This window comes from Marinobacter sp. JSM 1782161 (assembly GCF_011421605.1).
Taxonomy (GTDB): domain Bacteria; phylum Pseudomonadota; class Gammaproteobacteria; order Pseudomonadales; family Oleiphilaceae; genus Marinobacter_A; species Marinobacter_A bohaiensis.
Map to the genome: position 1 here is coordinate 1 of NZ_WSSA01000002.1, position 56,412 is coordinate 56,412.

Sequence of the window (56,412 nt, forward strand, 5' to 3'; positions counted from 1 at the left end):
TTTTTGCCTGACGACCATAGCGGTCCGGAACCACCTGATCCCATCCCGAACTCAGAAGTGAAACGGACCTGCGCCGATGGTAGTGTGGCATGGCCCATGCGAGAGTAGGTCATCGTCAGGCTCCTAAATAAAACAGCCCCGACAGCGAAAGCTGCCGGGGCTTTTTTATTTGGGATACGTGGGTCTCTGTCACTACAACGGCCCCATGCGACAAGCTCGCCAACGGCGAGCGCAGGACGTCGGAGCTTGCGACGACGGGCCCGAAGGGCCGAACGCCGCCAGGCGTGAGCACAGTAGGTCATCGTCACGCCGGAAATGGTGTAAAGGCTCCTAATACAAAACCCCAGCACGGCAACGTGCTGGGGTTTTTTATTGGCCTCACAAAAGTGACCTACGGGGTGTGCACAGCGGTGCCGTCAGGCAGGACGAGCACCGCTCGGCCAGCGAAGCGCGCCCCCACCGTCTCGGTGGGGGCCGGGTCATCGTCCGCAGCGCTCCGCGCTGCCGGCCCGGACCTCCCGGGGCGCTACAAACGCCGACAGGCGTGAGCACAGTAGGTCATCGTCACACCGGAAATGGCGTAAAGGCCCCGAATACCAAACAGGAGCCGACGCGCGAGCCCAGCCTCCCGGTGGGGCAGGGCATCGCCCGCAGCGTAAGACGCTACCCAATCCCCAACCGCTACCACCTATTCGCTCTCCCCTCTCAACCCCGCCAAATCCGTCACAATCTCCTGAATCAACACAAACTGCTCGTTCATATTGGCCACCACCTGTTGCAGCTCGGCCATCTGCAGGGCGTAGAACAGCAGGATCACTGCAAAGGCGATGGCGCTGAATAGCCATAACAATCTCAGGCGTCGAAAGCGTCGATCGTTGGCTTCGTCTTTCTGAACGCGGTGAGTGGCCTGGCTGGTGCGCAGCTGTCGCAGCTCCTCGTGGAGTTCCTCGTAGGCAATCTCAAGCGTGGCAAGACGGCCGGTGAGGCGTCGTCCGGACACCGGGTCTGCGGTGTCTCTGGCATGCTCGATGGCTTCGTGCAGCAACGGTGCTTCGGCTTCCTGGCCAGCAAGTATGGAGTCGATCATCCCCATCAGGGCCTTGCGATCCACCTGCTTGCTGATAACGCCGGCCGCGCCGCGTGCCTTGGCCTCTTCGACGTACTTTTCGGCATTCTGGGAGGTGTACATAAAGACTGGAATGTCGGCCGTCTCCGGGTCTGCCTTGAGACGGGCGAGTGCTTCGAACCCATTCAGCCCCGGCAACAAATGGTCCAGGAATATCAGATCGAAGACGTCATCCTGAAGTATCCGGAAACCTTCCTCGGCAGAGGCGGCTCCCTGGGTAACCAGGTCGGCCTTCTCAAGCAGTCGGGCGAGGATGATTCGGGCCGTGGAGGAATCGTCGATAATCAGCGCTTGGCCGCGAGACATAGAGATCTCCTTCGAGTCTATTCGCTCCGACCACGGCTGGGCCCCTGATGGGCCCGAGAACTGGAGTTCTAAAAACGTTATCCGCTCTTCCGGTAGGACGCAAGCAGGCGCCGGCTCAGGGGAGCAGGATCTCGAAAACGCCCCCGCCCAGCGGGCCTCCGTTGCTCAGTTGAATATAGCCGTAGCGATCCCCGTTGCGGTGAAGGCGCGCGATCTCTCTGGCGAAAAAAAGCCCCAGGCGGGTATGACCCTGCTGGAAATCAATGCTGGTGGGGATCTGGCGAGTGGTGTCGAGCATGGCATCGGGATAGCCGGCACCGTCGTCGGCCACCTGGATGACCAGCATGTTTTCCCGCTGGAACGCGCTGATGCGGATGCGATTGCGGGTATAGCGTATGGCGTTGTTGACCGTGTCATTGATCACGCCAGCCAGCAGGTCCGCATCGAAATAGCCGCTGAGGGGGCCGACGGCAATGTCTGGCTCGATGCCGTGCCCGTCAAGCAGTGGTTTATGGCGAGCTATCTGGGCTTCGATAAAGTCGGGCAGGTAATGCTCCTCAAGCCGGGCGGAGAGCGAGTCCTGATCCAGTCGGTAGAGACCCAGCAGTTGCACCAGGTCGCCATGTACCCGCTCGGCTTCATAACGCAGAGTGTTCATGCGGGATTCAGCGGTCTGGTCCGGGAGTTCGCGGCGCAGCTCGTCGAGGGAATGCAGCAGCATTCCCAGCGAGTTTTTCATGTCATGTACGGCGGAAGCCATAATCATGGAAAATTCGACGGGGTGTTCGTTCCCGGCCCGAGGTGGGACTTCGGGCTTTACGCTCTGTGTCATGGCAGGGACTCCACCTTGCTTTTGAGAGCCTGAAAGCGGCGTTGCTGGGGATGGTTCTCCGGCAGGTCGGCCACCCTCTCCAGACAGCGACGGCATTCGGCCACCCGGGCGGCGTCCGGCGTCGAGTCCATTGCCTTCAGGTGAACCTGAATCAGATTAAGGTTCAGTGCGATGTGATCGGGAACCAGCTCCAGGGCCTCGCGGAAGGCTTCTGCGGCTTTCCGGAGCTGCCCTGACTCGAACGCTCGAATGCCTTGCCGGGTCAGCCTGCGGGCTTTCAGGCGTTTGCGGAAACTGACGGGCTCGTCGAGCAGCGCATCAATCTCAGCCTGGACCTGCGCATCCCCCTCGTAACGTCTGGAGAGGGCATACAGTCGAGTCTTGGCCTCCTGCTTGCGATCCAGCGTAAACAGGGTGCGTGCCAGCTCCAGTTCGCAATCAACGCTGCCCGAGACTTCGGTGCCGACGACTTCGGAGATGATGGCATCTGCCTCTGCCTGGCGATTCTGTCCCCAGTGTACCCGGGCCTCGATCCAGCGACCGGTTGCCTGGGCGTCCTCGGCGTCGGGAAAGCGTTTGGTGATGAGCTTGAGGGTCTTGATCGCTTCAGTGGCATGGCTCCGGCCCGAATCACTGTCGTCGTCTTCGGCCAGATCGCTGAGTGATCGAGCGAGCCCCAGGTAATGGTCCGGATGATCATGAATGCTGTGAGCGCCCAGTTCGACGGTGCGGCGCCAGGCACTGCTCGCGTTTTCTGGGTCCTGGTTCTGGGCAGCCAGTCTGGCCAGTTGCTTCTGACGCAGGATGGCGTTGGGTGAAAGCTCCGCTGCTCGCGCAAGAACCTTCTGGGCGGCGCCCGGTTTACCGCCCAGTTTAAGTGCCTGGGCTAGCTGGTCGTAGGCCTCAATAAGATCGGGCTGCTTTTCCAGCAGGGACTGCAGCGTGTCGATGGCTTCGGGATAGCGCTGCTCGGCGATCAGGATTCGGCCCAGCCCCAACTGGGCCCAGGCGATGTCCCGGGATTGCAGCACGTCCTCATAAATCCGTCGCGCATGGCTGTAGTCGCCGACCTGGTAATACAGGTCGGACAGGGTTTTCAGGATCCAGGTGCGGTAGCGCGGCTGTTCCGGCAGCAACCGCGTACACAGTGAAATGGCCTTGGGATAGTTCTCAAGGTCGATTTCCCGGTTGATGGGTTTCAGGGCCGCGCGCTGCTGCAGCAAGGCGCCCAGACGCTGGTTCAATGCCGCCTGGTTGATGGGCTTGGTGAGGTAGCCATCGGGCTGGTATTCACGAGCGCCCATGACCATTTCCCGGGAGGTTTCGGCGGTCACCATGATGAACAGCGACGTACGCCGCAGCAGCTTGCGGTGGCGCAACTCCTCGAGCACGTGCTGGCCGTTCTTGCCAGCCCCCAGATTGTAGTCGCACAGGACGACGTCGAACGCCTCGTAGGTGCAGGCCTGAACCGCAGACGGGCCGTCGGAGCAGGCATCGATATGGCCCACGCCCATGCTGCGCAGCATCTGCCGCATGGATAGCCGGAAGTTCTCGAAGTCGTCGACCACCAGAACGCGTAGCCGCGAGTAGTCGATGACACTGGCTGTGTTCGAATCGGAGCGGGCAACCATGTCATTGTCCCTGGACGGCTTTCTTCAGCTGTTTGTTGACCATGGCGCGCAGGGCGGCCGGTTTTACCGGTTTGTAGAGCACCTGGTAGCCGAGCTCAAGAGCCCGATTGCGTACCTCCTCGGCCATGTAACCGGTGATCAGGATGCCGGGAATCTCATCGTTGATCTCATCGCGCAGGCTGTTCATGGCATCCAGGCCGTTCCTGTCGTCGTCGAGTTGGTAATCCGCCAGGATGATATCCGGTTCGTGGCCGTTGAGGGCCTCCCGGGCCTCCTCGAGGCTGCGTGCCGGCGTGACGCGGCAGCCCCAGTTGTTGAGCAGGGCGATCATGCCGTCCAGTATATTCTCATCATTGTCGATGCACAGGACCTGCAGATCCTTGAGGTTGGACAGTCCACGGCTCGAGGACCGGGCGCCCGGTTTGGGCTGCGTCTCTTCGACCGGCGCATCGACGCGCGGTACGGTGATACTGAACATGCTGCCGCGGCCCTGCTTTGAGCGCACGTTGACCGGGTGCTCCAGCATGGTACTGATGCGGTCGACGATCGCCAGGCCCAGGCCCAGACCTTTCTGGTCGCTGGCCTGTTGCAGCCGGCGGAACTCCTCGAAGATCTGCTTGAGTTTGTCCGCGGGAATGCCCGGACCGGTATCCCAGACTTCGATGCGCACATGATCCTTGAGTCGGCGGCACCCGAGCAGGATGCGGCCCTGAGGCGTGTAGCGAATGGCGTTGGACAGGAAGTTCTGCACCACTCGCCGCAGCAGTTGGGGGTCGGAATACACCCAGGCGGAGCAGGGCACCATCTCCAGCGCCAGCGACTGCTCCTGGGCAATGGCCGAGAATTCCGCTGACAGGTGCCGCAGCATATCGCTGAGCGCGAAGCTCGACCGTTTCGGTTCCAGGGCGCCGGCGTCCAGCTTGGAGATGTCGAGCAGGGTGCTGATGATCTCCTCAGCCGCCTCCAGCGAGCTGTCGATGTGGTCGACCAGATCTTTCAGCTCGGTGCCCGACGCCTTGCCGGCCAGGGCGGAGGTGAAAAGCCGGGCGGCATTCAGCGGTTGCAGCAGATCATGGCTGGCCGACGCCAGAAAGCGAGTCTTGCTGACGTTGGCCTGCTCGGCGACTGACTTGGCGTTGAGCAACTGCTCGTTCAGCACCTGCAGTTCCTGGGTGCGCTCCTTGACCCGTTGCTCAAGGTAGATGTTGGTCTCTTTCAGGGCCTGTTCGGTTCGCCGCATGGGCGTGATGTCCTGAAACGTCGTGACGTAGCCGCCGCCGGGAATCGGGCTGCCTTCGATCTGCAGGATCGTGCCGTCGGGCCGGTGCTGCTCGTCGCCAAACGCCAGTCCTTCGCGCATGCAGTGCAGACGGTATTCCACCAGCTCATCGACCTTGCGGGCAGGCAGGTTGGTGACCATGTTGTAGCGGATCAGGTCGGCGAAGGGGCGTCCGGCGCGAACGAAGCCGCGCGGATAGTTGAACATCTCCAGGTAGCGCTGGTTCCAGACCACCAGCTGCTGCTGATGATTGACCACCGCCACACCCAGGCTGATGTTCTCGATGGCCGATTGCAGCAGTTCGCGGCTGAAGGTCATCGCCTGGGAGGCTTCGTCGACAATGCTGACCACGTCTTCGATCTGCATGTCGCGCCCGGTCAGCGTGGATTCCAGCACCACCCGTGCCGTGGACGCCCCGATCACCGATGCAAGCTGGCGCTCCACGTACTTCATCAGATGGGTGCTGGCCGGGCGCTGGGGCGACAGGCGGGTGGCGTTGCGTCGCTCATAATTGCGGAACAGGGTAAAGGCCCGTTCTTCGCCCATGAAGCGATCGGCGACGGCCTGGAGGTCGGAGGTCAGGATTTCGCCTTCCCACACCTGCTGTTGCGGGCTGTCGGCCTTGGGCTCGGGATCATGGAAGAAGGACGCAATCTGGATCTTTTCACGAACCCGTTGGCGGGTGAACAGCGACAGCACGACATAGAGCAGGGTGTTGCAGCCGAGACTCCAGATAATGCCATGGCTGATCTGGTCCAGTTCCAGTCCGAACAGCGCCGTGGGCCGCGTCCAGCCCATGCCCATGAAACCACTGTCGATCAGTGAGTCGCCCAGCCAGCCGGTGGAGGCCAGCGTGGGGATCAGCAGGGTGTAGGTCCACAGCAGGAAACCCACCGCAAGGCCCCATACCGCACCGGTATGGTTGCCACGCCGCCACAGGATGCCGCCCACCAGCGCCGGGCCAAACTGGGCGGCGGCGGCGAAGGACAGCAGTCCGAACGCGGTCAGGCTGTAGTCGGCGCCCGCCAGGCGGTAGAAGCCATAGGCGGTCAGCAGGACCACGAAGATGGCCACCCGCCGGATGGCCAGCAGCAGATAACTCAGATCGCCCCGGCGGCTCATTCGCGGGTGAAAGAACTTGAGCAGGGCGGGCATGATGATCTCGTTGCTGACCATGGTGGCAATGGCCACGGCGCAGACGATCACCATCGCCGCGGCCGCGGAGCCGCCCCCCAGGAACGCGAGTACCGCCAGCCACTGCTCTCCGGCCAGTATGGGCAGGCTCAGGATCATCACGTCCGGGTTGGTGCTGGAGGCGGTGGGCGAGAGCAGCCCGGCCGCCGCGATGGGCACCACGAACGCGCTGGCGATGACCAGGTAGGCGGGCATGGCCCAGCGTGCGGTATCCAGATCACGATGATCGGTATTCTCCACCACCATGACGTGGAACTGTCGTGGCAGGCAGATGATGGCCAGCATGGCCACGAGAGTCTGGGTCGCGAAGGCAATGGGCTGGATGCCGTCCGTGGTGAGCTGTCCCACGAGGTCGGCGTCCCGGATACGTCCGAACAGGTCGCCGAAGCCGTCATAAAGGCCGTAGCCGACAAACAGGCCTACCGCTACGAACGCCACCAGTTTGATCACCGACTCGAACGCCACCGCCTGGATCATGCCCCGGTGGTGCTCCGTGGACTCCAGGTGCCGCGTGCCGAACAGCACGGTGAACGCGGCCAGCGCCAGCGTGATGTACCAGGCCGAGTCGTTCCAGATGCCTTCAGTCAGCGATGGTCGATACAGTCCATCCGGCTCCGACAGCACGTTGAAGCCCATGGCGATGGCTTTTAGCTGCAGCGCAATGTAGGGCACGCTGCCCACCAGTGCGAAGACTGAGATCAGCGCCGCCAGGGATTGGGACTTGCCGTAGCGGGAGGCGATAAAGTCGGCGATCGACGTGCTGTTGCTGCGTTTACTGATGTAGATGATGCGTCGCAGCAGGGTGGAACCGAACAGGAAGATCAGCAGCGGGCCGAGGTAGATCGGCAGGAAGGCCAGACCTTCCTGGCTGGCCCGGCCCACGGCGCCGTAGAAGGTCCATGAGGTGAAGTAGACCGCCAGTGACAGGGCATAGATGTGGGTGCGCGCAAACCGGCGCCGATAGAGTCCGGAATGGCGGTCTCCCGCCCAGGCAATAAAGAACAGCAGGGAGATATAGCAGAATGAAATGAGGACGAGTAACCAGCCACTCAGCATAGACGGACTTCGCTGTGGAATTCGGGGGAAAAATGGATCGTGATCGGAGCTTCGGCGTCAGCTGCAGGCCGCCCCGAGAAGGCGGTCGTCGTCGCTCAGCTCCATCAGGGACTGGGTTTCCGCCTTGCCTTCGTCATTGACCGGAACCAGCTCCTGCGACGCGCAGTTGAGCAGATATACCTGCTCGGTTACCGCATCAGTATAGGACTTTTCGAACTGGTACAGGTAAAAGGTCACCACGTCGGGGTTCTGATCCGTGCGAACGATACTGTTTGTATCGAGAACGGTAAACCGGACCACTTGTGGCACCACCAGGCTCCAGGGGCGCCAGATCGCACTTTCCGACTGTTTGTTGACCACCACAGCGCTGTCCGGCAGTTGCGCGCTTTTGTGATCGAACCAGGTGTACTCGCCGTGAGCCAGGAACCCCAGCATGCCCGCTCCGGCGAACACCGGCACCAGCCAGCGCGGTGCGCGATTGCGGGTGGCCGCGCGGATACCGTAGGCCAGGCCGGCGGCTCCCAGGCCTGCAAAGATGGTTGCGACAAAATTCCAGAACATCGGTATTCCTTAAATAAAACGGGCTTCCCCCGCAAGGGAAGCCCGTTCGTTAGCGTCATGCAGCACGCTGCATTGAACTACATTTCGTCTTAATGGTCGACTGCGTCGCCGGCACCGCGGGGGTAACGCACGCTTTCGACCAGTTCCTGGATCTCGACCGGCGGCTCCTCGGTTGCCGAGGATACGGAGAACGCCACCACAAAGTTGATGACGGCACCCACCGCACCGATGGACAGCGGCGAAATGCCCAGGACCCAATTCTCCGGCGTATCCGCCAGGTTGTTGGTGCCCGGGATGAACAGCCAGCCCTTGTAGACGAAGATGTAGACCAGGGTGAAGGCCAGACCGGTCAGCATGCCGGCGATGGCGCCCTTGTTGTTCACCCGCTTGGAGAAGATCCCCATCATCAGGGCGGGGAACAGCGACGCAGCGGCAATACCGAAGGCCAGCGCCACCACCTGGGCTGCAAACCCGGGCGGATTGGCCCCCAGGTACGTGGCCACGACGATGGCCACGGACATGGATATCCGCGCGGCCAGCAGCTCGCCTTTCTCCGAAATGTTCGGGTTAAACGCACCCTTGATGAGGTCGTGACTGACCGCCGAGGAGATCGCCAGCAGCAGCCCCGCCGCCGTCGACAGGGCGGCTGCCAGACCACCCGCGGCAATCAGGCCGATGACCCAGCCGGGCAGGTTGGCGATCTCCGGGTTGGCCAGCACCAGGATGTCCCGGTTGACCTCCAGCTCGTTACCCTGCCATCCGCGGGCCTGGGCCTCGCTCTGGAAAGCCGGCACGTCATTGTAGAGCTGAATACGGCCGTCGTTGTTCTTGTCCGTGTACTGGATCAGCCCGGTGACTTCCCACTCCTTCACCCAGTTGGGACGATCGTCGTACTGGATGGGCTCGGAAGACGGGCCTTCCGGATAGATGGTGTTCATCAGGTTCAGGCGCGCCATGGAAGCAACGGCCGGTGCGGTCAGGTAGAGCAGGGCGATAAACACCAGGGCCCAGCCTGCGGACCAGCGCGCATCAGCCACCTTCGGTACCGTGAAGAAGCGGATGATGACGTGTGGCAGGCCGGCGGTACCGATCATCAGCGACAGGGTGAACAGCACCATGTTGAGCTTGTTGTCCACATCCGCCGTGTACTCATTGAAGCCCAGGTCGGTGATGACCTGGTTGAGTTTCTCCAGGATCGGCATGCCGGAGGCGCTGTGATCGGAGAACAGGCCCAGGGCCGGGATCGGATTGCCGGTCAGTTCCAGTGAGATGAAGATCGCAGGAATGGTGTAGGCGATGATCAGCACGCAGTACTGCGCGACCTGTGTGTAGGTGATGCCTTTCATACCGCCCAATACGGCGTATACGAAGACAACCACCGCGGCAATGATCAGACCCATGGTGGCGTCTACTTCCAGGAAGCGGGAGAAGGCCACACCGGCACCGGCCATCTGGCCGATAACGTAGGTGACCGACGCCACGATCAGGCAGACCACCGCCACCATGCGGGCGTTCTTGCTGTAGAAGCGGTCACCGATGAACTCGGGCACCGTGAACTTGCCGAACTTGCGCAGGTAGGGCGCCAGCAGCATGGCCAGCAACACGTAACCGCCGGTCCAGCCCATGAGGAACGTGGAGTTGGCGTAACCACCGGCGGCAATCAGGCCCGCCATGGAAATGAAGGATGCCGCGGACATCCAGTCGGCGCCGATCGCCGCACCGTTGGTGATCGGATGGACACCGCCACCGGCCACGTAGAAGTCCTTGGTGCTGCCGGCTTTCGCCCAGATGGCGATGGCAATATAGAGGGCAAAGGAGCCCCCGACGAACAATAGGTTAATCGCAAACTGGCTCATCGGTCTTACTCCTCATGCAGGCCGAATTTTCGGTCGAGCGCGTTCATTCTCCAGGCATAGAAAAAGATCAGGACAATGAACGTAATGATCGAGCCTTGCTGGGCGAACCAGAATCCGAGGTCAGTACCGCCGACACTGATGCCGGCTAGGAGGGGGCGGAAGAGCATCCCGCAGCCGTAGGACACGAAGGCCCAGACGACCAGGCATCCGACAATGAGCCGGAGGTTTGCCTTCCAGTATTTCACTGCGTTTTCGGGGTTGTGCGACATTGCAGCTCTCCAATGTTGTTTTTATTGAACAAGTTGAATTGGTAGGCCTTTTTTTGGAATGGAACGTTATAATTAATTTTCTTCCATTTTTCCCAATATCAGACTCTACCCCTGCCCGGGCTGATAGATATTGGCAAAAAGTCTAAGAACGCAATCATTAGTTCTTAAAACTCTTTTCAACGGTGGGTTTTGCTCGGCCCGACGTGCGCCGGATAGCAAAATTCAATGGGATTTCATGGACTTCAGCCGACGTCCGACACGCAGCTTATGTTCCAGTTGCCCGAGCGATTCGATGCCCTGGCGACGGGCGTAGTGCAGGGCAATGAGAGCGAGTTCCGCGGTGGCCATGGCATCGGCGGCGGCGTGGTGGCGTTCGCTGACCTCAAGCGCGAAATGGTCGACCCAGTCGTCGAGCCGCGCCTTGTCGGGCAGGGCGCCGGGAAAGAGAGCGGGCAGGATTTCCGCCACGTCGAGCCAGGTGTGACTGGCGCCGTAGCCGAGCTGGGTTTTCAGGGTCCGCTCCAGAAAGCGCCGGTCGAAGTCGGCGTGGAAGGCGAGCACGGGATCGCCGTCCATCCACAGCAGCAGGCGCAGCAGGGCTTCCTCGGTCTCGTGGCCGCGGGTCAGCGCCTCCGGGCCGATGCCGTGAATCAGCACCGTTTCCCGTATATCGAGTTCCGGGCGCCGCAGGACGAGATCGAACTGATCACGCAGGGGAATGCTGAGTCCGTCGATGGCCACCGCGCCGATGGCAATGACCTGGTCCTTTCCCGTGTTGAGTCCCGTGGTTTCCAGGTCCAGTACGATCAGTCGCTGCTCCCCGAACGGCGTGTCACCGGCACGCTTGGCCGTCGGCAGGTGCGCGGGGTCCAGCTTCCCGGCGTCCTTCTTAAGCGCAACTTGGCTGAACCAGTGTTTCAGGCGATCGAACATGGGCATCTACAGCTGATAGGTGACTTCCAGCTTTTGCTGGAGCCGTTGGGCCTGGCGGAAGGATTCGCGCAGAATGCGCCGGTCCAACGGGTTCAGGTCGTCGGGGTTGATGTAGTTGTTGAGCGCCAGGCCCTGGCGCGCCTGCTCCTGATGGGCCCGCATGCGGATGGCCTGGATTAGTCCATAGGCTTCCTTCCAGGCGTTGGCGTCCTTGCGGTCGAACACACCCTGACGGGCGAGTAGCTCCATGCGCTCCACCGTGTTGGCCTCGGTGATGCCGTTGGCCAGCGCGAAGACCCGCACTGATTCCACGAATGGCGCCAGCCCCTGGCGCTTCAGGTCCAGGGTGTTCTTTTCGCCGTCGCTGGCGTAGCGGAAGCCGCGAAAAATGGTCAGCGGTGGGCGGCGGGTGACCGCATTGCCGGCCAGCATTTTCTGGAACAGGTCGTTCTTGGTGATGCGCTTGACGATCCGCTCCTGCAACTGCTCCAGCGGCTCGCGAGGGCCGAACACCGCGCGCATGTCGAGAAAGATCGAGGAGTAGACCAGGTTCTGCGGTGTCGACGCGTCAATGAACCGGACAAACCAGTCGTCCCATTCTCGGCTACTCAGGCACAGCTTCGGATTGCTGGCCATGATGTTGCCCTTGCACAGGGTAAAGCCGCATTCGGCCAGCTCCTGGTTGACCGTCTCGGCAAAGGGCAGGAGCCGTTCGCGAACCTCGTCTGCGGTCATGCCGTCGGGTGGGTCGAACAGGATCCCGTTGTCCTGGTCGGTCAGTAGCGTCTGCTCCTGGCGTCCCTCGCTGCCGAACGTCAGCCAGGTAAAAGGTATGCCGGGATCGTTGCGCTCTATGTTCAGTTCCAGCACCCGTCGTACGGTCACGTCGTTGAGGGTGGTGATGATCTTGACGATCTGCCCGGAATCGGCCCCGTGGGCGAGCATGGTGTCCACCAGGCGGGACACCTGGGCGCGCAGGCTGACCAGGGTGCGCAGGTGAGTGGCGGTGGCGATGGTGCGGGCCAGGTGGACCAGATCCACCCGCTGCAGGGAGAACAGGTCTCGCTGGGACACGACGCCGACCAGGGTATCTTCCTCGTCCACCAGGCACAGGTGGGCAAAGTGGTGTTCGGCCATCAGCATGGCGGCCTGGAACGCGTCGGCGATGACCAGCAACCGGTGCGGATCCGGCGTCATCACCTGGCGGATCGGGGTTTCCAGGGTGGCGGTCTGCTCAGCCACCATCGTGCGCAGGTCCCGCAGGGTAAAAATGCCGACGGGCTGGCGGGCGTCGTTGGTCACGACGATGCTGCCCACGTCGTTCTCGTGCATGCGGGCAACCGCCTTGCGCACCGGGCTGTCCGGCGAGCAGACGATGGGGTTACGCAGGGCGTAGCGTTCCAGCGGTGTATCCAGCGAATGGGTCGGGCTGATCGACGCCATGGCGCCGGACTGGATGCGCTGGTTGACCTGGTCCAGCAGGCTGCTGACCCCGCGCAGGCAGAAATCCCGGAACGGATCGCTTTGCGAAAACAGGGTGACGAAGGCGTCGTGATCCAGACTCAGGCAGAAGGTGTCACCGTGGGCCCGGTGCAGGGTCCGGGTGGGGCGCTCGCCGATAAGCGCCGCCAGAGGGAAGCATTCCCCCTGGCTGATCTCGAAGGTTGTGACGGGCTCGCCGTCCTTGCCATTGCGTTCGCCGCGGATCAGCCCCTGCTTGACCACGTTGAACGTCCGGACCGGCCCTTCGTCGGGAGACAGGACCACATCGTTGTCGGCGAAGAAACGCAGCGAGGCATGTTCGGCGAAGTGCGCCAGATGGGCCTCGTCCATGTTGGCAAACGGCGTGTGCTCGCGCAGGAACGCCATGATCGCGCGGGTGTTCTGGGGGTGCTGGGTTGGCGTCTCGGCTACCATGGGTCGTTTTCCGGGTGGGCCTGGGGCTCCGTTGTCGTTGTGCTGACAGTGTAGATGAAAGCGGCATCCACCATGGCGAAGCGGACACCGTTTAAGACTAATGTACAACGGCAGAACGCGCCTGGAATGGTTAAGGTGTGCGCAGTTATCTCGTGACTGATCTCCGTCGGGATAACTGTCTGTGGTGTCTGAAAGCTTAAGGGAAGTTTCTTCCCGAATTATGCTCCCCCCGGTCCCCTCCGGGGGTTTTTTCGTTCTGGGCCCTGCATTCCGTCCATTTCCCTCCGCTTCCTTGCTTTCCTGGCTGGTGGTACAGTCTTTTCGTCCGGGTCTTTGCCGTATGTCCGGATGTGAGAGACAGCAAGCATCAGGTTGAACCATGACCACAAAAGACGAACGGCTCAGCTTCCTGGAGGAAATGAGCGACGTCCGCCGCATCAAGCGACCCAACCGCGCCGACGTGCAAGCCTCCCGTTCCATGACTCCCGGCCACCTGGAACGTCAGCGGGCCGCCGTTGACGAGGCGCCCAAGGACCGCAATCCACTGACTGGCGACAACGTTGACCCGCTCAAGAGTCACGACGTGCTTGCGTATCAGCGCCCAGGCATCCAGCATGGCGTCTATCGAAAGTTGCGTCTGGGCCAGTACCAGATCGATGCCCGCCTGGACCTGCATCGCATGACCGTCGACCAGGCGCGGCTGGAAGTGTTCAGTTTCATCAACGAGTGTGTGACCCACGGCGTACGCACCGCCTTGATCCTGCACGGCAAGGGGGAGCGGAACCCGGACGGCATTGCCCAGCTCAAGAGTTATCTCGCCAAATGGCTGCCGGAGCTGGACGCGGTGATGGCTTTTCACTCGGCCCAGAAACATCATGGCGGCACCGGTGCGGTCTACGTCATGTTGCGTAAAGGCGAGAAGGACAAGCAGCGCAATCGCGAACGCCACGGCTTCAAATAGAAATTCCTGAGAACTGCAATGATGAGCGACACGTAATGGGGTGGCGCCAGGATTTGTGTTGCAATAGGGCCGTGTGAAATCAACTGGGAGTTTTTTCATGCGTAAGCTGATATGGGTTGCCGTGCTGGGTGTGGCGCTTGCCGGCTGCAGTAAGGATCGTGTGATCTGGGACGATAACGGCAAGGTGGACGAAGCCACCCAGAATCGGGAAGTCTGGGATGACAACGGCAAGATCGATGATTCCGAAGACCGCGAGTTCTGGGATAGCAACGGCAAGATGGATTCCGGCGAACGCAAAATCTGGAATGACAGCAACGGCGAGCCGGTCATCGAATAGCCCGGATTGTCGACCTCCTTTCCAGCCAGCGCATAATGGCTGTCATGAACACGCCGGGCTTTGCCCGGCGTTGTTGTTTGGGCTTTCTCAAAATCCCATACCCTCCCACTTGACGATGACGGCCGGTTACGGGAATGTCTTTACCCTGGGGCTCGCGCCTTTGCCCCGATTGGCCATCGAATTGCCACAGGGAGATGCGCATGGCACACCCACAGCAAGACGTCCTCTCGACGGTCGTGCGCTGGCTGGAGGCCGGCGAGCGGGTCTGGCTCTGTACCATCCTTGAAACCTGGGGCTCTTCGCCCCGACCCGCGGGTTCGATGCTGGCTGTCACGGCATCGGGGGCCTGGGCCGGGTCGGTGTCTGGAGGATGCCTGGAAGAGGACCTGCTGCATCGGGCGGCGTCGCTCGAGGCGGGTGATGCACCGCGGGTGATTGACTACGGCATTTCCAACGCCGATCAGGGGCGCTTCCGGCTGCCCTGTGGCGGACGTATCCGTCTGTTGGTGGAGCCACTGCGTTGCATCGAGCACCTGGAGCCGCTGGCCGGGCTGGTGGCGGCCATGGAGTGCAACCAGGCGGTTCGACGCAGTGTGACCCTTGAAGACGGAGCGGTCATCGTCGAAAGCGGAGGTGACTGGGCCACCGGCATCCACGAAGACGACACCGGTGTGCATCACGTCATCGGCCCGGAGTGCCAGCTGCTGCTGGTCGGGGCGGGCGAGGTGGCGTCCCATGTCGCCGTATTTGCGCGGCGCTGCGGGTTTGCGGTGACGCTCTGCGAACCCCGCGAAACCTTCCTCAAGGGCTGGCAGGATGACGATACGCCCGTCGTGACGGCCCTGCCGGATGATCTGATCATGCAATCCTACAGCGACCGCTTCAGTGGCGTACTGGCACTGGCCCACGATCCGCGTGTGGATGACCTGGCGCTGCTGGCCGCCCTGCGGGCCGACTGCTTCTACGTGGGTGCCATGGGTTCCCGTGAGACCTCCCGGGCCCGACGTGAGCGCCTGATCTCCCTGGGGCTGGATGATGTCCGGCTCGAGCAGTTGCACGCCCCCATCGGCATCGCCATCCGCAGCAAGACACCGGCGGAAATCGCCGTTTCGATCATTGCGGATCTGGTGGACGCCCGACACCGTTTGCTGGCCGACGACAGCTCACTATAATAGCCGCCAAATGCAGGCGGAAACCGTTCTTTCCGGGCCCGCCTGCCCCGTATCGCCGTCGTTGCCGGAGTCGCCATGTTCGATGTTACCCGTTACGCCCGGGTTGCCCAGTCGCTGATCGAGGCGGGCCAGTTCCTGTACGCCAATGGCTGGTCGCCGGCCACCAGCTCCAATTACTCCGCCCGCATTGACGACGACCACGTCGCCATCACGGTTTCCGGCCGCCACAAGGGACAGCTGGCGGCCGGTGACATCATGGTGGTGGACCTGGACGGACGTCCGGTGCAGAGCGCCACCAAAGCCTCGGCGGAAACCCTGCTGCACACCGTGCTGTACCGGCAGTTTCCCGAGGTGGGCGTGGTGCTGCATACGCATTCGGTCAACGCTACGGTGTTGAGCCGGGCTCTGGCGGATGCCGGCCGGCTGGAGCTGCGCGACTACGAGTTGCAGAAAGCGTTTCCGGGGATAAGCACCCACGAAACGGCCCTGACCGTGCCGATTTTCGACAACACCCAGGACATTGACGCCCTGTCGCGTGAGACCGCCGACTGGTTCGCGGCTCACCCGGAGCAGCCGGGTTATCTCATCCGCGGGCACGGCCTTTATACCTGGGGAAAGACCATGGCAGACTGTTTGCGCCATGTGGAAGCATTTGAGTTCCTGTTCGCCTGTGAACTGGAAATGATGAGGGTGACACGATGACAACGCTGCGAATCTATCGCGAACAACAGCCGGATCAGCCGGAGGTGCTGACCGAATCGCCCGAGGAGATCCAGCGGCTGCTGGGTGAGCAGGGCGTACGCTTCGAGCAGTGGCCGACCCGCGACCTGCCGGCCAACGCCAGCCAGGACGACATCCTGACCGCCTACGCCGACGAGGTGGCGCGCCTGCAAGCGGAGTGTGGCTTCCAGACCGCTGATGTGGTCAGCCTGACCGCCGACAACCCCAATAAGGAGGCGGCGCGCCAGAAATTCCTGGACGAGCACACCCACAGCGAAGACGAAGTCCGCTTCTTCGTGCGCGGTCAGGGCCTGTTCTACCTGCACTTCGGCGACAGGGTCTACGCGGTGCTGTGTCAGAAGAACGACCTGATCAGCGTGCCCGACGGCACCCGCCACTGGTTTGATATGGGGCCCGAGCCAGAATTCACCTGCATCCGCCTGTTCTCCAATCCCGACGGCTGGGTGGCGAGCTTCACCGGCGAGGACATCGCCAGCCGCCTGCCGCGCTATGAAGGCATGCTGGGAGCGGCCGGATGATCCGGGTTGTCGTCACCGATATTGAAGGCACGACCAGTTCCATCTCTTTCGTGCACGAGGTGCTGTTTCCCTACGCCACCGAGCACATGGCGGCGTTCGTGCGGGAACACGCCGGCGAGCCGGAAGTAAGGGCCCAACTGGATGCGGTCGCCGAACAGAGCGGTCGCGATGCGGGGGATCTGGATGCCCTGGTGGCGGAGCTGCAACAGTGGATCGCGGAAGACCGCAAGGCGACACCCCTGAAAACACTGCAGGGCATGATCTGGGAACACGGCTACCGCAGCGGTGATTTCCAGGGCCATATCTACGATGACGCCGCCGATAAACTGCGCGAATGGCACGACCGCGGCCTGCGACTCTACGTCTACTCGTCCGGCTCCGTGCAGGCCCAGAAGCTGCTGTTCGGCCACAGCCGCTGCGGTGATATGACGCCGTTCTTCAGCGGCTATTTCGATACCCGCATCGGCGCCAAGCGCGAACCGTCGGCCTATCAGGCGATCCTGGAAGAGCTGGGCGTGGAGCCTGCGACCGTGCTGTTCCTGTCCGACGTGGAAGCGGAACTGGCCGCCGCCGACAGCACCGGCATGGCCACCGTCCTCCTGGTTCGCGATGGCGAGCCGCAAGAGAGCGAGTACCGGGTCGCCCGGAATTTCGCGGAGGTGGACGCACTGATTGCAGAGATCGACGAATACCATCCCTGATGGTCCCGCTGCGCCATTGGGGCGCCGATTACGTACACTGAACATGACGGGGCAGGGCCGAACCCCCTGCCGATCATGCGCTGCTGTGTCGGATCCGGAATCGTGCGTCTTCTGAGTATTGCGTTGTTATCAGTCGCCGTGGGTTTGCTGGCGGGGTGCAATCCCTTCTCCGCACCCACGGACATGATGGACGAGTACGTCGAGCGGGTCGCCCGCGTGCTCGACGAAGACGCGCATCTGTCGCCCATCCCCGTGGCCGACCTGTTCCCGCGCCGTCGGGAGCGCCGCCTGCCGATGCCCGAGCTGGATCTGGGCATGCTCGACTTTCTTTCCCTGTATGGCTGCGAACTGCAGGTGGTTGTGGGCGAGCGCAATTCGGGCCTGGGGCGGGTGATGCAGCCGTCCAACGTGTTGCGCTACGAAGTGCGTTTTATCAACGCCGCCGAAGACTGCCTGCCGACCCTGGCCGAGAAGAAAGAGCTGCAGGCCGCCGTCCGCCAGGCGCGCCGCTCCAAGATCGACAGCCTGCCCATCGCCATCTGGAACGCCACCTGGGCGACCGAGGAAATCGAGCGCCTGTTCACCCGCACCGAGGGCGTCTATCCGCTGGACGCGACCGGGGCCACGGTCGACGACCTGACGACGGACGTGAACCTCATGAATGCCCGCTTGTCAGCGTTGCTGGCCGGCCGCACCGGCACCGATCTGGGCTTCCTCGACAACGTCCAGCAGCGCTGGCAGGCAGAGGACCGCCTGGGGCAGCTGATCAAGAGCGCGTTGCTGCTGACGACCCGTCTGAACGACGCCGCTGACCTGGTCGAGCGGCGCCTGGCGGACTATCCCCTGTGCCTGAACGGCAAGACCAATCCGGACGCCGACATCGCCAGGAACATGTTCTACGCGGTGTACGCCGAGCGGGTGCAACCTTACATGGCGGCGGTGGATCGGGCCCGTGTCGGCCTGGTGGCAGGATTTGCCGAGCTGGCGGCTATGCAGCAGGCGGTGATGCCCGAGGCATTCGGGCCGTATTACCGCCGTTACCTGAAGCAGAGTGGTGACGAGAGTATCTGGGCCGGGCTCGATACCGCGGTGCAGCGCCACACGGAGAGCTGGCAGCGCCTGCTCAAACAGTGCGGGATGACGCCTGGGGCGAGCTGACGCCCGGTTAGATCCTGCGCCCCGTGTGAGGCCCGGCGGATCAGCGCTGGCTTTCCGGCGTGACCCGCAGGATTTCCTCGATGGTGGTCTCGCCGGCCGCCACTTTCTGCGCGCCGCTGAGGCGCAGCGAGCGCATGCCATCCTTGTAGGCGCCGATGCGCAGTTGCTCCAGGTCACAGCCGTCGTCTACCTGGCTGCGCAGGGCCGGCGACAGCTGCAGGATCTCGTAGACCCCGGCGCGGCCACGGTAGCCCGTGTTGCGACATTCGAGACAGCCGCCGGGCGCGAAGACGCTGCTGGGCCTGGGCGCTTTCCAGGGCCGCGTCAGGTCGGTCCAGGCCTTTTCGTCGATCTCCGCCGGCTGCTTGCAGCTGGGGCAGAGCGTCCGGACCAGCCGTTGGGCCATCACCCCCAGGACCGTCGCCCGAATCAGGTAGGACGGAATGCCCAGCTCAATCAGGCGGGTGATGGCGCTGGGGGCGTCGTTGGTGTGCAGGGTGGAGAGCACCAGATGGCCCGTGAGCGCCGCCTGGACGGCCATCTCCGCGGTCTGCAAATCGCGGATCTCGCCCACCATGATGATGTCCGGGTCCTGGCGCAGCAGTGCTCGGACGCCGGCCGCGAAGCTCAGCTCGATGCTGTGCTGCACCTGCATCTGGTTGAAAGCCGGCTCCACCATCTCGATGGGGTCCTCGATGGTGCAGATGTTGACCTCCGGCGTGGCCAGCTGCTTGAGCGTGGAGTAGAGCGTGGTGGTCTTGCCCGACCCGGTGGGGCCGGTGACCAGCACGATGCCGTGGGGCTGCTCGGTCATCGCTTTCCAGCGCTGGATGTCTTCCTTGCTGAAGCCGAGCTGGTCGAACCCTTTGAGCAGCACATCCGGATCGAAGATCCGCATGACCATCTTCTCGCCGAACGCCGTAGGCATGGTGGCCAGACGCAGCTCCACTTCGCTGTTGTCCGGCTTGCGGGTCTTGATGCGGCCGTCCTGGGGTTTGCGTTTTTCCGCCACGTTGAGACGCCCCAGGATCTTCAGGCGACTGACCACCGCAACGCCCACCTGATCGGGGAACTCGTAGACATTGTGCAGCACGCCGTCGATGCGGAAGCGCACCTGGGTAATCTCCCGGCGCGGCTCAATGTGGATATCGCTGGCGCGTTGGTCGAACGCGTATTGCAGCAGCCAGTCGACGATCTTGACCACGTGCTGGTCGTTGGCGTCCGGGTTTTCGTTCTCCCCGAGATCCAGCAACTGCTCGAAATTATGCAGGTTAGCGGCGCCCTGCTTGGTTGCGCCACTGGCTTTGCTGACGGAACTGGCAAGCTGGTAGAACTCGACGGTAAAGCGGCGAATGCCTTCCGGGTTGGCGACCACCCGTTTGATGTCCTTCTTCAGGACCTGGCCCAGGTTGCTTTCCCAGTCGGACTTGAAGGGTTCGGCGCTGGCGATCCAGATTTCCTCCGGATGGATCTCCACCGCCAGGATGCCGTGGCGCTGGGCGAAGGCGTAGGACATCACTTTGGAAATGGCCGCCACGTCAATCTTCAGCGGATCGATGTGGTAGTAGGGCTGTTCCGCCCATTCGGCCAGCCATTGCGTCAGCCGTTCCAGGTCCAGTTTGCGTTGCGACTGCCGGCTCACCAGACCTGCTTCGGCAATCACCGTCAGCGGGTGTCGCTTGGCAGCGTCCGCGCCCAGGTTGGCCGTCAGCACCCGTTCCGCATCCTCCTGGGCAATCAGTCCCTGTTCCACCAGGGCGGTGCAGACATCGCGCAGGGTCAGTGATGTGCGCGCAGGAGCGGGGAAAGTGGCGGTGGGCATGGCGTTAGGACAACTCCGGCCGGTTGAGTTTCAGGTGCACCATAGCAGAAACGAACAGTGCCAGGGTGAGCGTCGCGCCCAGCACGGGGGCGAGTGCGCCCTGGCTGAGCCAACTGCCGACGACGAACTGGGTGAAGTAGAAAATCAGCACAAAGGCCAGCCAGATCAGGCCCCGGTTGTGGCCGCGCCAGACCGCCGGCGTGAAAAACACCAGTGGCAGCAGCTTGACGGACAGGATCAGCGGCAGGGAAATGGCCGGATCCGGTGCCGGGTAAAAGGTGGTCGCGACCAGCATCACCAGCAGGGCCGCGAACAGCCACTGGCAGACGTGTCGGGACAGGCGGGCGCGGGGCGACTGCAGCATCGGCTTATCCCGTCAGCTTCGCGGCCAGGCGGGCCAGGCGCTCGCCCAGGGTCTGGCAGATGGTTTTTTCGTCCTCGGTGAGCGGCCTGGGCTGATCGGTTCCCGCCCAGTGACTGGCGCCGTATGGGGTGCCGCCGGCGTCGGTTCGGGACAGGGCGGGCTCAGTGTAGGGGACGCCCGTGATCAGCATGCCGTGGTGGAGCAGCGGGATCGCCATCGACAGCAGTGTGGCTTCCTGCCCGCCGTGCAGGCTGCCGGTCGACGTGAACAGGGAGGCCGGTTTATCCACCAGGGCGCCGTTGAGCCAGAGATCGCCGGTGCTGTCGAGGAAATGCTTGAGCGGGGCCGCCATGTTGCCGAAACGGGTGGCGCTGCCCAGGGCGAGGCCGGCGCAGTGGCGCAGCTCTTCGGTGGTGCAGTAAACGGCGCCATCAGCGGGGACCGGTGGCGCGCTGGCTTCGGTGTCGGGGGACACCGGCGGCACCGTCCGGACGCGGGCTTCGAGACCCTGGCGTTCGATACCACGGGCGACCTGCAACGCCATCTCCGCCGTGTGGCCGCCCCGGCTGTAGTAAAGCACAAGAATGTAGGGGGATTCGCTCATCGTGGTGCCTCAGAGAATGTCCAGAACCGCTTCCGGCGGGCGGCCCAGGGCGGCCTTGCCGTTGTGGATGACAATCGGCCGTTCGATCAGTTTGGGGTGGCTGACCATGGCCTCGATGATCTGCTCGTCGCTGAGGCTGGCGTCCGACAGGCCCAGTTCCTTGTAGACGGATTCGCCCTTGCGCAGTAGCTCGCGGGCGGCCAGGCCCAACTGGCTCAGGACGTCCCGCAGTTCGTCGGCGGTCGGCGGTGTTTCCAGGTAGCGGATCACCTCCGGCTGGATGCCTTTCTCTTCCAGCAGGGCCAGGGTCTGGCGGGATTTCGAGCAGCGCGGATTGTGGAAAATGCGGGTGGCTTCTGTCATCGTTTCTGCCTTGATTCAGGTTGTTCCGAAAGCGTCAGCAAGCAGTCTAACAGGAGGCATGGGGTTGCAGTACATTCAAAGGGTTAAACGGTGCGGGCGGCTTCTGGTGACGGGCTGTATCCTGGTGCTGCTGGCCGCCTGCGACCGCGCCGCGTTCGAGGATGCGCGCGGCGATACCCTGAACTGGGATGACTTGCGCGGCCAGTGGGTGGTGGTCAACTACTGGGCCGAGTGGTGCAAGCCCTGCCTGGAGGAAATTCCCGAGCTGAACCGGCTGGATCGTTCCGAGCGCATCACTGTGCTGGGGGTGAACTTCGATGGTATCACCGGTCAGCCCCTGCGTGACGTGGCGCGCAAGATGGACATTGATTTCCGGCTGCTCGCAGAGGATCCGGGGCCCAAGCTGGGCTGGGATCTGCCGGTGGGCCTGCCGGCGTCGTTCGTGGTCAACCCGGACGGGGAGCTGGTGGAAACCCGTTTTGGCGCCCAGACCGAAGACGGTTTGATGGAGCTGATGCAGCCGTGAATTTCAAGCGCGATTTGTCCCGGTCGCGCTGATAGAATGGCCCACCATCCCGACAACATTTTCAGTACAGAGCCCGATAATCGCCCCATGTCGAATACTTTCGTACACCTGCGCGTTCACTCCGAATATTCCCTGGTCGACGGCCTGGTCCGCATCAAGCCGTTCATCAAGCAGGTAGCCGACCTGGGCATGCCCGCGGTCGGTCTGACCGAGCAGTCGAACATGTGCTCGCTGGTGCGTTTCTACAAGGCGGCCATGGGCGCCGGCATCAAGCCCATCATCGGCGCCGACATCTGGCTGAGCAATCCGGATGAGCCGGAGAAACCCTTCCGCCTGACCTTGATGGCCCGCAACGAGAAGGGCTACCTGCACCTGACCGAGATCATCTCCCTGGGTTACACCGATGGCCAGCTGCACGGCGTGCCGATCGTCGAACGCGAGTGGCTGGAAGCGCGTGCCGAGGGACTGATTGCCCTGTCCGGCGCCAAGCAGGGCGACGTGGGCCGGGCGCTGCTGGCCGGCAAGAAAGAGCTCGCCCGGGAGCGCGCCGAATACTGGCAGCGCCTGTATCCCGACGCCTATTACCTGGAGCTGCAGCGCACCGGCCGCCCGGGGGATGAGGACTGCCTGCACCTGAGCGTTGAACTGGCGGATGCCCTGGAACTGCCGGTGGTCGCCACCAACGACGTGCACTTCCTCAAGCAGGAAGACTTCGAGGCCCACGAGGCCCGGGTCTGCATCGGCGAGAGCCGGACCCTGGACGATCCGCGCCGCGAACGCCGCTTCAGCGACCAGCAGTACCTGCGCAGTGCCGATGAGATGATCGAACTGTTCTCGGACATTCCCGAGGCGATCGAGAATACGGTCGAGATCGCCCGCCGCTGCAGCGTCAAGGTGCGCATGGGCGAGTACTTCCTGCCGGATTACCCGATCCCCGATGGCATGACCATGGACGAGTTCTTCCGCAAGGTGTCGGAAGAGGGGCTGGAAGACCGGCTGTCGCGAACCATCTTCAAGGACGATCCGGACTACGAGGAAAAGCGCGCCGCCTATTACAAGCGGCTGAACTTCGAGCTGGATATCATCATCCAGATGGGGTTCCCGGGCTACTTCCTGATCGTTATGGACTTCATCAAGTGGGCCAAGAACAACGGCGTGCCGGTTGGCCCCGGGCGGGGTTCCGGTGCCGGCTCGCTGGTCGCCTATGCCCAGCAGATTACCGACCTGGACCCGCTGGAATACGATCTGCTGTTCGAGCGTTTCCTCAACCCGGAGCGGGTTTCCATGCCCGACTTCGACGTCGACTTCTGCATGGAAGGCCGTGACCGGGTCATCGATTACGTGGCCGAGAAGTACGGCCGGGCCGCGGTCTCCCAGATCATCACCTTCGGTACCATGGCGGCCAAGGCCGTGGTGCGCGATGTGGCGCGGGTGCAGGGCAAGTCCTACGGGCTGGCGGACAAACTGTCCAAGATGATCCCCTTCGAGGTGGGGATGACCCTGGACAAGGCCATCGAGCAGGAAGAGCAGCTGCGCGACTTCCTGAAACAGGACGAGGAAGCCCAGGAAATCTGGGAAATGGCCCTCAAGCTGGAGGGCGTGTGCCGGAACGCCGGTAAGCACGCCGGTGGCGTGGTCATCGCTCCCACCAAGATCACCGACTTCTCGCCACTCTACTGCGACGAGGAGGGCGGCAGTCCGGTCACCCAGTTCGACAAGGGCGACGTGGAGGAGGCCGGGCTGGTCAAGTTCGACTTCCTGGGGCTGCGGACCCTGACGATCATCGACTGGGCCCTGGCGATGATCAATCCCAAGCGGGAGAAACAGGGCGAGGCGCCGCTGGACATCGGCAAGATCCCGCTGGACGACGTGCCGTCGTTCGACATGCTCAAGAAGGCCGAAACCACCGCGGTGTTCCAGCTGGAATCCCGTGGCATGAAGGACCTGATCCGCCGTCTGCAGCCAGACTGCCTGGAAGACATGATCGCCCTGGTGGCCCTGTTCCGTCCGGGCCCGCTGCAGTCGGGGATGGTGGACGACTTCATCGACCGGAAGCACGGTCGCCAGCCCATGTCGTTCCCGCACCCGGATTACCAGTACGACGGTCTGCAGCCGGTCCTGGAGCCCACCTACGGGGTTATCCTGTACCAGGAGCAGGTCATGCAGATCGCCCAGGTGATGGCGGGCTATACCCTGGGTAACGCCGACATGCTGCGCCGGGCCATGGGTAAGAAAAAACCCGAGGAGATGGCCAAGCAGAAGCAGTTCTTCCTGGAAGGCTGCGAGAACAACGGCATCGAGAAGACGCTGGCCGAAAACATCTTCGACCTGGTTGAGAAGTTCGCCGGTTACGGCTTCAACAAATCCCACTCCGCCGCCTACGCGTTCGTGTCCTACCAGACGCTCTGGCTCAAGGCGCATTACACCGCCGAATTCATGGCGGCGGTTCTGACCGCCGATATGCAGAACACCGACAAGGTGGTGACGCTGGTCGAGGAGTGCCGCAATCTCAAGCTGGACCTGGTGCTGCCGGATGTCAGCACCTCCGAATACACCTTCACTGTTAACGAAGACGGGCAGGTGGTTTATGGCCTCGGCGCGATCAAGGGGCTGGGCGAAGGCCCGATCCACAGCATCGTCGAGGCGCGCAAGGAAGGCGGGGCCTTCAAGGACATGTTCGATTTCTGCCAGCGCGTCGACCTCAAGCGGGTCAACAAGCGGGCGATCGAGGCGCTGATCCGCGCCGGAGCCATGGACAAGCTGGGTCCCAACCGGGCGCAGATGATGGCCAGCATCGACAAGGCGGTGCAGCAGGCCGGCCAGCAGTCCCGTAACGAATCGGTGGGCATGATGGACATGTTCGGGGAAACCCTCGACAGCAGCCATGTCGACCCGTTCGAGGAAGTACGCAAAATCCGCGAATGGCCGGAGAAAGAGCGCCTTAAGGGGGAAAAGGATACCCTGGGGCTTTATCTGACCGGGCATCCGTTCGACGAGTACGAGAAAGAGGTGCGCCGTTTTGCCCGGCAGGCCATCGCCGATCTCAAGCCTGGCAAGGCGCCGCAGCGACTGGCTGGGCTGGTGGTGGCGATGCGGACCATGAAAAACAAGCGCGGCCAGACCATGGCGTTCGTGACGCTGGACGACCGTTCGGCACGGATCGAGGCGACGCTGTTCTCCGAGACGTTCAACGACAACCGCGATCTGCTGCAGTCGGACGAAGTGGTCGTGCTCGACGGCACGGTCAGCCACGATGACTATTCCGGATCCCTGAAAGTGCGGGTTAGCGACGTCATGGACGTTGCCACTGCCCGTCAGCGCTACAGCCGCGGTTTGCAGATGTTCCTGTCCGCCGGCCAGTTGGGCAACGGCCTGCTGGAAAAGCTGGATCAGACGCTGCAGCCCTACCGCGGAGGCGAAGGGTGTCCGGTCTGGATCAATTACCAGAGTGAACAGGCGCGCACGCGAATCCAGTTGGGGGAAGGCTGGCGTATCCAGCCAAACGACGATTTGCTGCTAAACTTGCGACATCTTGTTGGCGATAAAGCGGTGCAGCTGGTTTACGACTAGTTTTATTACGACTAATGTCGGTGCCGTAATCCGCCGCCATATGAGCGGGTTATACCAAGGTCCGCTTTCTATGGGCGTCTGCGCCTGTTAGCGTTGCGCCTAACAGTAGACTTAGGCGTCTCGGACGTCGCCTCAGAGCCATTGACGACGGAAGACCATGAATCCCAATTACCTGGATTTTGAACAGCCGATTGCCGACCTCGAAGCCAAGATCGAAGAGCTGCGCCTCGTCGGTAACGACAGTGAGCTGAACATCTCGGACGAAATCAATCGTCTCAAGAACAAGAGCTTCAGCCTCACCGAAAGCATTTTCTCCAACCTCACGCCGTGGGACATTGCGCGACTGGCGCGTCATCCGCGCCGTCCGTACACCCAGGATTACATCGACCTGGTGTTCGACGATTTTGACGAGTTCCACGGCGACCGCAAGTACGCCGACGACATGGCGATCATCGGCGGCACGGCGCGTCTGGACGGCCAGCCGGTGATGATCATCGGTCACCAGAAGGGGCGTGAGGTCAAGGACAAGGTCAAGCGCAACTTCGGCATGCCGCGGCCTGAAGGCTACCGCAAGGCCCTGCGTCTGATGGAGATGGCGGAGCGTTTCCGTCTGCCCATCCTGACCTTCATCGATACCCCGGGTGCCTATCCCGGTATCGGCGCCGAAGAGCGTGGCCAGAGCGAAGCGATCGCTTACAACCTGGCGGTCATGTCGCGCCTGAAAACGCCGGTGATCGCGACGGTGATCGGCGAGGGCGGCTCCGGCGGCGCGCTGGCGATCGGTGTGTGCGATCGGCTCTACATGCTGCAGTATTCCACCTACTCGGTCATTTCCCCGGAAGGCTGCGCGTCGATTCTGTGGAAGAGCGCGGAGTATGCGGCCCAGGCGGCGGAAGCCATGGGTGTTACCGCCAGCCGCCTGCAGGAGCTGAACCTGGCCGACGAGGTGATCTCCGAGCCGCTGGGTGGTGCCCACCGCGATCCGGACGAGATGGCCCGATCCCTCAAGGAACAGCTCAAGGCCGGCCTGGCGGAGCTGGGCGCCCTGTCCACCGAGGATCTGGTAAGCCAGCGCTACGAGCGCCTGACCGCCTATGACACAGGCCGGTAACCGGTCCGATCCCTCCTCATGGCCCGCCGGCTTGCGGCGGGCCATGGCCTCCATCCCTGAATCCCGTTCCCTGTGCGTCGCCCTCAGCGGTGGCCTGGACTCTGTCTTTCTGCTGCATGCGGTGGCCGGCTGGTTTGCCGGGCGCGCGGACGTCCAGGTGGGCGCCTTGCACATCAATCATGGGTTGCAGGCGGCGGCGGACGATATGGAGGCACTGTGCCGGCGGCTTTGTGCTGATCTGGGCGTCGAGCTGACGGTGGCCCGCGTCGCCGTCGATACCGGGCGTGACAGTCTCGAGAACACGGCGCGTGAGGCTCGATACGGGGCCTTTGCCAGACACCTGGCAGCCGGGCAGATTCTGCTGCAGGCGCATCATGCCAACGACCAGGCGGAAACGGTGCTGTTCCGGCTGGTGCGTGGCAGCGGTGTCCGTGGGCTGGCGGGGATTCCCGCTGCCCGAACGCTGGGGGCTGCCAGCGTGTTCCGGCCGTTGCTGCCGATTGCGCGTGCTGAGCTGGAAAGCTGGGCCCTCGCCTGGGGGCTGGACTGGTTTGACGACCCCACCAACTCCGATACCCGCATCGATCGCAACTACCTGCGCCATCGTGTACTGGCGCCCCTGCTGGAGCGCTGGCCGGGGGCGCTGGCCACGCTGGCCCGCAGCGCCCGGCAAAGCGCGGAGGCCGACCGGCTGGCGGCGCGTCTGGCGGCGCTCCAGCGGGACACGGTCGAGGATGGGCAAGGGCGCCTCAGCGCCCCGGAGCTGGTCCGCATGGCCCTTTGCGAACGCAAAAATCTGCTACGCTGGTGGTTGATCGATCGCGGCTTCGAACCGCCCGCGGCAAGCCGGCTGGAGCAGGGGCTGCAGGATCTGCTGCAGGCCGGCGAGGATCGGGTCCCGGCGCTGGTGGGCACCGGCTACCGGGTGCTGCGATACCAGGGGCGACTGTATTGCGTGGCCGACCGGCCGACACCACCGCTTGAGCCTCTGCCATGGCACACGGCTGAGCCGCTCGTCTGGGCTGGTGGGCGCCTGAGCGTCTCCGGCGCGGATCCCGGATTGCGGCTGACGGTCACCGCACGGCGTGGGGGCGAGCGACTGCGCCCGGTGGCGAGTGGTGGGAGTCGTCCGCTCAAGAAATGGTTGCAGGAGCAGGGCGTGCCGCCCTGGGAAAGAGAGCGCATTCCGCTGCTCTGGAAGGACGGAGAACTGGTGGCGGTCGCCGGGTTATGGGTATCCCCGAGCTTGCGCGACGCGTCAGAATCTGCGTCATGGCGGATTGTCTGGGACGGGGATTGTCGTTGAGTAAACAAGGGGCTTCTGGTACTCTGGTGTCCCATCTTGAGATGACAATCTCCCCCCTTCACCGAACCAGATAAATCACACGGAAACTGCATGACGCGTTATATTTTCGTCACCGGCGGTGTCGTGTCCTCATTGGGCAAAGGTATCGCATCGGCTTCCCTTGCGGCCATCCTTGAGGCGCGCGGCTTAAAGGTCACCATTCTCAAGCTGGATCCCTACATCAACGTTGATCCCGGCACCATGAGTCCCTTCCAGCACGGGGAAGTGTTCGTGACCGAGGATGGCGCCGAGACCGACCTGGACCTTGGCCACTATGAGCGATTCATCCGTACCCCGATGAGCCGCCGCAACAACTTCACCACCGGACGCGTCTACGAAGAGGTGATCCGCAAGGAACGTCGTGGCGATTACCTCGGCGGTACCGTTCAGGTGATCCCGCACATCACCGATGAGATCAAGCGTCGTGTTATCGAAGGTGCCGCCGGTGCCGACGTGGCACTGATCGAGATCGGCGGTACCGTGGGTGACATTGAATCCCTGCCGTTCCTGGAAGCGACCCGTCAGCTCAAGGTCGAAGTCGGGCCGCGTCGCGCGCTGTTCATGCACCTGACCCTGGTGCCCTACATCGCCACCGCAGGCGAAGTGAAAACCAAGCCGACCCAGCACTCGGTGAAGGAAATGCGCTCCATCGGCCTGCAGCCGGACATCCTGCTGTGCCGCTCCGAGCACGAGGTGGACGTCAGCTCCCGCCGCAAGATCGCGTTGTTCACCAACGTGGAAGAGCGTGCGGTTATCCCGATGCAGGACGCCAAGTCCATTTACGCCATTCCGCGCATGCTGCACGAGCACAACCTGGATGAGCTGATCATCGAGCGGTTCGGCCTGGAGAACGACGCCGGCGCCGCGGATCTGTCCGAGTGGGACGCCGTGGTCGACGCCCAGCTCAACCCGGAAGGCGAAGTGACCATCGCCATGGTCGGCAAGTACATGGAGCTGCTGGACGCCTACAAGTCCCTGATCGAATCGCTGCTCCACGCCGGCATCAAGACCCGCACCAAGGTCAACATCAACTACATCGATTCCGAGGACATCGAGCGTGACGGCACCGGCGCGCTGGAGTCCGCGGATGCCATCCTGGTCCCCGGCGGCTTCGGCGAGCGCGGTGTGGAAGGCAAGATCGAAACCGTGCGCTACGCCCGTGAAAACAAGGTGCCGTACCTCGGTATCTGTCTGGGTATGCAGGTGGCGGTCATCGAGTACGCCCGTAACGTGGCTGGCCTGACCGATGCGCACAGCACCGAGTTCCGCGCCCAGACGTCAGCGCCGGTGGTTGGTCTGATCACCGAATGGCTCGACGCCAGCGGCGAGAAGGAGCAGCGCGATGCCGCCTCCGACCTGGGCGGCACCATGCGCCTGGGTGCCCAGGATTGCGTGCTGACTGACGATTCCACCATCGCCAAGTGCTATGGCCGCAAGGTCATCCGCGAGCGCCACCGCCACCGCTATGAGGTGAACAACGGTTTCCTGCCGCAGCTGCAGCACGCCGGTCTGCGCATCGCCGGGCACTCAACCGACGGCAAGCTGGTGGAAGTAGTCGAAGTGGCGGACCATCCCTGGTTCGTGGCGTGTCAGTTCCACCCGGAATTCACCTCGACGCCGCGCGACGGCCACGCCTTGTTCAAGGGCTTCGTCGAAGCCGCCATGGCGCGTAAACAGGCACGTTGATACCCTGCGCCGGCCGAGCCATCGGCCGGCGCCCTTGTTTTAACCGCAGGAGCGAAAGCCCGCCATGTCCCAGAAAACCATCACGGTTGCGGACCTCTCCATTTCCAACGATCGCCCGTTCGTGCTGTTCGGCGGCATGAACGTCCTTGAGTCCCGCGACCTGGCCCTGGAAGTGGCCGAAGCCTACGTGGAGGTGACCCGTCGGCTGGGTATTCCCTACGTGTTCAAGGCCTCCTTCGACAAGGCCAATCGGTCCTCGATTCACTCCTTTCGTGGCCCCGGCCTGGATGCCGGCATGGAAATCCTGAAGGACATCAAGGACAAATTCGGTGTACCGGTGATCAGTGACGTGCACGAACCCTGGCAGGCCCAGCCTGCGGCGGAAGTGTGCGAAGTGATCCAGTTGCCGGCGTTCCTCAGCCGACAGACCGACCTGGTCGAGTCCATGGCCCGGACCGGTGCGGCGATCAACATCAAGAAGGCCCAGTTCCTGGCTCCCCAGGAAATGAAGCACATCATCAACAAGTGTCGCGAGGCGGGGAACGATCGCGTCATCCTGTGCGAGCGCGGCACCAGTTTTGGCTACAACAACCTGGTGGTCGACATGCTGGGCTTCGGCATCATGAAAGCCATGGAGTACCCGGTGCTCTTCGACGTCACCCACGCTCTGCAGATGCCCGGTGGCCGCGCCGATTCCGCCGGCGGGCGGCGTGCACAGGTGGCCGAGCTGGCACGGGCCGGCATGTCTCAGGGACTGGCCGGGCTGTTCCTGGAAGCGCACCCGGATCCGGAGAACGCCAAGTGCGATGGCCCCTGTGCGCTGCGTCTGGACCAGCTCGAACCGTTCCTGAAACAGGTCAAGGCCATCGACGACCTGGTCAAGGGCTTCGAGCCCCTGGATACGGCCTGAACCTTCTCTCAAATCCTGAATTTTCCAATTCCGATAAACCTAAATTCTGGAGAAAACAGCATGACCAAGATCGCGGATATCAAAGCGCGCGAAATCCTTGATTCCCGTGGCAACCCGACGGTTGAAGCGGACGTTATCCTTGAGTCCGGCACCATCGGCCGCGCCTGTGCGCCTTCCGGCGCTTCCACCGGTTCCCGCGAGGCGCTGGAACTGCGTGACAAGGACGCTTCCCGTTACATGGGCAAGGGTGTCACCAAGGCGGTTGCAGCCGTCAACACCCGTATCCGCGACGCCCTGACCGGTTTTGATGCGGCCGATCAGCGTGGCCTGGACCAGGTGATGCTGGATCTGGACGGTACCGAGAACAAGGCCAACCTGGGCGCCAACGCTATCCTGGCGGTTTCCCTGGCCGCCGCGAAAGCCGTTGCCGCCGAGCGTAAGGTGCCGCTGTACGCCCACATCGCCGAGATCAACGGCACGGCCGGTCAGTACTCCATGCCGGTCCCGATGATGAACATTCTCAACGGCGGTGAGCATGCCGACAATAACGTTGATATCCAGGAGTTCATGATCCAGCCGGTGGCGGCGTCTTCTTTCTCTGAAGCCCTGCGTATTGGCGCGGAAGTGTTCCACAACCTGAAGAAGGTGCTGCAGGCGAAAGGCCTGAACACCGCCGTGGGCGACGAGGGCGGCTTTGCGCCGGACCTGCCGTCCAACGAAGGTGCCCTGGCCGTGATCAAGGAAGCGGTGGAGAAGGCCGGCTACGAGCTGGGCAAGGACATCACCCTGGCGCTGGACTGCGCGTCTTCCGAATTCTACCGCGATGGCAAGTACGACCTGTCCGGTGAAGGCAAGCAGTACGACGCCGAAGGCTTTGCCGACTATCTGGCCGGCCTGTGCGACAGCTACCCGATCGTGTCCGTCGAAGACGGCATGGACGAGAGCGACTGGGACGGCTGGGCAATCCTGACCAAGAAGGTCGGTGACCGCGTGCAGCTGGTGGGTGACGACCTGTTCGTGACCAATACCAAGATCCTCAAGCAGGGCATCGATCAGTCCATCGGCAATTCCATCCTGATCAAGTTCAACCAGATCGGCAGTCTGAGCGAGACCCTGGACGCCATCAAGATGGCCCAGGATGCCGGTTACACCGCGGTGATCTCACACCGTTCCGGTGAAACCGAGGACACCACCATCGCGGACCTGGCCGTGGCCACCTGCGCCGGCCAGATCAAGACCGGCTCCCTGTGCCGCTCGGATCGTGTCGCCAAGTACAACCAGCTGCTGCGTATCGAAGAGGAGCTGGCAGGCAAGGCACCTTACCGTGGCCTTAAGGAAATTAAAGGGCAGGGTTAATCGCGCCTGATCGAAATTTAGGCTAGACTCTGTTCGAACTTCCGATTACAGCGCGCTGATTGCGCGCTGTTTTTGTCTCAATCAGGAAAATCGAATGAAAGCGTTGTGGACCGTCATGGCTGTTATGGTCGTCCTTCTGCAGGCTCGCCTGTGGATCGGCGAGGGCAGCTTTGCGCAGGTCTGGCAGCTGCAACAGAAGATCGATGTGCAGAAGGCCGAGAACGCCAAGCTCGCCAACCGCAATGAGCGGCTCTACGCCGAGGTGCGCAACCTGCGCGGTGGGCAGGGCGCCATTGAGGAGCGGGCGCGGATGAATCTTGGTCTGATCCGTGAAGACGAAACTTTTTTCCTGGTGGTCGAGCCCTAATGCGGTGTTGCCGATGCAACACCTCATGAGCGACCAGATCCTCGGATAGCCCCATGATACAACCCCGACACTGGCTTGTTGTGCCGGCTGCCGGCATTGGCCAGCGCATGGCCGCTGATCGCCCCAAACAATACCTGCAGATCCGGCAACGTTTCATCCTCGATATCACCCTGTCCCGCCTGCTTGATACCGGCTGGTTCGCCGGTGCCATGGTGCCGCTGCATCCCGATGACCCCTGGTTCCAGCGTACCGAGAGTGCCCGTGATTCCCGGGTGCGCACCTGCGTGGGCGGCGTCGACCGGGCCGATTCGGTGATGGCGGGACTGGACGCCCTGCAGGGCGAACTGGCGAAGGACGACTGGGTGCTGGTCCATGACGTGGCGCGCCCCTGTGTGGCGACGGCGGATCTACGGCGGCTGCTGGACGAGCTGCAGAACAGTGACGTCGGCGGTTTGCTGGCGGCAAGGGTGTCCGACACGATCAAGCGTCAGAGTGCACAGGCGGCCGAGGTGGCCGAGACCGTCGACCGGTCGCCGCTGTGGCGCGCGTTTACGCCGCAACAGTTTCGCTTTGGCCTGCTGCGCGAGGCACTGAAGTCGGCCCTGGCCACCGGCGCCGCCATCACGGACGAGGCGTCCGCGGTGGAGGCGCTGGGCCTGGCGCCCCGACTGGTTGAGGGACGCACCGACAACATCAAGGTCACCGTGCCTGAAGACCTGGCACTGGCGGGCTGGATTCTCGAACATTTGGAACACTGAACCCATGCGAATCGGTCAAGGTTACGACGTGCACGCGTTCTGCGACGGTGACAGCATCGTTGTCGGCGGCGTGCGTATTCCCCACACCCGGGCGATCAAGGCCCACTCCGACGGTGATGTCCTGCTCCACGCGATTGCCGACGCGCTGCTGGGGGCAGCCGCCCTGGGCGACATCGGCCACTTTTTCCCGGATACCGACGACCAGTGGCGCGGCGCCGACAGCCGGGAGCTGCTGCGGGCGGTGCACCAGGCGGTACGCGCCGAAGGCTACCGGGTGGCCAATATCGACAGCACGATTATTGCCCAGAAACCGAAGATGGCCGGCCATATTCCGCAAATGCGAGCCCACATTGCGGCCGATCTGGAACTCCCTGAGTCTGCGGTGAGCGTCAAGGCGACCACCACAGAAAAGCTTGGCTTCACCGGACGGGAAGAGGGTATCGCCAGCGAGGCGATCTGTTTGCTGCTGGACGCGCCGGCATGACGGCCTGGCGACTGGACTGGCCCACCGCCCACGGCGAGCGGCTGGGGACGGCGGTACTGCGGGCGACACCCGAGGATTTCCGGGTGGAGGAGATCGTCGAGTCGCCGTTCTCCGGCGACGGCGAGCATCTTTGCCTGTACCTGGAGAAGCGCGGCGATAACACTGAGTATGTCGCGCGGGAGCTCGCCAGACTGGCCGGGACGCGGCCTTTTGACGTGAGCTTTTTCGGCCTCAAGGACCGCCACGCCGTCACCCGGCAGTGGTTCAGTCTGTATCGTCCCGGACGTGCGGATGACGCCGACCTGATCCGGGCGGTCGGGGAGCGCTGGAGCGTGCTGGAACAGACCCGCCACCAGCGCAAACTGCGGCGTGGGGAGCACGACGGCAACCGGTTCCAGTTGCGGCTGACCGATGTCCGGGCGGACCGGGCCGCCGTGGACGAGCGCCTTGCCCGGATACGCGACGAGGGCGCGCCCAACTATTTCGGCCCCCAGCGTTTCGGGCACCAGGGCAATAACCTGGACCGCGCCGTGGCCGACGGTGGACGGCCGCGGCGCGGTCGCAACTTCAAAGCCGGAATGGCCTTTTCCGCGGCCCGGTCATGGCTGTTTAATGAAGTGCTGGCAGAAAGGGTGGGGCAAGGTAACTGGCGCCATATGCTGGACGCTGATCCCTGGAGCGACGAGCCTAGCGGTCCGCTCTTGGGCGACGGCGGCACCAGTGCCAACGGCGAGCTGGCAGCGCTGGAGCGCGAGGTGGTGGAGCGCCACCCGGCCATGGCGGCCGTGTTCAGCCAGACCCGCATGAAACCGGAACGGCGTGCCCTGCAACTGCCGTTCAGTGAACTGACCTGGACCTGGCCGGCGGGCGATTGCCTGGTCCTGTCCTTCCGGCTGGCGCCGGGCGGCTACGCCACCGCACTGGTGGCTGAATTTATTGAAACCGTTGGTGGCGAGGGTCCCGCAAACGCGGCATCATAAGGGGTTATCGAAGCCGTCCTGCCATGCGCGGATGGCTCATTCCGACCGACGGAAGGGAACGAAACGGAGACTGATGTGCGCATTCTGCTGGCGAACGATGATGGCGTCCATTCACCGGGCCTGAAGGTCCTCTACGACGGCCTGGCGGGGCTTGGCGAGATTCGCGTTGTGGCTCCCGACCGGGATCACAGCGGTGCCAGCAACTCGTTGACGCTGAATCGCCCGCTTACCGTGGAATCCCACCCCCACGGCTTCCTGTCCGTCGACGGCACGCCCACCGACTGCGTCCATCTGGCGGTGAACGGTCTGTTCGAGGAGCGCTTCGACCGGGTGGTTTCCGGTATCAACACCCACGCCAACCTGGGCGACGACATTATCTATTCCGGTACGGTGGCGGCGGCGACCGAAGGACGCTCGCTGGGGATGCCCGCGATCGCCGTTTCGCTGGTCAATGAGGGCCACTGGCATTACGAAACGGCGGCCCGGGCCGTGCGAACCCTGCTGGAGAAAGAAGCCTCGCTGGCACTGGGACCGCGTTGCCTCCTGAACGTCAATGTCCCGGACATCCCCTGGGAACAGGTGGCCGGATTCCAGGTCACGCGCCTGGGGCATCGTGGCCGGGGCGAGTCGGCCATTCCCATGACCTGCCCGCGGGGCAAGAAGCGCTACTGGATCGGGGCCGCCGGGGAAGGGGACGACGCCGGACCCGGCACCGATTTTCACGCGGTGCGCCACAACTATGTCTCCGTAACGCCGATCCAGGTGGACATGACGCGCCACGAGGCCCTGGACTCGCTGCGCAACTGGCTGGAGGCAGAACACTGATGGTTGCAGAGTTGCAGGGGATCGGCATGACATCGCGCCGGACCCGGATGCGATTGATTCAAAGGCTCAGGGAGTCGGGCATAGGCGACGAGCGGGTGTTGACCGCCCTGGCGGAGACGCCTCGCCATATCTTCCTCGATGAGGCCCTGGCACATCGAGCCTACGAAGACACGGCGCTGCCCATCGGTTATCAGCAGACCCTGTCCCAACCCTATATCGTGGCCCGGATGACGGAAGTGCTCATGGCCAGCCAGCCATCGAAGGTACTGGAGCTGGGCACGGGGTCCGGGTATCAGACGGCGATCCTGGCGCAACTGGTTGACGAGGTGTACAGCGTCGAGCGCATCAACCCGTTACTGAACAAGGCCCGCGAGCGCATGCGCACTTTGCAGCTGCGTAATACCCACCTGAAACTGGCGGGGCAGGAGATGGGATGGCCGGAGAATGGCCCTTACGACGGCATCATCGTTACCGCCGCGCCGGCGCAGTTGCCGGAAGAGCTGCTGCCGCAACTGGCCGACGGCGGCGTTATGGTCGTGCCCATCGGTGAGGACACCCAGGTGCTGACCCGGGTTGAACGCCAGGGTGATGACTTCGATATTACCCAAATGGAACCGGTCCGCTTCGTCCCCCTGCTGGGCGGGGTGGTGCGATGACGGCCGGGAGGGAGCCGGCATCGCGCCGGCAGCACCCGGCGGGTATCGTGCTGCGCGGGCTGGCGATGGGCGCGGCCGACGTGGTTCCCGGTGTCTCCGGCGGAACGATTGCCTTTATTTCCGGGATCTACGTGCGGCTGCTGGACGCCATCAGTGCCTTTCCCCGCGCGGCCCTTGGCTCACTGCTGAAAGGCCGCGTGGCCGACTTCTGGCGTGACGTCGACGGCACCTTCCTGGTGTTACTGTTTGCCGGCATCCTGACCAGCATCGTGACCCTGGCCGGTGGCATTCGCTATGCCCTGGGCGAATACCCGGTCATGCTTTGGAGTTTTTTCTTCGGCCTGATTATCGCTTCGGCCTGGCATGTGGGTCGCCAGATCCAGCGCTGGGGAATCGGCCCTGTTGTGTTGCTCGTGCTCGGGGCTGCCGTGGCCTGGCTGGTCACACAGATGACGCCGGGGCAGACCCCGGTGACGGCCTGGACGCTGTTTGGAGCCGGCGCACTGGCCATCTGCGCGATGATTCTGCCCGGCATCTCCGGTAGCTTCATTCTGCTGATGCTGGGTATGTACGCGCCGATTCTGGCGGCCGTTAACGAAATGCAACTGGACCGGCTCGGATTGTTTGTGACAGGTTGTGTTGTCGGCCTGCTGTCCGTGGCGCAGTTGCTCTCCTGGGCGTTCCATCGCTATCGGGACGCCATGCTGGCACTGCTGACCGGCTTCATGCTGGGCGCTTTGAGCAAGGTCTGGCCCTGGAAAGAGGCGGTGAGCTGGCGCATCAATAGTCATGGCGAGCGCGTGCCCCTCGAGGAAGTGAACCTGTTGCCGGACACGTATGCCGCGGTGACCGGCCAGTCCTCGGCGCTGCTGGCAGCGGTAGTGCTCGCGCTGCTGGGCGCGGCCATCGTGTTGGGACTGGAATGGTTCGGCCAGCATAGCCGGAATGGCAAGGCCGCGGGTTGAGACGGCCTTTGAGGTGCGACATTTGAGGGCCTCGTCTCATCGAACCTGTCGAATTGTTACTTTTGAGTGTTACCGATCGGAACACATGAGAAAGTGACGTAACTTTAATCTGATTAAAAAATATGCAAAAAATTAGGGGCTTATATGGCACTCTTTAGGGGGTGCGCTATTTTTGAGACCGATTTGCGATAAAAAAGAAGCTGTTATATCCGTGAGCTCAGATGGCCGTACAGATGTTCGGGAACAGAACCAGACGGTTTCGCGCCTGAAGCACCCAATCCGACGTCGTGCGTCCCGTGGCCTGTTCTGCGGGATGCTGGCCCTGTTGATGCTGCTCACCGGCTGCAACACGGCGGATATCTATCGCGACGACCGTTATAACCCGCCCGTTTACTGGGGCCGTCACGTGGTCGAGCGTGGCGAGACTCTCTACAGCATTGCCTGGCGTTATGGGCGCGACTATCGCGAGCTGGGCAATGCCAATGGTATTGATCCGCCTTATACCCTCCAGGTCGGTCAGGTGATTCGTCTGGACGTGCGAGGGCATGCTCCTTCCGGAAGCGCCAAATCCTCAAGCCAGACCGCTTCCAGTTCCCGCTCCAGTGCCAAGGCTGCGGTCGCCAGTCGGCCGACGCCGAAACCGACGCCCTCGACGGCCCGGAAACCCAAGGTGGAAAAGGCGCCGCGCGCCGACCAGGCCCTGCCCAACCAGACCCAGACCGTGGCGCGTATTGAGTGGCGCTGGCCTAATGTTGGCCCTGTAATTGCAGGATACTCAACATCCGGAAAAGTCAACAAAGGCGTTGATATCTCCGGATCGGCGGGTGATCCGGTCAGGGCGGCGGCCAGCGGTAACGTGGTCTATGCGGGCAACGGTTTATTAGGGTACGGTAACCTGATCATCATCAACCACAACGAGCATTACCTGAGCGCGTACGCGCACAACCGCAAGATTTTGGTGCAGGAGGGTGAAAACGTCAGGGCGGGCCAGCTCATCGCCGAGATGGGCAGCAGCGGCGCCAATGGGACGAAGCTGCACTTTGAGATAAGAAAAAACGGGAATCCGGTGGACCCGACGCATTACCTGCCACCGCGATAACCGGAACTCTGGACCCGTCCGGCTGCTGGAAAGCATGTCATACAGCTGAAAAAGAAACATGTAATAAGCAGTTGAGAAGAACAGCAGGCGCTTGCCGAATAAAAAGAATGCCGGCAAGTGATAACAACCGGGGTTAAAAGGCGGGGCAATGACTATGTCAGCAGAGCGTGATGAACTCATTGTTGATCGGGTAGCCGATGAAGTTGAAGACGCTGAAGAGGAAACCGAAACCCTCAGCGGTGAATCCACCAACGAAAGCCAGACAGACGACACACCAGCCAGTGAAACGCCCGAACTGTCGAAAGCGACGGGGCGTTACTACACCAGCCAGAAACAGCTGGATGCCACCCAGCTCTATCTCAACGAAATCGGATTTTCGCCTCTGCTGACGCCGGAGGAAGAGGTCTATTTTGCGCGTCTGGCCCGTAAGGGCGAGGAGTCGGGCCGCAAGAGAATGATCGAGAGTAACCTGCGGCTGGTGGTCAAGATCGCCCGTCGTTACGTCAATCGGGGCCTCACGCTGCTGGACCTGATCGAGGAAGGCAACCTGGGCCTGATCCGGGCAGTCGAGAAGTTCGACCCCGAGCGGGGCTTCCGCTTCTCCACCTACGCTACCTGGTGGATCCGGCAGACCATTGAGCGCGCGATCATGAATCAGACGCGTACGATCCGGCTGCCGATTCACGTGGTCAAGGAGCTCAACCTTTATCTGCGAGCCGCCCGTGAGCTGACCCAGAAGCTGGATCACGAGCCGTCTGCGGAAGAAATCGCCAGCATGGTCGACAAGCCGGTGCATGACGTCAAGCGCATGCTGGGGCTCAACGAGCGTGTGACCTCGGTGGATACGCCGATCGGCAGCAGTGGTGAAAAGTCCCTGCTGGATACCGTCGCCGATGAAGGCGCTACGGACCCGGCCGACCTGTTGCAGGACACCAACATGCAGGGCTGCATCGAGCGCTGGCTGGATCAGCTCAGTGACAAGCAGCAGGAAGTGCTGTCCCGGCGCTTCGGCCTGCGTGGATACCAGACCAGCACGCTGGAAGAGGTGGGTCAGGAGATCGGCCTGACCCGCGAGCGGGTCCGCCAGATCCAGGTGGAGGCGCTGCGGCGGCTGCGTGAAATCCTGGAGAAGGAAGGGCTCTCCTGCACCACGCTGTTCAAATAGACGTCCGATACCGACAAAGCCGGCGTCCGGAAACGGGCGCCGGTTTTTTTATGCCCCGATGGTTCAACGGATCCTCTGGCAAGATGACAAATGCGAACCAGACTGCGGCCGCCTTGATGTGGCCTTGCTACAATGCCTTGGGTTCAATTGGACCGAGACGGTAAACTAAATAAGAATCATAAGTTTAGGGACATCACAATGAAAAAGATAACCTCCGCTTTCCTGCTTGGGGTGGCCCTTTCCGGGTCCGCTTCCGCGCTCACCCTGGAAGGGGTGGACGTGCCCGAGCAGATGACCGCAGACGACAGCCAGCTGGTTCTCAACGGCGCGGGCGTGCGCTCCAAGTGGTTCATCGACCTTTACGTGAGCAGCCTGTATACGCCCAGCGAGCAATCCGATGCCCGGGCTATCGTGGAGGCGGATGAACCCCAGGCCATTCGCCTGGACATCATCTCAGGCCTGATCAGCAGCGAGAAGATGACCTCCGCCACACTGGAAGGCTTTGAAGCCTCCACCGATGGCAACATGGCGCCGCTGCAGCCGCAGATCGATCGCTTCATGAATGTCTTCCAGGAGGAGATCAAGGAAGGCGACGTGTTCGATCTGGTCTACGTGCCCGGAGACGGCGTGCAGGTGTTCAAGAACGGTCAGAAGAAGGACACGGTGCCCGGACTGGCCTTCAAGAAGGCGCTGTTCGGCATCTGGCTCTCTGATGAGCCGGCCCAGGATGATCTGAAAGCGGCGATGCTGGGTAAAGACGACTGATACCGGCCCCGCGGAACACGGACCAACATGGCTCTCTGTGTCGTCTGTGGTGCCCGCGATAACAGCCCTCTCCCCTCGCGGGAGAGGGCTGGAGAGTTGGGGAAGCGCCGTCAGGCGTTCATCGTTGCCAGAGACGACCGCGAGCTGCCCGCTGCCTGTTACTCCAGATAGTCCCGCTTTTGCTTGAACTCGCACAGATCCTCGATCATGCAACTACCGCACTTGGGTTTGCGCGCGGTGCAGGTGTAGCGCCCGTGCAGGATCAGCCAGTGGTGGGCATCCTGCAGGTACGGCTTGGGCACCAGGCGCACCAGGCGCTTCTCGACTTCCAGCACGTTCTTTCCCGGAGCGATGCCGGTGCGGTTGGACACCCGGAAAATGTGCGTGTCGACAGCCATGGTCGGCTGGCCGAACGCGGTATTGAGCACTACGTTTGCGGTCTTTCGGCCAACTCCAGGCAGGGCTTCCAGGGCTTCGCGGGTGTCCGGTACGACGCTGTCGTGCTGCTCGACCAGGGCCCGGCAGGTCTTGATGACGTTCTCCGCCTTGCTGTTGAACAGGCCGATGGTCTTGATGTACTCCTTCAGCCCGTCGACGCCCAGCGCCAGGATCGCTTCCGGCGTGTTGGCGACGGGGAAGAGCTTGGCGGTGGCCTTGTTGACGCCCACGTCGGTAGCCTGCGCTGACAGGATCACGGCGATCAGCAGCTCGAATGGATTCGTGTAGACCAGTTCGGTGGTCGGGTTCGGGTTGGCGGCCTTCAGCCGCTCGAAAATGGCGGTGCGTTTTTCTTTATTCATGGCTCTCAGGATACGTGGCCGGTGACTCGGACCCGCTTGCTGCCGGCGGCAACCGGTTGGGTGTCGCGGGCTTCACGGCGTTTCTGGATCTGCCCGTCGATGCTGTTCTTCAGGGCGATCAGCAGCCCCAGGCCGACGAAGGCGCCGGGCGGCAGGACCATGAACAGCACGTTGGCGTAGTCGTCGAACACCTGGATCTTCCAGTCAGCCGCCGCGGGCCCGAAGATCAGGTTCATGTCGCTGAACAGGGTGCCCTGACCGATCAGTTCCCGGATGCCGCCCAGCGCCATCAGCACCAGCAGGAAACCAAGACCCATCATCAGGCCGTCCAGCACGGAGGGCAGGATCGGGTTGCGCGAGGCAAAGGCGTCGGCCCGGCCCAGAATCGCACAGTTGGTGACGATCAGCGGGATGAAGATGCCCAGGATCTGGTACAGCTCGTAAGTGAACGCCTGCATCAGCAGTTCGGCGCAGGTGACGAACGAGGCGATGATCATCACGAACGCGGGCAGACGCACCGATTCCGACACGAAATTGCGGATCAGCGAGACCGACAGGTTCGACCCCACCAGCACCAGCAGCGTGGCCAGACCCAGGCCGATGCCGTTGACCACGGTCCCGGTGACCGCCAACAGCGGGCACAGACCCAGGACCTGCACCAGGGCCGGGTTGTTGGTCCAGAGTCCGTCCTTGATGATCTCACGGGCGGTTTTGGTTGCCATGTCAGCCTCGATCGTTGTGGGCGATAGCGCTGCCGTCCTGCGGTGCCAGCAGCGTATCACGATGGTCGCGGAAGTAGAGCAGGGCGTTGCGAACGGCGCCGACAACGGCGCGCGGCGTGATGGTGGCGCCGGTAAACTGGTCGAAGGCGCCGCCGTCCTTCGCCACGGCCCACCGGTCCGGTTCGGGATTGCCCAGCGACTTGCCGTTGAAGCTGTAGATCCAGCCCGTCTTGCGGGTTTCCACCTTGTCGCCAAGCCCTGGTGTTTCGTGGTGCTGTGTGACCCGTACGCCAAGCACCCGTCCGTCGGCGTCGATGCCCACCAGCAGGTGAATGGCGCCGGAATAGCCGTCGGGCGCCACCGCGGGTAGGATCACGCCGCTCGCCTTGCCGTCCTGGCGTGCAACGTGGGCGAAGGCGGGTTCGGTCAGACCCAGCCGATCTGAGGGTCCGACCGGAACGCTGTCTTCGAGCAGGTCGTTGTCGTGGCGCGCCTCCGGGATGATTTCCAGCAGGGCGCCAGCCTCGGCGTCGCGGATCTGTTCCTGAATGCGGTGCTCGGTAACGCCATGGGTCACGGCGATCGTGCCGGCGGTGATCACGGCAAACAGGCCGAGACCGATGGCGTTGCGGGCGATGGATTGGGTCAGTGCGGCCATGTCAGGAATTACCCGGTTTCACGCGGCGGGCCTTTTTGTGGCCGTAGGTGCGCGGTTGCGTGTAATGATCAATGAAAGGCACTGCGAAGTTCATCAGCAGCACCGCAAAGGCGATGGCGTCCGGATAACTGCCCCAGGTGCGGATGATGTAGAGCAGCGCGCCGATACCGGCCCCGTAGACCAGTTTCCCGCGCCGGCTGGTTGCCGCCGAAACCGGATCGGTGGCGATAAAGAACGCGCCCAGCATGGTGGCGCCGGCCAGCAGGTGGATCGAAAGCGGCGTGTAGCGGTCGGCGTCCCAGCCGAACGCCAGGCTCATGACGCACAGGGCCGCCAGCAGGCTGGCCGGGATATGCCAGGTGATGATGCGCAGGGCAATCAGCAGCAGGCCACCCGCCAGGAACGCCAGGTTGACCCACTCCCAGCCGCGGGCGACAAAGTCGCCGAACGCCGGGTGCTGCAGCACCTGGGTCGACAGTTGCGCACCGATGTCATGCTTGTAGACGTCGAGCGGCGTGGCCATGGTAAAACCGTCCACCGGATCGATGCCGCCGAAGTTGATCGCCAGGGTCTGCAGCAGACCCGGGGTGGCGCTGCCTGCACCCAACGGGCTGGCCCAGGTGGTGGTCATGGCCACGGGAAACGATACCAGCACCAGCGCATAGCCCACCATGGCCGGATTGAACGGGTTGGAGCCGAGCCCTCCATAGAGCTGCTTGGCGAGCACAATAGCCACCAGCACGGCGACCACGCACACCCACCAGGGCGCGAACGGCGGCAGTGAGAGCCCCAGCAGCAGGCCGGTCACGGCGGCGGTGTTGTCGCGCAGGAAAAAGCCGATGGGGCGTCCGCGCAGGGCCAGAATGGCCGCCTCGGCACCCACCGCCACGGCGATGCAGAAGATCGTGTTGATCAGATTGCCCCAGCCGAAAAAGACCGTTTGCATCAACAGGCCGGGCAGCGTGGCAAGGATTACCCACAGCATGACCCGGGACGTCCGTTGCGGGCCATGGGCGTGGGGCGATGACAGTCTCAGAAAAGCCATTGAATCAAGTTTCTCCGTCAGGACTCGGCGTCGGCGGTGTTGCGGGCCTCGGCCAGGGCCTGTTCGGCGCGGGCGACCCGGTCCCGGTTCTTGGCGACGGCGCGCTCCAGCTTGTCGACGTTGTCGCCGTCGTTGGATCGCGCTTCATCGAGCAGTCCCTGCATGGTGTCCAGCTTGTTGCGGGACTTGTCCAGGGCCGCTTCCAGTTCCGGAATATCCGCTGTCGGCACGGGCGCGGCCGGCTGCGCTGGCTGCACGGCGTCCAGCGCGTCCCTTGCGGTGGCCACGCGCTGTTCGTTCTTGGCGACCGCGCGTTCCAGCTTCTCCACGTTGTCGCTGCCCTGTTCGCGGGCGTCGGCCAGCATGCCCCGCATGGTGTCGAGTTTATTGCTGGCCTTGTCGAGGTTGGCCTGGAGCGTCTCCCTATCGAGCTGCTCGGCCTGCCCCGCGTCTGCGGGAGGCTGTTCGGCGGCGCGGGCGTCCGCCAGGGCCTTTTCGGCGGCGGCGACCCGGTCCTGATTCTTGGCCACCGCGCGTTCGAGCTTCTCGGTATCACCGCCCTGGTCCCGGGCATCCTTCAGCAGGCTCTGCATGTTGCGCAGCTTGGCCTCAGCTTTAGACAGGCTGGTTTCCAGTTCGGTGACCGACGCCTGTGCTTCCTGTGCCGGCGTCGAGTCCTTGGCGGCCACGCCCTTGCGGGCCAGGGCGGCCTGGACCGCGGCGCTGGCGGATTTCTTCGGCCCGGGTTCGGCTGCCGCCGCGGCTTTCTTCTCGGCCTGGGCTTTGGCGGCCGCCTCGGCGCGGGCCTTGCGCTTCGCCTCTTTCTCGGCCTTTTCCCGTTCCAGGCGGGCCTGACGCGCTTCGAAGCGCTCGCGGGCGCGATCCGACTTCAAGTGGTCCTCGCGCTGCTGGCGGATCTCGCCCTTGGCGTGCCGATAGAACTGGACCAGCGGAATCGTGCTGGGGCAGACGTAGGAGCAGGCGCCACACTCGATGCAGTCGAACAGATTGTGCTGCTCCGCTTTCTCGTGCTCGCCGGACTGGGCGAACCAGAACAGCTGCTGCGGCAGCAATTCCATGGGGCACACCTCGGCGCACATACCGCAGCGGATGCAGGGCTGGGCAGGGGGCGGTGCCGGGAACTCTTCCGGCGTGCCGGCGATGACGCAGTTGGTGGTCTTGATCACCGGTACGTCCGGATTTTCGAGGGTGAAGCCCATCATCGGGCCGCCCATGATCAGGCGCTGGGTGCGGGCGACGTCAAAGCCGGCCTGGTCCAGCAGAAAGCGGATCGGCGTGCCGATCAGCGCGTGCACGTTACCGCGCTCGGACAGGCCATCGCCGGTGAGGGTGGTGATCCGTGAGACCAGCGGCTCACCGAATCGGACCGCCCTGTAAACGGCTGCCGCCGTGCCGACGTTCTGACACATCACACCGACATCGGCCGGGATGCCGCCGTGCGGTACTTCCAGACCGGTAAGTAATTGGATCAGCTGTTTCTCACCCCCGGACGGGTACTTGGTGGGCACCACGGCGACGTCGATGCGGGTGCCCTGTACGGCCTGGCGCAGGGCCGCGATCGCCTCGGGCTTATTGTCCTCGATGCCGATCACGCACGCCTCGGGTTCGAGGATGTAGGCCATGATCTCCAGGCCGCGCACGATGTCGGTGGCGTGGCTGCGCATCAGCAGGTCGTCGGCGGTGATGTAGGGCTCGCACTCGGCGCCGTTGAGGATCAGCGTGGTGACCTTGTCGTTGCCGGGCGGATGCAGCTTGATCTCGGTGGGGAAGCCGGCGCCGCCCATGCCGGCGATGCCCGCCCGCCGGATGCGTTCGAGCAGAGTGGCCGGGGTTTCGCGGTGATAGTCCTCCAGCCCGTGCAGTTCGGTCCAGCGATCGTCCCCATCCGGGCGCAGTACGACGCACCAGTCGGTCATGCCGGACGGGTGAGGCACCGGATGCGCACTGATGGCTTCGACGATGCCGGAGGTCGGCGCGTGGATGGCAACGCTCAGGCGCCCCTGGGGCTCGGCCAGCGTCTGCCCCTTGAGGACGTGATCGCCCGGCTCGACCAGGGCCTGCGCCGGCGCGCCAATGTGCTGCTGCAAGGGCACGTAGAGCACGTCCGGCAGCGGCAGGCTGCGGATCGGGCTGGCGGTGGACTGATGCTTGTTCTCCGGCGGATGGATGCCGCCCGGGAAATCCCAGATCTGGCGCATCAGGACGGCACCTCCATGCGATCGCTGGCAATGACCCGGTTCCGCGCCAGCTCCGGTCGCTCCCAGTTCCAGGTGCGGATGGTGGTCTCGACCGGCACCATGTCGATGCAGTCCACCGGGCAGGGCTCGACGCACAGGTCGCAGCCGGTGCATTCGCTCTCGATGACCGTATGCATGTGCTTGGCGGCACCCAGGATGGCGTCCACCGGGCAGGCCTGGATGCACTTGGTGCAGCCGATGCACTCGTCCTCACGGATGATCGCGACCCGCTTGCCCTGGTCGACGCCGTGTTCGGCGTCCAGCGGTTCGGGCTCCACGTCCAGCAGGTCCGCCAGGGCGTGGATGGTGGCTTCACCGCCGGGCGGGCATTTGTTGATGGCGTCGCCGTCGGCAATGGATTCGGCGTAGGGGCGACAACCGGGAAAGCCGCACTGGCCGCACTGGGTCTGGGGCAGCAGGGCGTCGATCTGGTCCACCAGCGGGTTGCCTTCCACCCGGAAGCGTTCGGCTGCGAAACCCAGCAGGCCGCCGAAGATCAGGGAAAGCAACGCCAGCGCGCCAATCGCGATCAGGATACTGGTCCACATGGTGTTGACTCCGTCAGACGCTCACCAGCCCGGTAAAACCGAGGAAAGCCAATGACATCAGGCCAGCGGTGATCATGCCGATGGCCGCGCCGCGGAACGGCACCGGCACGTCGGCCACCGCGATGCGCTCGCGCATGGCGGCGAACAGCACAAGGACCAGGGAGAAACCGATGGCGGCGCCCAGTCCGTAAAGCACCGATTCGATGAAGTTGTTGTTGCGGTTCAGGTTGAGCAGCGCGACCCCGAGCACGGCGCAGTTGGTGGTGATCAGCGGCAGAAAGATGCCCAGCACCCGGTAGAGCAGGGGGCTGGTCTTGCGCACCACCATTTCCGTGAACTGTACCACCACGGCGATCACCAGGATAAACGTGATGGTTTTCAGGAACGCCAGGTCCAGCGGCGCCAGCAGGTAGGTGTAGACCAGGTAGCTGCATACAGACGACAGGGTCAGCACGAAGGTGGTGGCCAGGGACATGCCCATGGCGGTCTCCAGTTTGTTGGACACCCCCATGAACGGGCACAGTCCCAGGAACTGCACCAGCACAAAATTGTTGACCAGAATCGTGCTGACCAGGATCAGCAGGTAATCCGTCATGTGATCTCTCTCCGCGCCTCAGCCGCGCTTGTGCCGACGCCTTTGCGGCGTTCGTCGCGGGGACTCGGGATGGCCCAATGTCCCCTTATTCTAGTCGCTCTGTCTCGTAGCCCGGCGAGGTCGCGCCGGGACCGTTTGCCCGACGGGGCGTTACATGACCCGCTGGCCGGGCTGGGCGCCGGAATCCGGCGACAGGATGTGGATGTCCTTGCCGCCCGGGCCGGCGGCCAGAACCATGCCCTCGGAGACGCCGAACTTCATCTTGCGCGGCTTGAGGTTGGCCACCATGACGGTCAGCCGGCCCTCCAGATCCTCGGGGGCGTAGGCGGATTTGATACCGGCGAACACGTTGCGCTGTTCGTTGCCGATGTCCAGGGTCAGGCGCAGCAGCTTGTCCGCCCCTTCGACGTGCTCGGCTTTGACGATTTTCGCCACCCGAAGGTCCACTTTGGCAAAGGTATCGAACTCGATCTCGTCGGCCAGCGGCTCCACGTCGCTGGTCTCGTCCTGCTTGGGCTGCTCACCGGTCGCCGCCGGCAGGGCTTCTTTGGAAGCCTCCAGCATGGCGTCGATCTGCTTCATATCCACACGGCTCATCAGCGGCTTGAACTTGTTGATGCCGTGGTTTTCCAGCAGCTGGGCGCGGTCGTTCCAGTCCAGTCTGGCGTTGAGGAACGCTTCCGACGCGTCGGCGGTGGCCGGCAGGATCGGTGCCAGGTACGTCATCAGCAGGCGGAACATGTTGATGGCGTTGGTGGAGATCGCCTGCACCTCGGCTGCGCGCTCGGTGTCCTTGATCAGGACCCACGGTTCCCTGTCGTTGACGTACTGGTTGGCGATGTCTGCCAGCTCCATGATCCGGCGCATGGCGCGGCCGAACTCACGGGTTTCGTAGTGCTCGGCAATCTCGTCGCCGGCCTGGATGAACTCATCCAGCTTGGCGGTTTCGGTGACCTGCCCCAGTTGGCCGTCGAACTTCTTGGTGATGAAGCCCGCGGTACGGCTGGCGATGTTGACCACCTTGCCCACCAGGTCGGAGTTCACGCGCTGGGCGAAATCCTCGAGGTTGAGGTCCATGTCGTCCACGTTGCTGGTCAGCTTGGTGGCGAAGTAGTAGCGCAGGTACTCCGGATTCAGGTGATCCAGGTAGGTGCGGGCCATGATGAAGGTGCCGCGGGACTTGGACATCTTCTTGCCGTTGACGGTAATGAAACCGTGCGCATAGACGGCGGACGGCGTGCGGTAGCCCGCGCCGCTGAGCATGGCCGGCCAGAACAGGGCGTGGAAGTTGATGATGTCCTTGCCGATGAAGTGGTAGACCTCGGCCTGGGAATCCGGCTTCCAGAAGGTGTCGAAGTCCAGGTCGTCGCGGCGGTCGCACAGGTTCTTGAAGCTGGCCAGGTAGCCGATGGGCGCGTCCAGCCAGACGTAGAAGTACTTGCCCGGCGCATCCGGGATCTCGAAGCCGAAGTAGGGCGCGTCGCGGCTGATGTCCCACTCGTGCAGGCCGGCTTCCAGCCATTCGGCCAGCTTGTTGGCCACCTGCGGCTGCAGGGTGCCGCTGCGGGTCCAGTCGCGCAGGAATTCGGCGAACTCGGGCAGGCGGAAGAAGTAGTGCTCGGATTCCTTCTCCACCGGCGTGGCGCCGGAAATGGCCGAACGCGGGTTGATCAGTTCCGTCGGCGTGTAGGTGGCGCCGCAGGCTTCGCAGTTATCGCCGTACTGGTCCTCGGTCTTGCACTTGGGGCAGGTGCCCTTGATGAACCGGTCCGCCAGGAACATCTGTTTTTCCGGGTCGTAGGCCTGGGTGATGCTCCGGGTGGCGATGTGGTTGTTCTGCTTGAGCTGCTCGTAGATGTACGAGGAAAACTCGCGGTTCTCGGGCGAGTGGGTGCTGTAGTAGTTGTCGAAGTGGATCAGGAAACCACCAAAGTCTTCCTGGTGCTCCCTGTTGATTCGCTCGATCAACTCCTCCGACGTGATCCCCTCGCGCTCGGCCCGCAGCATGATGGCGGTGCCGTGGGCGTCATCGGCACAAACGTAGACGCAGTTGTTGCCGCGCATGTTCTGGTAGCGCACCCAGATATCGGTCTGGATGTATTCCAGCAGGTGGCCCAGATGGATCGGGCCATTGGCATAGGGCAGGGCGCTGGTGACCAGGATGTCGCGCTTCGGCTGTGCGTTCGTTTGCGTCATTTGATGTCCCAAACGTTGATCAACGAGGATGAGGGCCGGATGTACCAGGGCCGGCCATGGAAAAAACGGGTCCCGAATAATACCGTTACAGGGCTTTTATTTCATCCCGTTTGTTGGCCGCAGCGGGCCGCGGGGGTGGTTCTGTGAGCCCCGGACCTGTGCTTAAATAGGCTTTGCGAAATAACACAGTATTTTACTCGGGTACTGTATTTTACCCGGCGATTGCCCGGCTTTGGAGACCTCTATGACCCAGATTTCCCGCGATGCTGTCGAAGCGGCGATTCGTGAATACCGCGACCCCTACCTGGAAACCGACCTGTTCGCGATAGACGCGGTCAAGTCGGTCGACATCGATGGCGCCTCGGTGACGGTCAACGTGGAACTGCCGTATCCCGCGGAAGGCATTGCCGGCGCTTTGCGTCAGCTGGTGGTTAACGCGGTGGAATCCGTGCCCGGCGTCGACGAGGCGACCGTGAACACCGGCCACGCGGTGCGTGCCCATCAGGCCCAGAAAGACCTGCAGTCCATCGCCGGCGTGAAAAACATCATCGCCGTGGCGTCTGGCAAGGGCGGGGTGGGTAAATCCACCACCGCGGTCAATCTGGCGCTGGCGCTGCAGATGGAAGGCGCCCGGGTCGGGATCCTCGATGCGGACATCTATGGGCCCAGCGTGGGTATGATGCTCGGCCTTCCGGAGGGCACCCGGCCGCAGACGCGTGACAATAAGTGGTTCATTCCAGTGCCGGCCCATGGCGTCGAAGCGATGTCCATGGCGTTCCTGGTCACCGACAAGACGCCGATGGTTTGGCGCGGGCCGATGGTCAGCGGCGCGGTGCAGCAGTTGCTGACCCAGACCCAGTGGAACGACCTGGACTACCTGATCGTCGATATGCCGCCGGGCACCGGTGATATCCAGCTGACGCTGGCGCAGAAGGTGCCCGTTACCGGCGCGGTGGTGGTCACCACGCCCCAGGATATCGCCCTGCTGGACTGCAAGAAGGGCATCGAGATGTTCCGCAAGGTGGACATTCCGGTGCTGGGCGTGATCGAGAACATGAGCGTGCACATCTGCAGTAACTGCGGCCACCACGAGCCGCTGTTCGGCGAGGGCGGCGGGCACCGCGTGGCGGAAAGCTACGACACCACCGTGCTCGGCCAGTTGCCCCTGCACATGACCATCCGCGAGCAAACCGACAGCGGCCAGCCCACCGTCGTTGCCGAACCGGACTCGGAAGTCGCCCGTATTTACCGAGACTCGGCGCGTCGCATGGCGGCGTTGCTGTCCCGTCGTGAACGCAATCTCAGCTCGCCGATTCCCAGTATTTCCATCAGCGACGACTGAGCGGAAGCCGCGCCCGTTGCCTTCGGTTGCGGGCGTTTGCGCCTTTGTCTTCACCCCGCCCAGGCGTTACCATAGATGCCCTTTACCAGCGCGCCGCGCCAGCCCGGCTCCGGCGCTGCCTCCCGACGTTTTGCGAGACACAGACGATGACGATTAAATCTGATAAATGGATCCGGCGCATGGCGCAGGAGCACGGGATGATTGAGCCGTTCGAGGCCGATCAGGTGCGCGAGTCCGAAAAGGGCCGGGTCATTTCCTACGGCACCTCCAGCTACGGTTACGACGTGCGCTGCAGCCGGGAATTCAAGATCTTCACCAACGTGCATTCCGCGACGGTGGATCCGAAGAACTTCGACGACGACAGCTTCGTCAACGTGTCCAGCGACGTCTGCATCATTCCGCCGAACTCCTTTGCCCTGGCCCGAACGGTCGAATATTTCCGCATTCCGCGCAATGTGCTGACGGTGTGCCTCGGCAAGTCGACCTATGCCCGCTGCGGCATCATCGTCAACGTCACGCCGCTCGAACCGGAATGGGAAGGTCAGGTCACGCTGGAATTCTCCAACACCACCAATCTGCCGGCGAAGATCTACGCCAACGAAGGTGTGGCCCAGATGCTGTTCTTCGAATCCGACGAGGTCTGTGAGACCAGCTATCGCGATCGCGGCGGCAAGTATCAGGGGCAGCGGGGCGTGACCCTGCCGCGCACCTGATCGACGGCAACGCTGAAACTCCGACCGGAATGGAGACACTCCCGTGAACGCCAATCAGTTCATCAAGGCCCTGGAGCAGATGCGCGGCTGGCGGGAGTGCATTTTCATACTCGCCCTCGCCGAGCGCGCTTTCCCCAACTACGTCCTGTTCGATGAGGCCATCGGCGCCAAGAAGGGGGCAAAAATGCGCCTCTTGCTGGACGAAGCCTGGGGCATGGTCGAAGAAAAAGCGGGCGACGCCCGGGTCACCCAGGCGCTGGCTCGACTGGAAAGCCTGGCGCCGAACCCGGACGGCTACGACATGTACGGCGTTTATCCCGCCGACGATTTCTGCAAACTGCTGGAGCAGGCGCTGCTCAATCGCCTCAACTCGACCCGCCCGCGGGCCCTGGATGCCTCCCAGTGGGCGACTGCTACGGTGGCCCAGTTTATCGAGATGTCCGAAGGCGAAGATCTCGATGAAGACGCCCTGGTGCGCCTGCTTGACCGTCACGAGTTAATGAAGGTCGACAAGGTGTTCCAGCGGGATCTGGTGCACTCTCTCAAGAAGCAGCGTGTGCCCACGGCCGAGTTCCTGCGTTCGATACGCACCGAAGCGGCCAATGACGGCGTCAGCAATCTGGGCATCGCTCTCGAAGACGAATAGCCCGCAAGACACATAGGATACGCCATGAAACTCTCCGCCTTTGGCCGCAAGTTCACCGCCGAGGCCGGCATTACGTCGCTCATGGATGATCTGGGTAACGCCCTGGCGTCCGGCGACGACATGATCATGATGGGTGGCGGCAATCCCGGTCAGGTGCCGGAAGTGCAGGCTCGGCTGCGGCAGGTTCTCGGCGACATCGTCGATGACGAGGACGCGTTTCGCCGGCTGGTGGGCATCTACGATCCGCCCCAGGGGGAGAAGCAGTTCATTGCGGCGCTGGTCGAGCTGCTCAACCGCGAATACGACTGGGACCTGACCCCGGCCAACATCGCGTTGACCAACGGCAGCCAGGCGGCGTTCTTCATGCTGTTCAACATGTTTGGCGGCGACGATGGAGAGGGGCGCCAGCGTCATATCCTGCTGCCGTTGGCGCCGGAGTACATCGGCTACGCCGACGCCGGGCTGGGCAAGGACCTGTTCCACGCCGTCAAGCCGGAAATCACCCACACCGGCCCGCACGAGTTCAAGTACCGGGTTGATTTCGACGCCCTGGAGGTGACGGAAGAGACCGGCGCGATCTGTGTCTCGCGGCCGACCAATCCCACCGGCAACGTGGTTACCGACGAGGAAATGGCGCGGCTGGAAGCGATTGCCGCGGAGCGTGACGTGCCCCTGATCGTCGACGGCGCGTACGGTACGCCTTTCCCCAGCCTGCTGTTCGTGGACGCTACGCCGCGCTGGAACGACAACATCATTCTCTGCCTGAGCCTGTCCAAGCTGGGGTTGCCCGCGGCGCGGACCGGCATCGTGATTGCCGCCGAGCCGGTGATCAAGGCGTTGTCGGGCATCAACGCCATCATGAACCTGGCCACCGGCAGCTTCGGTGCCATGCTGGCGGAGCCGCTGGTGCGCAGCGGCGAGATCCTGTCCCTGAGCCGCGACGTGGTCTGCCCATTCTACCAGCGCAAGATGCGCAAGGCGGTGGCGGTGCTGGAGGATGCCCTGGGCGAGCGTTGCCCGTGGGCGGTGCATAAGCCGGAAGGGGCGATGTTCCTGTGGCTGTGGTTCCCGGATCTGCCGGTGTCCAGTCTGGCGCTATACGAGCGCCTCAAGCGGCGCGGCGTCTTGGTGGTATCCGGCCACTATTTCTTCCCCGGTCTGCCCGAGGACGACTGGCGTCACCGCCACGAATGCCTGCGGGTGACCTATTCCCAGGACGATGAGCGCGTCGCCGAGGGCCTGCGGGCGATCGCCGACGAGGTGCTCACGATTTGGGCGGAAGCTGGATCGGCTCGCCGTTGACGCGGGCCGATTCCAGGTGGATCTCGTAGCGGGTTCCGTCTTTCTCGATCTGTAGCAGGCGCACCAGCAGGTAATCCCACTCCGGGGCAAACCACATCAGGGTCGTGCGCTTGGCCTCCTCGTCCCGGACTTTCTCCACCTTGATGGCATTGACCGACCCGAATTCGCCGTTCAGCGTTTCCTCTCCGAGCACCGCGAAGGTGTCTTCCTCGATCCGGTTCTTGTCGATCACCTGGTAATGCATCGTCTGTTTGCCCAGCCGGATATCCTGTTGGAGTTGCAGCTGGTAGCTCAGGGGATCCTGGGCCGTGGCCGGTACGCTCAGGTCGATGTCGCGGTCCTCATAGTGGCCGGTTGCGCGCTGGTCCGCCCAGTTGAGGTTGATGGAGCGGGTCCGGTCGCGAATCATCATGCCTTCCAGGGCGTAACGGTAGGTAGACGGTTTGGCCTGTCCTTCGATCCAGTTGAGGCGTGATGTTTCGGTGATGTCGGCAATGAAGGATTCCACCTTGAAGGTGTACAGCCAGCTCCCGTCGTCCTGGAGGGCGAGGCTGCGGGTGGCGGATCCGTTGAAGGGGATGCCCTTTTCCAGGGTGGCCCGGTAGGACGCCTCGTAGGGCAGCAGGGCCTCCTCTTCGCTTTCAGCGGCGGCCAGCCTGGGGAGGCTGGCAATGAGGACCAGGAGTGCCCAGGAAAAAAAGGTAGCCAGGGGCGGAGGAGCGTTCATCATCCGGCGTCTTCCTTGTGACGGCACTGGAACATCGGGCGAGCCGGGCTCGCCTGATGCGGACACTCTCAACGCTAGAGCATGCGGGCTCGCCCCGCAACTTACAGGGAGGAAATGGGGAGGCTTACTGGTAGACGTCGGCCGGCAACGTCAGGATGGCCGGCATCGGGCTGCCGTCGAACAGCACCTCGTCGTTGCCCAGCGCAATCCGGCCTTCGCAGAACCAGCGCGCAATGATCGGGTAGAGTACGTGCTCCCGGGCCTGGACGCGCGCGCCCAGCGTGTCTGCGGTGTCGTTTTCCAGGACGGGTACTTCCGCCTGGGCGATCACGGGGCCGCCGTCCAGTTCCTCGGTGACGAAGTGGATCGAGGCGCCGTGCACCGAGTCGCCGGCATCCAGCGCCCGCTGGTGGGTTTTCAGGCCCTGGTATCTGGGCAGCAGCGACGGATGCACGTTGATCAGTTTGCCGCGGAAATAGCGGACGAAGTCCGGCGTCAGGATGCGCATGAACCCGGCCAGGATCACCAGGTCCGGGTTGTATCCTTCCAGCTTGCGCAGCAGGTCCACGTCGAAGCTCTGGCGGTCGCTGTAGCCGGTGTGGTCCAGCACGAAGGTCTCGATGCCGGCCTGGTCGGCGCGCTCCAGGCCGGTGGCCTCGGGGCGATTGGAGCCGACCGCGACGATGCGGCCGGGAAAATCGCTGGAGGCGGTGGCTTCGATCAGTGCCTGCAGGTTGCTGCCGGCGCCCGAGATGAGCACGACGATGCGTGCTTCCAGGGCGTCATCACTGCTCGACGGTGTGGCTTGCGAGGTCATACGCGCGCGGCACCCGGACGATAGACGACGCGATCGGCGTCGACGGCGTCTTTGGCGGCCTGTTCGATGTGACCCAGGCGCCAGGCGTTTTCGCCCAGCCCGGCGAGGGTGTCCAGGGCGTCCTGGGCCTGATCGGCGGGAACGCAGATCACCATGCCGATGCCGCAGTTGAAGGTCCGGTACATCTCGTTGGCCTCGACGCCGCCGGCCTGCTTGAGCCATTCGAACACCGGGGGCAGAGTCCAGCTCTCGGTGTCGACGACGGCGGTGGCGCCGTCCGGCAGCACGCGGGGAATGTTCTCCGGAAGGCCGCCGCCGGTAATGTGCGCCATGGCGCGCACGTCGACGGTTTTCAGAAGCTTGAGCAGGTTCTTGACGTAGATCCGCGTCGGCTCCATCAGCGCCTGGGCGAGCGTGGTGTCGCCGATGGGGGTGTCCAGGTCGGCCTGGCTGACTTCCAGTATCTTGCGGATCAGCGAGTAGCCGTTGGAGTGGGGGCCCGAGGAGCCCAGTGCGATCAGGGCGTCGCCGGACCGGACATTGAAGCCGTCGATGATCTCGCTGCGCTCGACCACGCCGACGCAGAAGCCGGCCAGGTCGTAGTCGTCGCCTTCGTACATGCCGGGCATTTCCGCCGTCTCGCCGCCCACCAGCGCGCAGCCGGCCAGCTCGCAGCCGCGGCCGATGCCGTCCACCACGTCAGCGGCCACGTCGACGTTCAGTTTGCCGGTGGCGTAGTAGTCCAGGAACATCAGGGGCTCGGCGCCGCCGACCACCAGATCGTTGACGCACATGGCGACCAGGTCGATGCCGATGGTGTCGTGCTGGCCCAATTGCATGGCCAGGCGCAGTTTGGTGCCAACGCCGTCGGTGCCGGAGACAAGGATCGGTTCCTTGTAGCCGGAGGGCAGTGCCATCATGGCGCCAAACCCACCCAGGCCGCCGAGCACTTCCGGGCGGCGGGTCCGCACCGCTGTGTTCTTGATACGCTCGACAAGGGCGTTGCCGGCATCGATGTCCACACCCGCGTCACGATAGGTGAGTCCGGTTTTCTGGTCGCTCATGATGTCCGTTGCTCTGATCAGGAAAAAGGGCGGCAATTTTAGCAGGTGGCGAAGTGGCGTCCAAATGCTTGTTGGTCGTGTTTGCCGAAAGTGGCCGCGATGTTCGGCAGACGCGTGCAATGCGTTACGAAATGGTGAGATAGCGTGGCCCCCGCTCGCTACTCAGTGCCGGGGCCATGGTGTATCCTATGCGCCATTCAAGCGAACAGCAGGGTGTTGAATGAAGTCTGTAGCCAAGTTGTCGATCCGGATGGCGTTTTCCTGTCTCCTGGCCCTGATTCCGCTGGTCGCCGGAGCGGTCACGGTCGATGGGCTCTACCGCGCGCAGGTGCCGGTGGCCAACACATCCGCATCCGCCCAGCAGGCGGCGTACCGGGAAGGGTTGCGTCAGGTGCTGATGCGGGTGTCGGGGAATCGGGAGATCGTTGACAGCAAGGAGGTTGCCCCGCTGCTCGACGAGGCCGAATCCCTGCTGCAGTCCTACCAGTTCCAGCGGTCGCCTGACGGCAGCGACGAGTTATTGATGACCTTCGGTTCGGTGGGCGTCAACCGGGCCCTGGCCGATCTGCAGGTGCCGGTATGGGGTGCCAACCGCCCCCTGACCCTGAGCTGGATCGCGGTGGATTCCGGACGCGACCGCTGGGTGCTGACCCGCGACGACGACGGGCTCAACGAGCGCGGACGCTGGGCCCGGGCGTTCAGCGAGGCGG

53 protein-coding genes and 1 rRNA gene (1 of these 54 only partly in view) are annotated in these 56,412 nt (G+C 63.1%); 30 read left to right on the forward strand and 24 right to left on the reverse strand.

Going from position 1 to position 56,412, the window contains the following annotated elements; all coding sequences use genetic code 11:
• Nucleotides 1-6: 6 nt before the first annotated feature.
• Nucleotides 7-121, forward strand: a 5S ribosomal RNA gene (gene rrf, locus GQB00_RS00010).
• Nucleotides 122-688: 567 nt separating this feature from the next.
• Here the strand turns inward: rrf and GQB00_RS00015 are convergent.
• The 9 genes from GQB00_RS00015 to GQB00_RS00055 all read right to left on the reverse strand — a co-directional run bounded on the left by GQB00_RS00015 (nt 689) and on the right by GQB00_RS00055 (nt 12,960).
• Nucleotides 689-1,432: a response regulator gene (locus GQB00_RS00015; protein WP_165854816.1), complete on the reverse strand. Its 744-nt coding sequence runs from the start codon at nt 1,430-1,432 to the stop codon at nt 689-691.
• A gap of 115 nt (nt 1,433-1,547) precedes the next feature.
• On the reverse strand, nt 1,548-2,171 hold the full coding sequence (locus GQB00_RS00020) for a sensor histidine kinase (RefSeq protein ID WP_228276635.1): 624 nt from the start codon (nt 2,169-2,171) through the stop codon (nt 1,548-1,550).
• An 89-nt stretch (nt 2,172-2,260) separates the two neighbouring features.
• Nucleotides 2,261-3,895 (reverse strand): tetratricopeptide repeat-containing response regulator, encoded by a 1,635-nt coding sequence (locus GQB00_RS00025; protein WP_165854817.1) that lies wholly within the window; start codon nt 3,893-3,895, stop codon nt 2,261-2,263.
• Nucleotide 3,896: 1 nt separating this feature from the next.
• On the reverse strand, nt 3,897-7,424 hold the full coding sequence (locus tag GQB00_RS00030; protein ID WP_111496698.1) for a PAS domain-containing hybrid sensor histidine kinase/response regulator: 3,528 nt from the start codon (nt 7,422-7,424) through the stop codon (nt 3,897-3,899).
• Between the two features lie 57 nt (nt 7,425-7,481).
• A complete protein-coding gene (locus GQB00_RS00035) occupies nt 7,482-7,985 on the reverse strand; it encodes a hypothetical protein (RefSeq protein WP_111496697.1) in 504 nt (167 codons plus the stop codon).
• 89 nt (nt 7,986-8,074) lie between these two features.
• Nucleotides 8,075-9,841, reverse strand: a complete 1,767-nt coding sequence (locus tag GQB00_RS00040) for a sodium:solute symporter family protein (RefSeq protein WP_111496696.1) — start codon at nt 9,839-9,841, stop codon at nt 8,075-8,077.
• 5 nt (nt 9,842-9,846) lie between these two features.
• Nucleotides 9,847-10,110 (reverse strand): DUF4212 domain-containing protein, encoded by a 264-nt coding sequence (locus GQB00_RS00045; protein ID WP_111496695.1) that lies wholly within the window; start codon nt 10,108-10,110, stop codon nt 9,847-9,849.
• Nucleotides 10,111-10,332: 222 nt separating this feature from the next.
• Nucleotides 10,333-11,043 (reverse strand): PolC-type DNA polymerase III, encoded by a 711-nt coding sequence (locus GQB00_RS00050; RefSeq protein ID WP_165854818.1) that lies wholly within the window; start codon nt 11,041-11,043, stop codon nt 10,333-10,335.
• Between the two features lie 6 nt (nt 11,044-11,049).
• Nucleotides 11,050-12,960: a putative nucleotidyltransferase substrate binding domain-containing protein gene (locus GQB00_RS00055; RefSeq protein WP_165854819.1), complete on the reverse strand. Its 1,911-nt coding sequence runs from the start codon at nt 12,958-12,960 to the stop codon at nt 11,050-11,052.
• Between the two features lie 379 nt (nt 12,961-13,339).
• Between GQB00_RS00055 and smrA the strand changes: the two genes are divergently transcribed.
• The 7 genes from smrA to GQB00_RS00090 all read left to right on the forward strand — a co-directional run bounded on the left by smrA (nt 13,340) and on the right by GQB00_RS00090 (nt 18,548).
• Complete coding sequence (gene smrA / locus GQB00_RS00060; protein WP_165854820.1) at nt 13,340-13,921, forward strand: DNA endonuclease SmrA; 582 nt, start codon at nt 13,340-13,342, stop codon at nt 13,919-13,921.
• Between the two features lie 97 nt (nt 13,922-14,018).
• Nucleotides 14,019-14,258: a hypothetical protein gene (locus GQB00_RS00065; protein ID WP_111496692.1), complete on the forward strand. Its 240-nt coding sequence runs from the start codon at nt 14,019-14,021 to the stop codon at nt 14,256-14,258.
• Between the two features lie 200 nt (nt 14,259-14,458).
• Nucleotides 14,459-15,430, forward strand: coding sequence for an XdhC family protein (locus GQB00_RS00070; protein WP_165854821.1), 972 nt, complete (start codon nt 14,459-14,461; stop codon nt 15,428-15,430).
• A gap of 75 nt (nt 15,431-15,505) precedes the next feature.
• Nucleotides 15,506-16,132: a methylthioribulose 1-phosphate dehydratase gene (locus GQB00_RS00075; protein WP_165854822.1), complete on the forward strand. Its 627-nt coding sequence runs from the start codon at nt 15,506-15,508 to the stop codon at nt 16,130-16,132.
• On the forward strand, nt 16,129-16,689 hold the full coding sequence (locus GQB00_RS00080; RefSeq protein ID WP_111496689.1) for a 1,2-dihydroxy-3-keto-5-methylthiopentene dioxygenase: 561 nt from the start codon (nt 16,129-16,131) through the stop codon (nt 16,687-16,689). Before GQB00_RS00075 ends, GQB00_RS00080 begins: the two co-directional genes overlap by 4 nt.
• Complete coding sequence (mtnC, locus tag GQB00_RS00085) at nt 16,686-17,390, forward strand: acireductone synthase (RefSeq protein ID WP_165854823.1); 705 nt, start codon at nt 16,686-16,688, stop codon at nt 17,388-17,390. The genes GQB00_RS00080 and mtnC overlap by 4 nt, the downstream gene beginning before the upstream one ends.
• A 102-nt stretch (nt 17,391-17,492) precedes the next feature.
• Nucleotides 17,493-18,548 carry a DUF3080 domain-containing protein gene (locus GQB00_RS00090; RefSeq protein ID WP_323127221.1) on the forward strand — a complete coding sequence of 352 codons (1,056 nt, stop codon included), beginning with the start codon at nt 17,493-17,495 and terminating at the stop codon, nt 18,546-18,548.
• Between the two features lie 40 nt (nt 18,549-18,588).
• Here GQB00_RS00090 and GQB00_RS00095 read toward each other — a convergent pair whose 3' ends face one another.
• The 4 genes from GQB00_RS00095 to arsC are packed head-to-tail and all read right to left on the reverse strand — an operon-like array spanning nt 18,589 to nt 21,701.
• Entirely contained in the window at nt 18,589-20,370 is a 1,782-nt protein-coding gene (locus GQB00_RS00095) for a GspE/PulE family protein (RefSeq protein ID WP_165854825.1), read from the reverse strand.
• Nucleotides 20,371-20,374: 4 nt separating this feature from the next.
• Nucleotides 20,375-20,734, reverse strand: coding sequence for a DUF2069 domain-containing protein (locus GQB00_RS00100; protein ID WP_111496685.1), 360 nt, complete (start codon nt 20,732-20,734; stop codon nt 20,375-20,377).
• Between the two features lie 4 nt (nt 20,735-20,738).
• The gene (gene wrbA / locus GQB00_RS00105) at nt 20,739-21,338 is read right to left on the reverse strand and encodes an NAD(P)H:quinone oxidoreductase (protein WP_165854826.1); all 600 of its coding nucleotides are present in this window, start codon (nt 21,336-21,338) and stop codon (nt 20,739-20,741) included.
• 9 nt (nt 21,339-21,347) lie between these two features.
• Entirely contained in the window at nt 21,348-21,701 is a 354-nt protein-coding gene (arsC, locus tag GQB00_RS00110) for an arsenate reductase (glutaredoxin) (RefSeq protein ID WP_165854827.1), read from the reverse strand.
• 106 nt (nt 21,702-21,807) lie between these two features.
• Between arsC and GQB00_RS00115 the strand changes: the two genes are divergently transcribed.
• The 17 genes from GQB00_RS00115 (at nt 21,808) to GQB00_RS00195 (ending at nt 40,269) form a co-directional block, all read left to right on the forward strand.
• Nucleotides 21,808-22,227: a TlpA disulfide reductase family protein gene (locus GQB00_RS00115; RefSeq protein ID WP_323127222.1), complete on the forward strand. Its 420-nt coding sequence runs from the start codon at nt 21,808-21,810 to the stop codon at nt 22,225-22,227.
• An 87-nt stretch (nt 22,228-22,314) separates the two neighbouring features.
• Nucleotides 22,315-25,797, forward strand: a complete 3,483-nt coding sequence (gene dnaE / locus GQB00_RS00120) for a DNA polymerase III subunit alpha (RefSeq protein WP_165854829.1) — start codon at nt 22,315-22,317, stop codon at nt 25,795-25,797.
• A 157-nt stretch (nt 25,798-25,954) separates the two neighbouring features.
• A complete protein-coding gene (accA, locus tag GQB00_RS00125; RefSeq protein ID WP_111496680.1) occupies nt 25,955-26,908 on the forward strand; it encodes an acetyl-CoA carboxylase carboxyl transferase subunit alpha in 954 nt (317 codons plus the stop codon).
• A 43-nt stretch (nt 26,909-26,951) separates the two neighbouring features.
• Nucleotides 26,952-28,214, forward strand: a complete 1,263-nt coding sequence (tilS, locus tag GQB00_RS00130; RefSeq protein ID WP_165854830.1) for a tRNA lysidine(34) synthetase TilS — start codon at nt 26,952-26,954, stop codon at nt 28,212-28,214.
• 90 nt (nt 28,215-28,304) lie between these two features.
• Nucleotides 28,305-29,939: a CTP synthase gene (locus tag GQB00_RS00135; RefSeq protein ID WP_111496678.1), complete on the forward strand. Its 1,635-nt coding sequence runs from the start codon at nt 28,305-28,307 to the stop codon at nt 29,937-29,939.
• A gap of 64 nt (nt 29,940-30,003) precedes the next feature.
• The gene (kdsA, locus tag GQB00_RS00140) at nt 30,004-30,849 is read left to right on the forward strand and encodes a 3-deoxy-8-phosphooctulonate synthase (protein WP_111496677.1); all 846 of its coding nucleotides are present in this window, start codon (nt 30,004-30,006) and stop codon (nt 30,847-30,849) included.
• A gap of 60 nt (nt 30,850-30,909) precedes the next feature.
• A complete protein-coding gene (gene eno / locus GQB00_RS00145; RefSeq protein ID WP_111496676.1) occupies nt 30,910-32,205 on the forward strand; it encodes a phosphopyruvate hydratase in 1,296 nt (431 codons plus the stop codon).
• Nucleotides 32,206-32,299: 94 nt separating this feature from the next.
• The gene (ftsB, locus tag GQB00_RS00150) at nt 32,300-32,572 is read left to right on the forward strand and encodes a cell division protein FtsB (RefSeq protein WP_111496675.1); all 273 of its coding nucleotides are present in this window, start codon (nt 32,300-32,302) and stop codon (nt 32,570-32,572) included.
• Between the two features lie 53 nt (nt 32,573-32,625).
• On the forward strand, nt 32,626-33,330 hold the full coding sequence (gene ispD / locus GQB00_RS00155) for a 2-C-methyl-D-erythritol 4-phosphate cytidylyltransferase (RefSeq protein ID WP_165854831.1): 705 nt from the start codon (nt 32,626-32,628) through the stop codon (nt 33,328-33,330).
• A 4-nt stretch (nt 33,331-33,334) separates the two neighbouring features.
• Nucleotides 33,335-33,814 (forward strand): 2-C-methyl-D-erythritol 2,4-cyclodiphosphate synthase, encoded by a 480-nt coding sequence (ispF, locus tag GQB00_RS00160; protein ID WP_165854832.1) that lies wholly within the window; start codon nt 33,335-33,337, stop codon nt 33,812-33,814.
• The gene (gene truD / locus GQB00_RS00165; protein WP_165854833.1) at nt 33,811-34,794 is read left to right on the forward strand and encodes a tRNA pseudouridine(13) synthase TruD; all 984 of its coding nucleotides are present in this window, start codon (nt 33,811-33,813) and stop codon (nt 34,792-34,794) included. Before ispF ends, truD begins: the two co-directional genes overlap by 4 nt.
• Nucleotides 34,795-34,869: 75 nt before the next feature.
• Entirely contained in the window at nt 34,870-35,619 is a 750-nt protein-coding gene (surE, locus tag GQB00_RS00170) for a 5'/3'-nucleotidase SurE (protein ID WP_111496671.1), read from the forward strand.
• Nucleotides 35,619-36,275, forward strand: coding sequence for a protein-L-isoaspartate(D-aspartate) O-methyltransferase (locus tag GQB00_RS00175; protein ID WP_111496670.1), 657 nt, complete (start codon nt 35,619-35,621; stop codon nt 36,273-36,275). Before surE ends, GQB00_RS00175 begins: the two co-directional genes overlap by 1 nt.
• Nucleotides 36,272-37,240, forward strand: a complete 969-nt coding sequence (locus GQB00_RS00180; RefSeq protein WP_228276636.1) for a DUF368 domain-containing protein — start codon at nt 36,272-36,274, stop codon at nt 37,238-37,240. The genes GQB00_RS00175 and GQB00_RS00180 overlap by 4 nt, the downstream gene beginning before the upstream one ends.
• A gap of 313 nt (nt 37,241-37,553) precedes the next feature.
• A complete protein-coding gene (locus GQB00_RS00185) occupies nt 37,554-38,339 on the forward strand; it encodes a peptidoglycan DD-metalloendopeptidase family protein (protein ID WP_165856468.1) in 786 nt (261 codons plus the stop codon).
• A gap of 154 nt (nt 38,340-38,493) precedes the next feature.
• Complete coding sequence (gene rpoS, locus GQB00_RS00190) at nt 38,494-39,504, forward strand: RNA polymerase sigma factor RpoS (RefSeq protein ID WP_165856469.1); 1,011 nt, start codon at nt 38,494-38,496, stop codon at nt 39,502-39,504.
• A gap of 198 nt (nt 39,505-39,702) precedes the next feature.
• On the forward strand, nt 39,703-40,269 hold the full coding sequence (locus GQB00_RS00195) for a chalcone isomerase family protein (protein WP_111496668.1): 567 nt from the start codon (nt 39,703-39,705) through the stop codon (nt 40,267-40,269).
• A 158-nt stretch (nt 40,270-40,427) separates the two neighbouring features.
• Here the strand turns inward: GQB00_RS00195 and nth are convergent, their stop codons facing one another.
• The 8 genes from nth to metG all read right to left on the reverse strand — a co-directional run bounded on the left by nth (nt 40,428) and on the right by metG (nt 49,091).
• Entirely contained in the window at nt 40,428-41,069 is a 642-nt protein-coding gene (gene nth / locus GQB00_RS00200) for an endonuclease III (RefSeq protein ID WP_165854834.1), read from the reverse strand.
• Nucleotides 41,070-41,074: 5 nt separating this feature from the next.
• Nucleotides 41,075-41,791, reverse strand: coding sequence for an electron transport complex subunit E (locus GQB00_RS00205; protein WP_111496666.1), 717 nt, complete (start codon nt 41,789-41,791; stop codon nt 41,075-41,077).
• Between the two features lies 1 nt (nt 41,792).
• Nucleotides 41,793-42,449 carry an electron transport complex subunit RsxG gene (gene rsxG, locus GQB00_RS00210; protein WP_111496665.1) on the reverse strand — a complete coding sequence of 219 codons (657 nt, stop codon included), beginning with the start codon at nt 42,447-42,449 and terminating at the stop codon, nt 41,793-41,795.
• Between the two features lies 1 nt (nt 42,450).
• The gene (rsxD, locus tag GQB00_RS00215; RefSeq protein WP_165854835.1) at nt 42,451-43,494 is read right to left on the reverse strand and encodes an electron transport complex subunit RsxD; all 1,044 of its coding nucleotides are present in this window, start codon (nt 43,492-43,494) and stop codon (nt 42,451-42,453) included.
• A 17-nt stretch (nt 43,495-43,511) separates the two neighbouring features.
• Nucleotides 43,512-45,713, reverse strand: coding sequence for an electron transport complex subunit RsxC (rsxC, locus tag GQB00_RS00220; protein WP_165854836.1), 2,202 nt, complete (start codon nt 45,711-45,713; stop codon nt 43,512-43,514).
• A complete protein-coding gene (gene rsxB / locus GQB00_RS00225) occupies nt 45,713-46,300 on the reverse strand; it encodes an electron transport complex subunit RsxB (RefSeq protein WP_111496662.1) in 588 nt (195 codons plus the stop codon). Before rsxB ends, rsxC begins: the two co-directional genes overlap by 1 nt.
• Nucleotides 46,301-46,313: 13 nt before the next feature.
• Nucleotides 46,314-46,895: an electron transport complex subunit RsxA gene (gene rsxA / locus GQB00_RS00230; RefSeq protein ID WP_111496661.1), complete on the reverse strand. Its 582-nt coding sequence runs from the start codon at nt 46,893-46,895 to the stop codon at nt 46,314-46,316.
• Between the two features lie 150 nt (nt 46,896-47,045).
• Complete coding sequence (gene metG / locus GQB00_RS00235) at nt 47,046-49,091, reverse strand: methionine--tRNA ligase (RefSeq protein WP_165854837.1); 2,046 nt, start codon at nt 49,089-49,091, stop codon at nt 47,046-47,048.
• A 244-nt stretch (nt 49,092-49,335) separates the two neighbouring features.
• Here metG and apbC point away from each other — a divergent pair, with 244 nt between their 5' ends.
• The 4 genes from apbC to GQB00_RS00255 all read left to right on the forward strand — a co-directional run bounded on the left by apbC (nt 49,336) and on the right by GQB00_RS00255 (nt 53,094).
• Nucleotides 49,336-50,433, forward strand: a complete 1,098-nt coding sequence (apbC, locus tag GQB00_RS00240) for an iron-sulfur cluster carrier protein ApbC (protein WP_165854838.1) — start codon at nt 49,336-49,338, stop codon at nt 50,431-50,433.
• A gap of 146 nt (nt 50,434-50,579) precedes the next feature.
• Nucleotides 50,580-51,146 (forward strand): dCTP deaminase, encoded by a 567-nt coding sequence (dcd, locus tag GQB00_RS00245; RefSeq protein ID WP_111496658.1) that lies wholly within the window; start codon nt 50,580-50,582, stop codon nt 51,144-51,146.
• Nucleotides 51,147-51,189: 43 nt separating this feature from the next.
• Nucleotides 51,190-51,792 (forward strand): YjaG family protein, encoded by a 603-nt coding sequence (locus GQB00_RS00250; RefSeq protein ID WP_165854839.1) that lies wholly within the window; start codon nt 51,190-51,192, stop codon nt 51,790-51,792.
• 24 nt (nt 51,793-51,816) lie between these two features.
• Nucleotides 51,817-53,094: a valine--pyruvate transaminase gene (locus tag GQB00_RS00255; RefSeq protein ID WP_165854840.1), complete on the forward strand. Its 1,278-nt coding sequence runs from the start codon at nt 51,817-51,819 to the stop codon at nt 53,092-53,094.
• On the opposite strand, the gene GQB00_RS00260 is transcribed toward GQB00_RS00255, so the two are convergent.
• From GQB00_RS00260 to purM, 3 genes are all read right to left on the reverse strand, one after another.
• Nucleotides 53,057-53,824, reverse strand: a complete 768-nt coding sequence (locus GQB00_RS00260) for a DUF3108 domain-containing protein (RefSeq protein ID WP_165854841.1) — start codon at nt 53,822-53,824, stop codon at nt 53,057-53,059. The two genes, GQB00_RS00255 and GQB00_RS00260, sit on opposite strands and share 38 nt — an antisense overlap.
• Nucleotides 53,825-53,945: 121 nt before the next feature.
• Entirely contained in the window at nt 53,946-54,638 is a 693-nt protein-coding gene (purN, locus tag GQB00_RS00265; RefSeq protein WP_165854842.1) for a phosphoribosylglycinamide formyltransferase, read from the reverse strand.
• On the reverse strand, nt 54,635-55,702 hold the full coding sequence (gene purM / locus GQB00_RS00270; protein ID WP_111496653.1) for a phosphoribosylformylglycinamidine cyclo-ligase: 1,068 nt from the start codon (nt 55,700-55,702) through the stop codon (nt 54,635-54,637). The genes purN and purM overlap by 4 nt, the downstream gene beginning before the upstream one ends.
• 220 nt (nt 55,703-55,922) lie before the next feature.
• Between purM and GQB00_RS00275 the strand changes: the two genes are divergently transcribed.
• A protein-coding gene (locus GQB00_RS00275) for a DUF2066 domain-containing protein (protein WP_165854843.1) crosses the window boundary here: on the forward strand, nt 55,923-56,412 show its beginning. 854 nt of this gene lie beyond the right edge of the window; 490 of the gene's 1,344 nt are visible here — the first part of the coding sequence; its start codon is at nt 55,923-55,925; its stop codon lies beyond the right edge, outside the window.

What these genes read in the sequence shown, in the direction of transcription:
- GQB00_RS00015 (WP_165854816.1), bottom strand. Translation starts at nt 1,432, where the DNA reads ATGTCTCGCGGCCAAGCGCTGATTATCGACGATTCCTCCACGGCCCGA.
- GQB00_RS00020 (WP_228276635.1), bottom strand. Translation starts at nt 2,171, where the DNA reads ATGAAAAACTCGCTGGGAATGCTGCTGCATTCCCTCGACGAGCTGCGC.
- GQB00_RS00025 (WP_165854817.1), bottom strand. Translation starts at nt 3,895, where the DNA reads ATGGTTGCCCGCTCCGATTCGAACACAGCCAGTGTCATCGACTACTCG.
- GQB00_RS00030 (WP_111496698.1), bottom strand. Translation starts at nt 7,424, where the DNA reads ATGCTGAGTGGCTGGTTACTCGTCCTCATTTCATTCTGCTATATCTCC.
- GQB00_RS00035 (WP_111496697.1), bottom strand. Translation starts at nt 7,985, where the DNA reads ATGTTCTGGAATTTTGTCGCAACCATCTTTGCAGGCCTGGGAGCCGCC.
- GQB00_RS00040 (WP_111496696.1), bottom strand. Translation starts at nt 9,841, where the DNA reads ATGAGCCAGTTTGCGATTAACCTATTGTTCGTCGGGGGCTCCTTTGCC.
- GQB00_RS00045 (WP_111496695.1), bottom strand. Translation starts at nt 10,110, where the DNA reads ATGTCGCACAACCCCGAAAACGCAGTGAAATACTGGAAGGCAAACCTC.
- GQB00_RS00050 (WP_165854818.1), bottom strand. Translation starts at nt 11,043, where the DNA reads ATGTTCGATCGCCTGAAACACTGGTTCAGCCAAGTTGCGCTTAAGAAG.
- GQB00_RS00055 (WP_165854819.1), bottom strand. Translation starts at nt 12,960, where the DNA reads ATGGTAGCCGAGACGCCAACCCAGCACCCCCAGAACACCCGCGCGATC.
- smrA (WP_165854820.1), top strand. Translation starts at nt 13,340, where the DNA reads ATGACCACAAAAGACGAACGGCTCAGCTTCCTGGAGGAAATGAGCGAC.
- GQB00_RS00065 (WP_111496692.1), top strand. Translation starts at nt 14,019, where the DNA reads ATGCGTAAGCTGATATGGGTTGCCGTGCTGGGTGTGGCGCTTGCCGGC.
- GQB00_RS00070 (WP_165854821.1), top strand. Translation starts at nt 14,459, where the DNA reads ATGGCACACCCACAGCAAGACGTCCTCTCGACGGTCGTGCGCTGGCTG.
- GQB00_RS00075 (WP_165854822.1), top strand. Translation starts at nt 15,506, where the DNA reads ATGTTCGATGTTACCCGTTACGCCCGGGTTGCCCAGTCGCTGATCGAG.
- GQB00_RS00080 (WP_111496689.1), top strand. Translation starts at nt 16,129, where the DNA reads ATGACAACGCTGCGAATCTATCGCGAACAACAGCCGGATCAGCCGGAG.
- mtnC (WP_165854823.1), top strand. Translation starts at nt 16,686, where the DNA reads ATGATCCGGGTTGTCGTCACCGATATTGAAGGCACGACCAGTTCCATC.
- GQB00_RS00095 (WP_165854825.1), bottom strand. Translation starts at nt 20,370, where the DNA reads ATGCCCACCGCCACTTTCCCCGCTCCTGCGCGCACATCACTGACCCTG.
- GQB00_RS00100 (WP_111496685.1), bottom strand. Translation starts at nt 20,734, where the DNA reads ATGCTGCAGTCGCCCCGCGCCCGCCTGTCCCGACACGTCTGCCAGTGG.
- wrbA (WP_165854826.1), bottom strand. Translation starts at nt 21,338, where the DNA reads ATGAGCGAATCCCCCTACATTCTTGTGCTTTACTACAGCCGGGGCGGC.
- arsC (WP_165854827.1), bottom strand. Translation starts at nt 21,701, where the DNA reads ATGACAGAAGCCACCCGCATTTTCCACAATCCGCGCTGCTCGAAATCC.
- dnaE (WP_165854829.1), top strand. Translation starts at nt 22,315, where the DNA reads ATGTCGAATACTTTCGTACACCTGCGCGTTCACTCCGAATATTCCCTG.
- accA (WP_111496680.1), top strand. Translation starts at nt 25,955, where the DNA reads ATGAATCCCAATTACCTGGATTTTGAACAGCCGATTGCCGACCTCGAA.
- tilS (WP_165854830.1), top strand. Translation starts at nt 26,952, where the DNA reads ATGGCCTCCATCCCTGAATCCCGTTCCCTGTGCGTCGCCCTCAGCGGT.
- GQB00_RS00135 (WP_111496678.1), top strand. Translation starts at nt 28,305, where the DNA reads ATGACGCGTTATATTTTCGTCACCGGCGGTGTCGTGTCCTCATTGGGC.
- kdsA (WP_111496677.1), top strand. Translation starts at nt 30,004, where the DNA reads ATGTCCCAGAAAACCATCACGGTTGCGGACCTCTCCATTTCCAACGAT.
- eno (WP_111496676.1), top strand. Translation starts at nt 30,910, where the DNA reads ATGACCAAGATCGCGGATATCAAAGCGCGCGAAATCCTTGATTCCCGT.
- ftsB (WP_111496675.1), top strand. Translation starts at nt 32,300, where the DNA reads ATGAAAGCGTTGTGGACCGTCATGGCTGTTATGGTCGTCCTTCTGCAG.
- ispD (WP_165854831.1), top strand. Translation starts at nt 32,626, where the DNA reads ATGATACAACCCCGACACTGGCTTGTTGTGCCGGCTGCCGGCATTGGC.
- ispF (WP_165854832.1), top strand. Translation starts at nt 33,335, where the DNA reads ATGCGAATCGGTCAAGGTTACGACGTGCACGCGTTCTGCGACGGTGAC.
- truD (WP_165854833.1), top strand. Translation starts at nt 33,811, where the DNA reads ATGACGGCCTGGCGACTGGACTGGCCCACCGCCCACGGCGAGCGGCTG.
- GQB00_RS00175 (WP_111496670.1), top strand. Translation starts at nt 35,619, where the DNA reads ATGGTTGCAGAGTTGCAGGGGATCGGCATGACATCGCGCCGGACCCGG.
- GQB00_RS00180 (WP_228276636.1), top strand. Translation starts at nt 36,272, where the DNA reads ATGACGGCCGGGAGGGAGCCGGCATCGCGCCGGCAGCACCCGGCGGGT.
- GQB00_RS00185 (WP_165856468.1), top strand. Translation starts at nt 37,554, where the DNA reads ATGCTGGCCCTGTTGATGCTGCTCACCGGCTGCAACACGGCGGATATC.
- rpoS (WP_165856469.1), top strand. Translation starts at nt 38,494, where the DNA reads ATGTCAGCAGAGCGTGATGAACTCATTGTTGATCGGGTAGCCGATGAA.
- GQB00_RS00195 (WP_111496668.1), top strand. Translation starts at nt 39,703, where the DNA reads ATGAAAAAGATAACCTCCGCTTTCCTGCTTGGGGTGGCCCTTTCCGGG.
- nth (WP_165854834.1), bottom strand. Translation starts at nt 41,069, where the DNA reads ATGAATAAAGAAAAACGCACCGCCATTTTCGAGCGGCTGAAGGCCGCC.
- GQB00_RS00205 (WP_111496666.1), bottom strand. Translation starts at nt 41,791, where the DNA reads ATGGCAACCAAAACCGCCCGTGAGATCATCAAGGACGGACTCTGGACC.
- rsxG (WP_111496665.1), bottom strand. Translation starts at nt 42,449, where the DNA reads ATGGCCGCACTGACCCAATCCATCGCCCGCAACGCCATCGGTCTCGGC.
- rsxD (WP_165854835.1), bottom strand. Translation starts at nt 43,494, where the DNA reads ATGGCTTTTCTGAGACTGTCATCGCCCCACGCCCATGGCCCGCAACGG.
- rsxC (WP_165854836.1), bottom strand. Translation starts at nt 45,713, where the DNA reads ATGCGCCAGATCTGGGATTTCCCGGGCGGCATCCATCCGCCGGAGAAC.
- rsxB (WP_111496662.1), bottom strand. Translation starts at nt 46,300, where the DNA reads ATGTGGACCAGTATCCTGATCGCGATTGGCGCGCTGGCGTTGCTTTCC.
- rsxA (WP_111496661.1), bottom strand. Translation starts at nt 46,895, where the DNA reads ATGACGGATTACCTGCTGATCCTGGTCAGCACGATTCTGGTCAACAAT.
- metG (WP_165854837.1), bottom strand. Translation starts at nt 49,091, where the DNA reads ATGACGCAAACGAACGCACAGCCGAAGCGCGACATCCTGGTCACCAGC.
- apbC (WP_165854838.1), top strand. Translation starts at nt 49,336, where the DNA reads ATGACCCAGATTTCCCGCGATGCTGTCGAAGCGGCGATTCGTGAATAC.
- dcd (WP_111496658.1), top strand. Translation starts at nt 50,580, where the DNA reads ATGACGATTAAATCTGATAAATGGATCCGGCGCATGGCGCAGGAGCAC.
- GQB00_RS00255 (WP_165854840.1), top strand. Translation starts at nt 51,817, where the DNA reads ATGAAACTCTCCGCCTTTGGCCGCAAGTTCACCGCCGAGGCCGGCATT.
- GQB00_RS00260 (WP_165854841.1), bottom strand. Translation starts at nt 53,824, where the DNA reads ATGATGAACGCTCCTCCGCCCCTGGCTACCTTTTTTTCCTGGGCACTC.
- purN (WP_165854842.1), bottom strand. Translation starts at nt 54,638, where the DNA reads ATGACCTCGCAAGCCACACCGTCGAGCAGTGATGACGCCCTGGAAGCA.
- purM (WP_111496653.1), bottom strand. Translation starts at nt 55,702, where the DNA reads ATGAGCGACCAGAAAACCGGACTCACCTATCGTGACGCGGGTGTGGAC.